The sequence below is a fragment of the Moorena sp. SIO3I8 genome (genome assembly GCF_010692325.1).
Taxonomy (GTDB): domain Bacteria; phylum Cyanobacteriota; class Cyanobacteriia; order Cyanobacteriales; family Coleofasciculaceae; genus Moorena.
The window spans coordinates 1-52,311 of the sequence record NZ_JAAHHW010000043.1 but is presented as its reverse complement, the minus strand read 5'-3'; the positions used below and the strand labels follow the sequence as shown (position 1 = coordinate 52,311).

The following is a 52,311-nucleotide window of genomic DNA, read 5'->3' as shown; positions in this document are numbered from 1 at the left end:
TAGCACGGCGGTTAGAGATGATTCACACCCCACGTAATGGCAGTTGGCTCAATGTGGCGGAAACAGAGTTGTGTGTTCTGTCCAAACAATGTCTTGACCGTCGCCTGGCTACAGCCGAAGAACTTCATGCATGAGATAGAGGCTTGGCAGCAGGAGCGGAACAATGCCTGTGCCAAAGTAGTGTGGCAATTTACCACAGAAGATGCACGAGTCAAACTCAAACACCAAAACCGCTGTTTTTGAGACTGATCAAGATTTTTCTGTATAATGCACTTTTTAAGAGTGGTCACTCCAGTAGGGTGCGTTAGGGACGGATGCGGCTGGCGAAACATTTCTTAACACGCTTGTAATAGGTAATGGGTAATAGGTAATAGGTAATAGGTAATAGGTAATAGGTGGCACAGGCAAATAGCCCTGGTTGACTGACTTGAGTACATGGGGTAGGTTGGGTTGAGGCAACGGAAGCAAAAGGCGTTACTTGACAAAACATGCTTATTGACAAGGTATTCCGTTATCAGCCCTGAAAATGTCATTAGTTGTATAACGCGATTAACGGCATACTCACCACGGCTGATGTTAACTTATATTTCGCCAGCAGCATCGGGACGGACTCGCCCTGATTTTCGCGGTAGCCAGTATTGGGACAGTCCGTCCAATTGTAACGGGCAAGATGCCCATTCCACCCACCTCGTCAAACAGCATGCATTGAGATGCACCCGGGAAGTGTGGGGCGGGGAGGCGGGATCAATCTTCTGGGAGTAGTGTACCATCCCATGGGCAATATTTCCACGATACATGGGCAGGTTTACCGCCAGGACATAGTCTTGGAACAAAGAGGGAATTCAGGGGAAAGTTTATCAAAGCAATATTTGACGGTTCTTCTGGAATACCAAGGTCAATTTTTAATTCTCCAGCTTCATAATTTGACGGTTCGTCTGGAATATCCATATCAATTTTTAATTCTCCAGTTTCATAAGGGGACACAATCTGATTCCCAAAGATATCAACGTTTTTATAGGTAAAAAACCACATTCCTTCGCCAAATGGCCCCACAAATTTCGATAATAATGGTTTTAATACCGTTACCAAATAACTAATATCAGCCGTTTTCGGGACTGGCACTAATTCTCTAGGTATGCCCTTAGAATTAGTATAGGTAACTTTTAGGACTTTCTGGGTTTCAATCTCAGAGGAAAATGTAGGAACACCAAAAGGACTAATCTTCCCTTTGACAACTGCAATTAGCACTACTGGTTGTGAAGGTAAGCCATAGACTTCCGGTAATAAATACCATGCTATGTTGAGAGAATCACCATTTCTTTTCATCCCCATTGTCTCTTTGGCCAATTCTTCGGTAGGTATTGATTCAATCGGGCGACGCTCCAGAGCATTTATGGGAGTAGTAAATAACCCAATAAGTGTGAATAATGCAAGTATAAATTTCATCGTATTAAGCTTGTTCATTACATATTTGCTCCATAGAAAAGGTTGACTATAAACAACAGCAGTAAAAATAAGGTAGGTTCGGTAAAACCGAATTTACTCCATTTATGATCTAAGGATAATTTCCATCCACTGGTCTAATATTATACCGTTCGCGCAGCTTCAGCTTTCCCGAATCAGCAATGCTCCTTGAATCGGGTAAATCCTGCTTGATTTATACTACAGCCACAAAAAACAGGATTCCGGAATCTTGGAGTGAATTGTGCTTGTTGACAATGCAGTTGACAATGCAGTTGACACATATAAGCGCGTTTATATCTGGGTTTTAAACACAAGTTTTTATGAAAAAGTCATGCATTCAAAAGTTTACTATATAGCAGTATAAGCAAAGCTTAGGACATATTTATTTTACCTGCTCCCTGCTCCCTACTCCCTACTCCATGCTCCCTGATACCTAATGTAAAATTACATTACCAAATTGATTTTATCTCTAGATAAACCCCCAAACTACTCATTTTTTTAACTTTGTAAAAAAATGTTTAAAATTTAAAAAATACCCCTTGACATTTACCGAGATATTAGTAATAATAAAAATGTCCGATATTTCGATAATATTTATGGACAAAAAGCCGCGCTTTCCACGTCAACTAAGAAGCGCGGCTTATGTCCTCAGTCACAAGCTATGTGTGAGGTAATTCCATGATGCCAGATAAACGATCTAATGATCATCTCAATCATCTGATTCACTGTCAGCGAGCCCTAAACCGCCTTGCCCAAATTGCCAGGAGCCAATCCACATGGGAACATGCTTATCCTCGTCCCATAACCGAGCGAGAAGAAATCTTGATCTACCTATACAGCTACTGCCGACTATCCATGACCCCCCAGGAGTTTTACCAAAAATGGCAAGTGAAGCAAGAAGACATCGGTAACATCTGCTGCCGCTCAAGTTACGCTGTCAACAGCTGGCTGGCCCAAGGTCCTCGCTATAAAACTCCCTCTTCCGATTCCTTGTATCATCTGGCCTTAATGGATTTCCTGTTAGAAAATTTTGAGGCCATTCCAAAGGAGTTACTGAATCAGCTTTGCTCGAAAGTAAAACGTTCTTAGAATGTAGAATGTAGAATTAAGAAGGGAGAATTAAGAATGTAGAATTAAGAAGGTAGAAGGGAGAATTAAGAAGGTAGAATTAAGAAGGTAGAATTGAGAAGGTAGAAGGGAGAATTAAGAATGTAGAATTAAGAAGGGATAATGTAGAATGAATGTAGGAGGTAGAAGCCAGAAGCCAGAAGCCAGAAGCCAGAAGCCAGAAGCCAAAAGGTAAGCATTCAGCCGTCAGCCGTCAGCCGTCAGCCATTGGCTGATAGCACCTCAAGTAGCACCTCAAGTAGTGCATTAGCTGATAGCTGATACGCGACACGCTGATAGCTGATAGCTGAATGCTTACGCCAAAAGCCAGCAGCCAGCAGTCAGCAGCCAGACTTCTAAATTCTTAATTCTCAATTCTTCATTCTTCATTCTTCATTCTTCATTCTTCATTCTTCATTCTTAATTCTTCATTCTCAATTCTTAATTCTTAATTCTTAATTCTTAATTCTTAATTCTTCATTCTTAATTCTAAATTATTCATGGGGAACTTTCCCTCGGCAGATTCGTCTAAACCGCTAAAGCTACGATATTCTACACTCAGAGACTTTCCTGATCTGAGCCATCAATCTGGGATAAATGTATATATGAGTAGAGTTGGAATTAGCAGAGAACCCACGGAGTCCAGTTATGAAATGTTATAAAATTCTTTCCCTACTAGGGATGACAGCAATATCTACAATCACTGCTACTCAGGTTTTGGCTATGGAGACAGCTTCCTGGAACTTAATCACCGAACCTGACTATAGTGAGAATAGTCTATTGGAGGATGTTTCATTCCTTAAATACACTATATTTGATACCGCTGCTGGCGCAAGAGAGCCCCAAGATCCAGATCCTAGACCGCCACGCTACGACATTCCACAATCGGGACTTCAGTAGAGTCCGCTTCAGCTAGAGATTGATCATATATAGCAGTTCTTAATTGGGTGAGTTACACAAGTTGTGGGTTAATGGGAGTCGGGAGTCGGGAGTCGGGAGTCGGGAAAAAATCTTTTGTATCTCATGACTGTGAGAACTGCTATATATTCCAGCTAATTTACTCTTGCTCCTCAATTCCCTCACAGAGTGTTCTGTCTTCTTTCTTGACGTTCAGATTATTTTTAAGATAATTACCAAGCTGATCACAACCACGCTTCAGTAAGTAATTCACATCGTTTGATTGACTGTAATCTAAATATTGACTGTAATCTAAATTCCAAATACTCACCCGATTCGCTGCGTTAATCGAGACTAGGGTTTCACCGTCTGGACTGAAATTCACAGACTCCACAGGTTCAGAACCCTCGCTTAACGTTCCGATTAAAAGTCCATTGGGGTTCCATAGTTTAACTGTTCCATCCGCACTAGCAGAAGCAATAATGTCTCGATTGGGGTGGAAACTAACATCATAAACAGTTTTTGTATGCCCTACTCCTTTTTTAGATGCGAATTGCTGCCAGGAGATGTCTTTACGACTCCAGATTACTATAGAACCACGGGCCGCACCTGCCACAATCCGCTTACCATCGGGGCTGAAACTAAGGGAGGACAACTTCCTATCCCCAGTCAGGGTAGTAATTAGAGTTCCGTTCTGGTTCCAGAGTTTCACCGTATTGTCATTACTAGCAGAGGCAATTAACTGACCATTGGGACTGAAAGTGACCCGATTAATGGCATCTGTATGTCCCGCTAAAGTACGTAGCAATTTCCCTTCCCTGCTCCAGAGTTTTACTGTGCTATCCTCACTAGCAGAGGCAATAATTTGGCTATCAGGACTGAAACTAACGCTATAAACTGGAGCGCTATGCCCCTCTAGAGTATGTAGCAGTTTCCCCTGGCCATTCCAGAGTTTGACCGTCCTGTCATTACTGGCGGTGGCAATTAACTGACCATCGGGGCTGAAATCAACCCCATTCACAAAATCCTGATGTCCCTGGAGGGTGAGTTCCCGAATCTGCTTCTCCGGGTTCCAGAGTTTGACCGTGTTATCATCTCGACTACCAGAGGCAATTATCTCACCATCCGGGCTAAAACTAGCACCATAACCATAGACTGTATAGGTGGTAGGTTGGAAAACCTTAGGCCAGGTTTGGTCAAGACTCCAAAGTTTGACAGTGAAATCAACACTAGCTGAGGCTAGCATCTTACTGTCAGGAGTGAAACTAACCTGATTGACAATATCTTTATGACCAGGAAGGGTTGAAATTAGTGTACCCTTACCAGTCCAGAGTTGGATTTTTCCGTCACTACTCCCTGAAGCAATCCACTTACCATCCGGACTAAAGCTGACGCTGTTGATAGGATGATCATATCCTGGCAAGGTTTTCGCTAAGGTTCCATCACGGTTCCAAAGTTTAACGGTCCGATCATCACTAGCTGAAGCAATGGTCTGACTATCCGGGCTAAAAATTACACTCCAAACAGCCTTGTCATGCCCTTCTAGAGTTTTGATGAATGTACCATCACTACTCCAGAGTTTGACCGTTTTGTCCTTACTGGCGGAAGCAATTAACTCTCCGTCATTGCTAAAACTAACACTCAACACAGCATCCTTATGTCCTGTCAAGGTTTTGATCAAAGTCCCATCACGGTTCCAGAGTTTAATAGTTTTATCACTACTGGCTGACGCAATGGTCTGACCATCCGGGCTAAAACTTACCCACTTCACCCCCTTACCATGTCCTGTTAAGGTGTTAATTAAGGTGCCATCGCGATGCCAGAGTTTAATGGTTTTGTCTTTACTGGCAGAGGCAATGATTTGATTATCAGGGCTAAAACTAACGCACCACACTGTCTCCTGATGTCCTTTTAAGTCTTTAATCAATTTGCCATCACGACTCCACAGTTTGATGGTTTGATCAGAGCTAGCTGAGGCAATTAGCTGATTATCAGGACTGACACTGACACTCAAGACATTACCTTGATGTCCCTCTAAACGATGGTGTTCTTGGATTAAGTTGACTGCTTGCCAGAGGTTAGATACAGTCTCTTTTTCAAGGTCTGATTTTGCTATTTTAGAGTTTAATCGTTTCCCTGCCTTGATGATGCTTAAAAGGGCATCAAGCTGATTTTCATCTACAAGAAAAGAAAGCTTATATTTAGCGTTGAGTTTAGTAAGGATCGCCTCTCTTTCGTGGAATTTTGCCGATTGCCACAGCCATATGGCGATAGCTGCTAGTATAGTCATCACCACGCTAAATCCCCCTAACCCCATCACCAACCGTTTCTGAAGCCGTTGTCGCGCCTCTCGCTCTTTTTCAAGTTCTGCTCTCATGTCAGCCCCTTGTCGTTGTCGAATGAAATCTACTAGATAATCATGGACTAATTGATAGCGATCGCTATAAATCTCTGGCAACAGCAGCACTAAGCCAGATTTCACAAAAATTTCCAACACTACATCTAATCGTTCTAGCTCTGTATCTACATCAGCGGCCAAGGCTTTTAATTCTTTTTCCAAATCATGGCGAGTTTTGAGAGGGCGGGTGTTGTTTTCATCCGTTAGCAAGTACAACACTAATTCAGCGGCCCGTTTGTTATCAGCACCACAGGCTTCCACTACTTCTTCTAAGTATTGGTTGACTAATTCAGCTTTTGGGTTATGCCCTAGGTGTTGATACTGTTGTAGGGTGGTAATTTTGTTTCGTTCCAGTTGCGCCCCTACCACTTGCAACTCAATTGGTATAATCTCTCCTAATTCTTTCCCTAAATCCTCCACTAATTTATCAATCAGTGCTTGCTCTAAGGGAAACTGAGCTTGCTCCGTTAACCGTTGAAGATATAATTTGGCATCTGCTGGGGTAAGATTCCCCAAGTGAAACAGAATCCTCTTATCTAAAATATTATTATTAATAACCTCTAAATCGATTTTGAACTTATTAAATTCCAACAGGCAATGTAAATAATCCTCGCGCACAGACAAGATTACCTTCACAAAAGGAATATTCAGACAGTCTCGCAAAAAATAATAAAAACCTCGCCTCTGCTTGGGGTCTGAGCAAACTGCTAAAAACTCTTCAAACTGGTCAAAAATTAAAACAGTAAGCAAATTTTGCCTAGCATTTTTGCGCAACTGCTCAAGAATGAGGGCGGTTGAATCAAGCTTAGCAGGCACAGATGGTAAATGTACTCTCTTCTCCAGCGTGTTTGTTAAGGATTTGCCTAATTCTTGAATCCAATTACTATAAACTCGCTGCAAAACCGGTAATACCCGACGGGTATTAATGGTTTTGCGTTCTAATGCTGGTATTAATCCCGCCTCAATCATCGAACTTTTCCCCGCCCCGGACTGTCCATGAATCACAGTTAGTCTAGAGCCCACCTGTTCCATGCGCTCAATCAGGCGATTAACATGGCGTTCCCTGCCAGAAGCGGCAATTTCTGGCGCTATCCTTTCTGAACACTCAACTGTTGCTAAAACTGGGTTAGTTACCTGCTGCTTGGGCTGCAATCGACCAGCACCAATGAATGCCCGAAACCCAAACCGGCTCTCAATCCCCTGTTGGTCTTGTTTAATCTCAAAGGCAGTGAGATAGTCCCCTTGTTGGCAATAGGCCTGGTGTAATTCCCTCAGGATACCAATATAAAGTTCTGGATCATAGTGGGGTTTGGTTTCTGCTCTAGCGGTTTCCAAGTTATAAAGTGCTGCTTGTAATTGAGGAACATGTTTTTGCGATCGCATAGTCCCAAGCAGTGCTCGCCCCAAGGAAAATAAATACCAACCCTTGACAAAAGACTTTTCCCAGTCTAATAAAGCTTGTTGTTCTGGTGAGGGATTGACTATCTTAGCTGATGCCGTTGATTGCAGAAAAAGCGCTTTTTTGGAAGACTTTTGTGCTTTCTTAAAGGCTGATTTTGCTAGGGCTACTTCAGCCAAAAAGCCATAACCTCGTGCCATTCTGAACGGATCAGAATAGGTTTGATGGAGCGCCAAGGCTTTGTTGGCCACTTTCTCTAACTGCTCCCAATCTGACTGTCGCTGAAGTGCCTCTCCCCAAAAATTAATAAATTTGGCAGCTAAGTCTGGGCGATTAGCCTGCTCAAGAACCTCAACCGATTCCTGAAAATAAACTTTTGCTTGTTCACAAGCTTGCTCCTTCTCAGCTTGATGCCACTGTGCATAACCAGCCCACCACAAGCCTAAACAGAATAGTACATGTCCACGGCGTTCCAGGTTATCGGTTTGTTTCCACAGAGCTAAACTGCGCTCATAATGCTGTCGAGACTCTTCTTGACAATTATCAGCCACTCGACCCAGCACAAATTCCAAACTGGCTTCTAACTCTGGGGCTAAGGCCACTCCCCGCTTTTCCAGGTCCTGTCGTGCTGAGTGTAATTCCACATAGGATCCAGAGTCTTTGTTTAAATTCAGAGTACAACTGTGCACAAACTCAGTTTCACGGGAGGCTACCACCTTGGCAAACACCTGATCAGTGGTTTGCTCAATAAACTGAATTAATTGACCGCTGCTAATCACAAAATCAACACAGCTTGACCAACTGTGGAAATCTGGCACTGAGCGAATTAGCATTTGCAGCAACTTATCCGTCACCCACAACACCAGTGGAAACCGAAAGTTCCGAAACTCTTCCCGGATCTGGTTGGTTGCTGTCAGCACTTCCTCAATGCAACTTACTGAGTCTATCCCAGATACCATCAACGCCTCCGGCTGTTCCGGACCTAGCTCTTCCACAATAGTGGTATAGAGAGTTTTAACCGATTGCTTTAAGACCAGCTCCCTGATCGGAATAGAACATTGCTCCTGCAACTGCTCAATAATTTGTCTCCTCAATACCCCATAGTTACCAACCGCCAAAATCAAAGAAAATTCTCCCTGAGAAAAAGTAATCAGTCGGATTAGTTCTCTCAAGGAATCTTGGTTGTGATTTGCGGTTGTCTCTAGCATTATAATAGCGGTTTTTAATTGGGTGAGGTAAATTTTAGGGAGTAGGGAGCAGGGAGCAGGGAGCAGGGAGTAGGGAGCAGGGAGCAGGGAGCAGGGAGCAGGGAGCAGGGATTAGGTAACCCGGGCGCTGTCAAGGTATGAAGTAGTAAAAAACCTGTGTACCTCATTATCATGATAATTTTTATCACTTGATTCACGCCCTCGAACCGGACAGGGAGTGGCTGTTCGCGTAGCGTGCGCGTAGCGCATTAGCTGTTCGCGTAGCGTGCGCGTAGCGCATTAGCTGACTCTCTGTTCCCTGTTCCCTGTTCCCTGTTCCCTGTTCCCTGTTCCCTGTTCCCTGTTCCCTACTTCTGCAAGAAGTCTAGTTTCCATTCAACTCCTTGGCATCAGCTAACACCGGATTGATATCATACCAGCATCCCTGACCATTACAATACTCAAACACAAACAAACTCTTCAACAGGATTTGGTATTCCTCCTCACCCCTGACAGTTTTGTGTTCAGCCACATGTCTGAGCAATTTCCACTCATCCGGTGTAATTGCCCTGCTCAATTCATTGCGACGCTGACTAATCACCCTTTCTACCAAGTTACGAGATAAAGGCAGCTCATCTTTGCTGAGGCAGTTACGGAGCAGCACCAGCAAGTTCCTGACATGACCCCCACTGACTAGACATAGCCGATCCAATGTCTGTGGGCTATCAAACACTTTTGTAATTAAACTGAGCCGTTGCTCTAGCTCCACATCTGGGAATGCTCTGGCTAAGATCATCTGTCGCAGCAAAGCAATTCCGGCATCACTGGGACTACCATCTGGTTCTTTTACCTGTACCATCGGTAACAGTAGGTACTCAGAACCAAAGCGATTCCTGAGGTTTTCTTGGTCATTGGAAAATGCCAAAATCAAGGGAATGGTGTAGACCACATGGCATTTGAGTTGATTAAGATACTCCCCCTGGTCTACAAACAAATATTCTGGCTGATTCCGTTGCCCTGACTTAGGTTTATTATGGATCCGGTCAAGATTATCCACAATCACCACTAGTCCAGCTTTACCCTGCTGTTGCAGCTGCTGTTGAGCTGGTTCAATCAGTTCTGTATTAATTGCTTCTAAAATATTGTTGACCCGTGGCTCTAGATGTTGTCGCAATAGGGAGCGAATGTCCTTAGAATTCTTAGCTTTCGTAGTAATTTCTCCAATCCCAAAGGCTAGGGAATACTCCCCCTCTTCTGAGCTGATGCCAATCTCATCAGGTATGTTAACCCCTACACCACCGGCCTGAAACTCAGGAACTTTGAATTTCAACCCGGTCACCTCGGAGTTTAACAACTTAGCCGCCCCTTGCACTAACCCTTGGAAGCGGGTGGGTTGGAGTCTAATTTTAGCTTCCTCCAGACTTTGAATCACCTGACGAGCAATGGTCAGCAAAATATCACTGATCTCTACATCGGCCAGGTCCAAGTCATTAGAGGACTCAAAATAAACGACATGAAATCCCTGTTCTTCTAATTTCCTTTTCAATCGCGATAACTCGGTAGACTTGCCACAGCCCATGTGTCCCGTAAACAACTGACAGGTGGGTTCGTCTTCTGAGAAGGTAATGGTGCGTCTGAGTTCTCGAATAATATTGCTGCCCCGCACCTTGGAAAAATCAATGTAATATTGTTGGTCTTCAGCCTTGCCCAGATTCAGGGTTTTACTAGGATTACAGACCCGAAAAAATCTGCCGAAATTGACTGTCATTAAAATTCCCCCCGGTAGACGAATTGACTGTTCTCAGATTGCACCCCGATATCTGCCAGATCGACATAGCTGACAACTTGAGGCTCTATAGGATATACAGCCTCTATATAATTTATCGACTTAATAGCTACACATTATGAAATTGACATTTTCCCTTCACTGCAACAAAACGTAACATTATTCCTAATCCTGATGGTATATGATGCAGTAGCTGCGCAGAAAGTTGCCTGAAATCTCACTAATGGTATACTCCCTTCAAAATTACTACTCCTAGTCTGCCTCCTCAGTCAGACTTTAGCAGTACCCGATGGGGTACCTTGGTTTTAGGGAACAGGGAATAGGGACTTCGGAGCAGGGAACAGCGGAGCAGGGAACAGCGGAGCAGGGAACAGCGGAGCAGGGAACCCACCCCTAACCCCTCCCAGGAGGGGAAGTTAGGGAAGAGGGAAAAAATCTTGTGTACCTCATTAGAATAGAAAACGCTATAGTTTGGGCAATCCTTGCAATTGCTCCTCCCGAGTATTTTTCATGCTAATTTTGGAGATGGAGAAATGCTTTGTATTCCCATCCAACATTAGCGTTTAAAGTAGGAAATACCAATGCTTAAAAGCTATGAAGCCATTATCGAAAATGGTCAAGTTCAATGGTTAACAGATGCACCCAAAGTATCCAAAGCTCGTGTAATTGTGACGATTCTTTCCGATACTGAACCAAAAGTATTGCGCCGGACTCCCCCTGCGTCGATTGCGGGTAAAGGTAGAACTTTGGGGGATTTGGTCACTTCCGTCGTTGAGGAACAAGATTGGAAACTGCTATAGCATTTCTAAATAGCTCATGAAAACCAATCCTGTGTCTTGATGCAAAGCGCGAGTGGGGGGAACCCCCAAGACCGCTTAGGTGCGCTTGACCCGTAATTAAATTCGCCACGGGTCGCACCTCTGCATCGCTTTATCAAAACACCAAAAACTCCTCGGATATCTTAACAATCTTCCCTGTTCCCAGATCAGCTGTTCCCTGTTCCCTTCTTTTATCAATTTTATGTTTACATCTCAAATAAAAATGCTAGATCAATTTGGAAACCAATCCTTATCCAGTAATTCTCCCAAGGAATAAGGACATTGTTCAGGTAGAGACTTAAGCTGAGTTTTCTTCTGGACAATCAATAAAGCGTTTTGGTATATTTTGGGTAATTCATCAGCTAAGTAATTTCGTAAATTAGTGGTCAGTTTATCCTCTAGTTGAACCCGAAACGTAATAATTTCCCCCGCCCAGTGATTAGCATTTCTAACCTTTTCAGCTTCCCAAAATTGGAAAAGCATTAGATGAATGATTATCTGCAATAGTAAACTTTTAACAGCATTTCGTTCGCTGCGTCCCAAGGCTTCTAATTCCTCGATTAAGTTGTCATAATCTAATTCTTCTAATTGACGATTTTTCAGTAGCTTAACTGTTTCAGTTAACCACTGATCGTACTCAGTTTCATAAAGTTGTTTTAAGTCACGTATCTGAGATTTCATCAGCAAAGGGAACAGGGAATAGGGAACAGGGAACAGGGAGTAGGGAGTAGGGAGTAGGGAGTAGGGAGTAGGGAGTAGCTGATAAGGGTAGGTTTTTAACAAAGACCTCAGGTGTGGGGTTTGGGGTGTGGGGTGTGGGGTGTGGAGTATAAGAAAATTTACCATTATTGTCGTTAAAAATCATCAAGACAGGAAAATGAGGATGTTCAACTAACAAAAATTCTGAAGACAGCCTCTTCCCACTGTTCCCTGTTCCCAGATCCGCTGTTCCCTGTTCCCTCTTACAAACTGTTTATTTAGCATAACAAGTACGGTAGAGCCCTAAATATCCAAACCAATCACTTTCAACTCAGGGGAATGCTCAATGATAAACTGATAATATAGCTCTTGCTTATCCTGGGGTGATAAATCAATTTTCCATTCAAGCAATCCCATCTCACCGGTCTGTATTTTGGGATTAGTCTGAGTCAGCCGCACTTTGATTCTCTCATCACGGCTCACTGGCAACTGTTCTTTTACTACCAAAGTCTTTTGCACACTCTGCAAATTAGTAATTACCAGTCGATAGGCATAAGTCGTGCGGCGCTGATTGCCAATTAATTTCTTATCAACTTGACGCTCCACTAAATCCCGCTCAATTTTCACTCCCTCATCTATGCCTAAGTTCAGCCTGAATTCTTGTCCTGGTGAAATATTCTCCAACTTAGTTGTACCAACAAAGGTTTGATCACGAAAGATATTCGCTTTGCCTGGTAACAAGGTTGCACCAGTAGTCGGATTGGTAACAACAGTTTGTAGGTAGGCGAAACTAACTAGCCGAGGAATGGCAAGATACTCAGGATTGCTAGGATATTCATCACTAAAAATAGTCACTTTGTGAGGGGAACCATCACTGGGAATATTGCTGTTACCATCTAACTCAAAGGTAACCACACCTCCTTCTGTCGATACTACTGCTACCACTGTTTGGGCAGCAACTTTTGCTGTTGCTAACATGGCTTGGGGAGCACTACGAGTTTTCAATGCTTCCGACTCATCCTCATAGTCTTGATCTGGAGATAATTCTGACATTGAGTTAGACATTGCCCTACTCTTTAGCCTTCGCAAAGCTCGGATAGGTTGTTGGTCTAGTGCCTGAATGTACCATGGTTCCAGCTTAGGGGGTAGGGTTCCCAGTCCAGGCTTAGCAGTGGAAAGAGTAAGGCTAACGTTGGACCAATCTTCCCCAGTGCTTTGTTTGACTTGTGCAAGGTAGCTCAGATTTATGCGATCGCTACTGCTGTTGGTGCGCAAGTCGTAAAGTGGTATCCAACTGGCACGATTCACTACATAGGATACTTCTAGGTCAAAATCCACCGCCCCCTCTGCTGCTAAGGTGACAATAATGCTCAAACTCTCCTGGGGACGGGGAGTTTTCAACTGTTGTAGCTTAGCTTTCAGAGCATTTAATTGCTTTTCTAACTCTTGCTGTTGTTCTTCTTGTTGAGCGATCGCGCTCGCATCTGCATGGTAACGCTGCTCCAGAAAGTTCAGAAATTCACCTGTTTCCTGCAAGCCAATCTGTTGTTGGGCAATACTGCGGGAAAAATGTTGGACAGCTTTATCAGTCAAAGCCTTGACAAAATTCTGTGCTAGCTCCTTTGACGCCTGCTGGTCTTGGAGGTGACGTTTTTGTTTTTCTAACTCTTTGATTTGCCCACTCACTTGAGCAACTTGTTCCCCCACTGGTTCAGAGTCAAAGACTTTTTCTGTCCGTACTCCCAATAATCGCACAACCCCTGTACCAGTCCCTGTTGCTCGCACCGACTCAGTTTCGATGGTCATCGGTAGCCGAGGGATTACCAGTTCTTGCTCTTGCCCAGTCAGTGAGACCTTAGTGCGCCGCGTCACCCTTGCCTGGTTGGAGTAGACGGTAACTTGCGAGATTCGACTTTCTACAGTTAGGCTCGTATCTTCTTCTAAGGTCGTGTCTGTGTTAACCATGATGATATGTATAGCGGTTTTTAATTAGGTGAGGTACAAATATTTTTTTAGGGAACAGGGAATAGGTAAAAGGTAAAAGGGAAGAGATAATAGTAAATAGGCAAAATGTAAAAAATAAGATGTACCTCATTAGAATAAAAAAGGCTAGATTAGAATTATCTGAGGTATCATCTTTATTGAACCTTACTAGCTTTAAAACCGCTATACCATAGTAGTTCTGCAGAGGATATCACAAGCAGCATTCTTAGGCTTACTGGGTGTGGGCGAATGGGCTGTAGGTAAAAATACAGCGTTTTTCATAACTATAAGGTACACAGGATTTTTGTTCTGTTCCCAGATCCGCTGTTCCCAGATCCGCTGTTCCCTGTTCCCTGAATTGAAAACCGCTGTAATCGATCACAGCAATCCCCGATGATGAATGAAAACCAAAATAACTGCCCACGAACCCAAAGCAACTTTTACTGCAACCAGGATATTGAGTATGGGGATGACGGCAGCGCTGACAAGTGTCTGCAACTCCCCGTGGGGTAATTCTACTCCCGTCAACGTTATAACTGCCAGTACAATAAAAATCAGAACTGAAACCTTTTCCCACCTAGCAGCTTGCCAACGCTTGTAGACTGCCTGCATCCACTGGAATGATGAGGTAATGGCAACCAGACCGATTGCGGTTCCCCCCGCTACCCCAGCCGCAAAGCCACCTCCTGGACTCAGATGCCCCCGAATCGCCAGCTCGATACCTACCAACGCAGCAATCGTCGCTCCCAGACGGGCTAGAACAATCGATGGTTTATCGGTAAATTGATAGATCGTGCAGAACGGCTTTTCATCAGCCAGTAGAAATTTAGCTCCCATGATCGCGATCGTAAATACCACCACTTCAAAGATGGTGTCATAGAGCCGATTCCGGAAAATGATACCCGAAACCGCATTGGGCACCCCACTATCTTCTACAACGGATTCGACGATAGACAGATCTGATAAGTCTGCCGCCGGATTGGGCAAAACCATAAATTTGACGTACAGCGCTATCCCTGCTGCAATGTAAATCCATTTCATCTAATGATCTCCCCCTGCCTCTGGTACATTTAGATAAGTCAAGCTTGTCGCCGATAATGAAAGTTCACTTTGCATGATTTCATAGAGGCGTTGAACCCTGGTCTGGGTGTGATAAAGTAGGGTTTCATTCTCTTGCGCTACCTGGTCTTGCTCATCCTGTGGTGATGCCTTCTGGGTAGCTCCTAGAGCTAATCCCCTCTGGTCCGGCTCAAAGAACAATCCCTCATCTTGGGCACAGGTAGCATGGACTTCTTTTTCCAACAGCGCCCGTTGTAAGCTCTGCCTATCTGGGTAGCTTACCAGCTCAAGGCGCATATAGTGTTTGCTCAGGATTGTGCGTAAGTCATCCATCAGTTCCCCAAAATCCGGTTTGGTCTTGCCCTCTGGTAAAGACTCTCCATCTGCCTCAACTTCCCAGTCTTGGATCACTCCAAGACGCATGGTTAAGGATGAACGCACCGCAACCGCATAGAGGGTAATCGCTAGCATTGTACCCACCAACGCTTCGGTTAAAGCCACATCGGCTGCCCCAAACAGAGCATAGACCAAAGCCGCCACCGCTCCCAGTATGCCTCGGATCACCAGAGCATGGTATGGATTGACCTGAAATACCAGCATGCACGCGGACAAAGGCAGCAGAGCGGTTATGACATAGATATAGTTATCAGTCATTATCACCCCCACTACTGGAACAGTAAGCCAACACATATCCCAGCACTGTATTCCAGATCGCCAAGGAGATAATGGCGAGAATCAGCAGCGGCCATTCACTGGGTATCTTCAGCAGCAGCCCGACGATGATACTCATCGAGCCGAGGGTATCTGCCACTGAAAGACTATGCAGCTTGAATAATACTGATCGGTGACCGATCAGGGGAATGGTTCCCCAAAACCAGAAGACGATTCCGACACCTATGCAAGTGTAACTCAGTGCATTAATCATACATCACTCATTCGTTTAATTACGTGTGCCAGTAACATTAATCCAGCATTCCCCACACTCAGGATGATGACTCCGACAACACCAATCATCCAATCATCGCGCAAGACAGATACCATCAGGATCATGATGGATGTCTTGGTGGCAATACTCGCAAATGCCAACATTTTTTGCCAAATATCATCATCTTGCCAAGCCTCATAAATGGGGATGAGCAGAGCCAGAATCATGGCAATCAGGATCAGCGTCATCGTTGTTTCCTCCGTCTAACCCGGTGTACTTCGTACCTGCCATCTTGGTGGTATTTCAACACAATGGTTTTTGGTGTAAAGGTGATCAGGAATATATCTAGGAATATCAGCCCAGGGGTCCGTTGGGGTTTGACTCCTTCCATGATCACATCTTCGTGCTTATGGGGACGAAGCATGATTTCAAATGCCTCAATATATGCCTGGGGAATCGCTACTATCACTTCACCAAGCACCCGCAGCCAATCCTTTAAGGCTTCTGGGGTTTTGGGGCGTCCTGGTAATAAAAATGCGATCGCAATCCCAATGATGATATTTGGCAGACTTAGATTAGCAGTCAGCAAAAACCAGATAACCAGTCGTAAAATTAGATTTAGATGCCCAATCATGGTTGAAACACCATCCAGAATAGTAATACTAACATCAGACTCATCACCCCAATTAGATGATCAAATTCCTCAAGCACACGGGGCAGCTTGATTACAGATCGTTTGAAAATCAAAAAATATGCCAACCATCCCAGGCCAATAGTTACCAGAGGTTTAGTAATATTGGCAAAGTTATATGCCTGGTAGTACACACCATTGGCAGCAATCAGTCCACCGAGCAACAGTATCATCGCTAACCAAAAATCGAGCTTTACCTTCCCTTGGCTGCTATCCCCATGGGGCAGAAAGATGAATTTCGCAAAGGATATGGCTGTTCCTAGGGCTGCAACATTCATACCGATAACTTGCCAGGGCACTAGATTCTTCATGGTCAACACCTTCGCCCCAAAGCCGGACAACAAGGGAAAGCCGGAAATTGAGAAGCTAGCGATAGCCAGAGCAATCCAGATTTGGGTATTAATCGGCTGATGTTGCAGTTCCTTGAGGTTACGGCTGGGCAAAACACCAGCGATTAAAAAGAGTGCCCCTTTCACCAGGCCGTGAGTCAGGGCATAAAAGCCACCGACTTCAGGTGCGGCAAGGATAAAGCCTAACTGGGAAATTGTATGAAACGCCAGCATACGCTTAGTATCTTTTTCAAAGACGGCATAGCCTACTCCCAGAAGCGCTGTCCCCACTCCGAATATCCTGACGATGGGAGCAAGTTCCTCGATAATTAGAGCACAACGCAACAGTGGAAAGACTCCCGTTTTGACCACAGCTCCCGATAGCAATGCCGACACTGGGCTCTCAGATTCGGAGTGGGTCAAGGGTAACCACAATCCTGATACAAATATTCCCCCCTTGACTAACAATGCCACAAAGATCAGGGCAAGAGCTTCTGGAGGTGCTCCGCGCAACCCTTCAAAGGCAAAGGAATGATGTGCCTGATAGACTAAAACCGCGCCAACTAGATAAAACAGCATGGCTGTATTGCTGACAAAAAGATAGCGCAAGGCTACCCAAATTGATCGGTCGGTTCGGGGATAGGCAATCAACAGAAACGCAGCAATACTGATGACCTCTAATGCTACGTATAAACTGATGAAATCTGCACAGATAAATACGGCATTGACACTGCCATGTAAGATAATGGTCTGGGTATAAAAAAAAGCTGTTTTACCACTTTGCCAACAGTAAAGGATTACTGCTGCGGTTACTAGCCCATTGGTCAAGATAAAAAAGGCGCTTAATTGATCAACGAGTAATGTGACACCGAAACTATCCAGCAGCTGTAGGGTTAATGGCGATTTTGTGAGAAATAGCTGTGTCCCATATTCAACCGAAACCATGGCAACCCCTAGGGCTAGGTATCGGTCAAGTTTGGGGATCAGATAAATGCTGAATCCCACAAATAGCGGTAGGGCAATCCAGGCAATGGTAATGGTACTCATGGCGTATTATTCTTCTCGATCTCGTTGCTTTCCAGGGTGGGATTGTCCCGTGCCAGTTTCATAACACCTACTAGCATTAAGGCTTGAATCGAAAAGCCGATCACAATCGCTGTTAAGATCACTGCCTGGGGAACTGGATCTGCGTAAGCCCTATTTTCGACGTTTGAAAGAATGGGTGTGAATAAACCATCTCGGGATGCAACCAACACGTAATAGGCAATCACCCCCGTGCTCATGATATCCATAGAGATGATTTTCATAACCAGGTTCTTTTTAAGGATGATGCCGAAAAATCCGCACAATATTGTGGCAAATATGAATGCTTCTAACACGGGAATTGCCTATTGGGTAAGGGTTGGTGGTAATTATCTTTATACAATGATACTGTCGAACAGTGCTATAAAATATATAGCACGTTTTAATAGTGCTAGGAACGATTGACACTATTGATAAGTTCCAAGGTACACCATAGACTCATCCCACACCAAGGTTTTGGTTTGAGCTTGGGATTTGGAAAAACACGGGCAATAGCAAGTCAATAACCCCAACCTCAACGCAGTAGGTTGGGGCTTGGTAGACAACCAACTACCATGATTGACTAGACCATTTGAGCCGAATTTTGGGACGAACGCTTGGATACTTCCCCAGTCCAAGCCTCTTCAAAACTGTGTTGTCAGTTGCTGTTAGACAGGAAATCTTCAATTCGGTGGTCGTTCGCGTAGCGTGGCCTACGGCCAGGGGACGAGTTATTAACTCAAATACTTTTCTCGTGAGGTTTATCACCATGTTACGAGTTCCAGTTATTTCGCCTGATGGCAAACCATTGATGCCTACAAAAGCTTCTCGCGCTCGTCGTTGGCTTAATCAAGGTCTTGCTATCGTTTACCCAAATGATCTAAATGTTTTTGCTGTTCAGTTAGTTAATCAACCATCTAGTTATCAGACTCAGGATATCGCTATTGGTATTGACCCCGGAAAATCTTTTTCTGGTATCGCTGTTCAGTCAAATAAAGCCACTCTTTGGACAGGGCATTTAGTGTTGCCGTACAAAAAAGTCCGCGTAGGCATGGATACTAGGCGAATGATGCGTTCGCGTAGCGTCGGCTTCGCCGAAAGAACTCGCAGAAGTCGTCGAATAAATCGCAAGATTCCTTATTCTCAAAGGTCTCATAGACAAAAGCGATTCTCGAACAGGAGGAACAAAAAGGTTCCCCCTTCGATTCGGGCAAACCGTCAACTAGAAAATCGGGTAGTAAGAGAACTTAGTCTTTTGTACCCAGTAAGTGCCATTGTTTGCGAAATAGTCAAGGCTAATGGCAACAAAGGTTTTTCTCCTGTGATGGTAGGACAATACTGGGCAATATCTCAGTTAGAAAAAATAGCCCCAGTGACTCAGAAACAAGGCTGGGAGACAGCCTTGAAGAGAGAAGCGCTAGGGCTGATCAAAGACAAAATAGACAAAAGTCGGCAAACAGTTAATACTCATGCAGTAGATGGGATTGCGTTAGCTGCTACTCATTTTTACCGACGCAAAAATTATTATCACCGCAATGGAAAATTGAGTGTCCCCAAAAACTGTGAAGTAACTAACGCTGTGTTTTCCGTAATTAGACGTGCCCCCATAAGTCGCCGTCAGTTACACCTATTGCAGTTTTCTAAAGGTGCAAAACGTCGCAAATACGGAGGAACAACCACTAGTCATGGTTTTCGCAAAGGAGACTACGTTGAAGCGGTCAAAGCCGGGAAAGCCTACCGAGGTTGGGTAAGCGGTGAGACAGCAAGACAAGTTTCCGTCAGCGATATCAATTGGAAAAGAATCGGACAATTTACCGCCCGAAAAGTCCGACTTTTAAAACGTTCGACCGGCTTAATTGTAAACCACTAATTGGAGGCGCGGCTTTCCTCCCCACCAAAAGAGAAGGATGGGGTATCCAGCCGCGAAGAATTGATGACAGAATCCACTCATGGCAAATCAATGGTTAACCTCAGCCCTGAGGATGCCAGCGATACAGTTGGGGGCTTGGCAACTAGTGAAGGTGTGCCGCCGAAGGATGTCTACACTTGGGATCGGGATGCATTAGCCGTGAATCTTTTGGATTTATCAGTACCATTTGAATTGGTTGGGCGGCAAGCACAATTCCAGCGCATCACTCATGTTTTAGCCCGTGATGGCAACGTGTTGATTGTGGGAGTGCCCGGAAGCGGACGGCGGACTTTGGTAAGGCGGGCGGCACGGGAAGTTGGAGTTAAAATCCTGGAGGTTGACTGCATCCGGGTTACGGATGGTCAGCGCTTCGTGCAACTGCTGTGGGAGAGCATAAACCAGACCTTTCCAATGGCAACAGTTCAAGCTCTAATGGCAGATTGGATTGAAGGTCAGGCAGCGGAATTATTTGTCCTGAAGGATGAAGGCAGTGGCACAGAGGGACTTAAACCGGTTCGGATTCAGAGCAAAGAGCTGCAACGGAAAGCATTTGAAGCATTACTCGATCTGCTGCAAAGGTTAGCTGAATCTGAGGGGGAACGGGTAGTGTTGATTTTGGAAAGTTTCCCCCACATCCGCTCTTGGGATCGTCATGGGGTGTGGGAAAAATTTTTGCGGAAACAGATCGAAGGTCAGACTCAGGTAAGTTATGTGCTAGTGGCAACGATCGCAGAAACCAGCATTTATCCCCATGAACCAGGGAATAATTTGGAAATCGTGCAGCTGGCTCCTTTAGCTGATGATGTGGTTGCGGCTTGGGTAACTGAAGTTTTGCATACCCAACGGCTGACCTTCGATCCGCGATCGCAAGCACTGGAAATCTTTGTCAATGCGGTGCAAGGACACTTCGGTGATGCGTCGGCACTGGTGCGACGCCTCAAGTCGGTACGAGTTTCTGATGGGCTAATTCGTGATGGCCATGTTCAGCAGGCCATCCAAGAACTGCTAGCGGACTTATCCATGGTCTTCGAGTCATTACTGATGCTGCTTCCAGCTAATCAAGCCCATCTTTTAGAATCCCTGGCCCTAGACCCTACCGACAAGCCACAAAGTCGAGATTATATTCAAAAGCATTACCTATCAAGAGGGGGTTCTCTCCAAGGAGCGATCGCTGGGTTGCAGCACAAAGGTTTAATTTATGGCTCCGAGCAAGGCTACCGACTGGCTTTACCTTTGTTTGCTTTGTGGCTTTGCAAGCGCTTGAGTTGATATAGCTTTTGTATCTCGGTTGTGAAGATACTTGCGCTGGGCAAGAGGCAAGAGGCAAAAGGCAAGAGGCAAGAGGGGTTCGAGATCCTAAGTTTTATTGTCCAATCAAAAAAACCATACAGGTTTACATCGCTATCTCAAGCTCAACAGATGCACCTCAAGTAGCGTGACCTACGGTCAATCGCGTAGCGTGACCTACGGTCAATCGCGTAGCGTGGCCTACGGTCAATCGCATTTTTATTCTGTGTTATGCCTACTACTTTTTTGCTAAACTCTGGGTATTGTCTATGATGCCCAATGGCAGAAGCTTTATCCTTTTTGACTTGCCTGAGCTAATACACGCACACTTCAAGCCATGAACTCCCTAGATGCAATCACCCTCAAAGCCTTCTTGGTCGCCCTAACTCAGCTAGAGGATTCACTCTCAGCGGAACTTCAGGGTGAGTTAAATGCCCTTGGGAAGGAGTTTCCCTCCGGTGTTTCACATCTTCATGTTTTGGCTAAGGGTTTGGCTCCTTTGGAACAGGCTGACAAGGTGGCAAATCCTGCTAGTATTCAAGATAATTCTGAATTCGAGGCAGCAATGGAAGCTTTCGCGATAACTCGCAAAAACTATCGCAATGCTTTTCGGGAATTAGCTCATTGAAAGAGCCTCGCTGGGTGCCAGAGCAAGCAGTAATAGCTATCCATGACGAGTTAATAGTAGAGCATGGCGGATGTTTTGGATTAAGAGACCCGAATTTACTTTCAAGTAGTTTAGCTAGACCTAAACATTTATTTGCCTACAGTGATAGTGCTAGTCTGTTTGATATCGCAGCAGCCTACGCTTTTGGTTTGGCAAAAAATCATCCTTTCGTCGATGGTAACAAGCGAATTGCTCTTGCTGTCATCGACGTTTTTTTACGTCTAAACGGATATGAGTTAGTGGCGGCAGAAGAAGAAGCCGTTATCAAGATTAATAATTTAGTAGAAGGAATAGAAAATCAAGAGTCTATAGCTACTTGGATTGCAGCCAACTCCCAGGAATTATAAGTAATAATAATAATATTTTTTGATTTTGATTACTAAACCGATGCTCTAGCGCCTTTGCTGTGTCCATTGAGGGGAGAATGGGTACAAGCTTAAATTAGTACGCTGTACAAAACATGAACAGTGAAGGTGTACCACCGCAAGATGTCTACACTTGGGATTGGGATGCAAAAGCCCGTGAATCTTTTGGATTTATCAGCGCTATTTGAATTGGTTGCGCCGCAAGTACAATTCCAGTCTTTGCTTTGTGGCTTTGCCAGCGCCTGATTTGATATCAAATTCAGTAGATGCACCTCAAGTAGCGTGACCTACGGTCAATCGCGTAGCGTGGCCTACGGCCAATCGCATTTTGATTCTGTGTTATGTTTACTACTTTTTTGCTAGACTCTGGGTATTATCTATGATGCCCGAATGTTATGGTCTCTGTTGATCAAGTAATGAAAGAAGCTTTATCTTTGCCCAGTGCATGGAGAGCATTGTTGGCAGAGAAGCTGGTTGAAAGTCTTGAGTTTGATGTAGACGATAACCTACAAACACTTTGGGTAGGTGAAGCTAAGAAGCGTCGAGATGAAATCCGAAGTGGTATGGTTCAGCCTATTCCTGGAGAGGAAGGGTTAGCTAGGGTGAGGCGACTTCTGGAGCCATGAAATATGTCTTTCACCCAGCAGCCTTGACTGAATATGGTGAAGCAGTCGAGTTTTACGCAGAACGTAGAGTTGAATTGGCACAGGCATTTATCAATGTAGTTGAGGATGCAATTTTCCGAATTGTTGCGTCACCAACGAGTTGGGCTGTTCTTGATGAAGATATTCGTCGATGTCTGACACGTAAATTTCCCTACGGGATTTTATACACTATTGAGGAAGATTACATTCTAATTGTGGCGGTGATGCACTGTAGTCGTGAGCCAGGATATTGGAAAGAGCGTGTCAAGGAGAAACCATCAGATGCATAAAATGATCTGAGGTTTGGTACGTCATTCGGACAACTAAGCCGTTATAGCACTAAGGTTATAAGTTACGGCGGTTTGCATAACTATATTTGTCAGATATTTGTCAGATACAATGAAAGCAAAACCTACACCTGAAGTGAGCATGACTCCAGTATCCGATCACCAAAATTGCGAAGCCGCCATTATTCGTACAGAACGGGGACTGACAATAGCAGGTACGCGCATTACAATTTATGATATCATGGGTCATCTTGAGGCCGGATGGACACCCAAATTAATGGGAAACTGGCTGTCTATAACTGATGAGCAACTTGATGCAGCCCTATCCTACATTGATACCCACCGTAGGGAAGTAGAAGCGGAGTATCAAACCGTTTTGAAGATAGCTCAAGAGATTCGAGACTATTGGGAAGAAAAAAATCGGGAGCGTTTTGAGCAGATTGCTAAAAAACCTCCCTTACCTGGACAAGAAGCGGTTCGCGCTAAATTAAAAGCCTGGAAAATCAAGCGTCAATTTTCTCGATGAAATTCCCTCGATAGTCCCTTCAAAACTATCCCAAATTTCCTCCGGACAGGTGGCATCGCCTCAGCACGGGCAAATGCCTGTTTGATTATCTGTGAAGCTTTCTCTATTTCTTCAGCAGTAGGTGGGGCTATTTCTTCCCCCTCCCAGTCTACTATCAATAAATCGTTGGGACTACAGTGAAAGAAAGCACAGAGTTGAGCGAGGGTAGTGAAAGCGTTCGCTCTTAGCGGAAGCTGAGGCCGTAGGCCACGCTTTGCGAACGCTTCATCGCATTCGCTTCTCCATTTTCTAGTTCCCTTAATTGTTGCCGATCGATTCCCGTAGATTCAGAAATTTCTTCGTAACTGATATTTCCGGAATTAGCTCTTAATTGTGCTAGTTTAGTTGTGACTTTCATGGTGCAAACTTACCTAGTAGTTTCTCTTTTATGAAATTAGGCAAAAATTATAATAAAATTCCCGCGCCCCCGCCCCACACTTCCCTTCTTTTTTACAAAAATAGCACTACGCATTTAGATGTTTGACATTGTCTTGATGCAAAGCGCGAGTGGTTTGAATTTACCGTAAGATAGGGTCGCCTTATTAAAAAATATTTAACCCTTTTCTGCATAACCTGCTAACTATAAAGGCTCCACTATCTAAGGTTTTGTCTCCGGGGAAACCCCCTGTTCCCTTGCTGCATCGCTCCTAAACTCCGAAACATAGTCCTAGCTTACTTTTGACTTCTGACTTCTGACTTCTAACTTCTGACTTGCGCGTAGCGCTATATCAGATGCACCCTACTGTTGCCTGTTCCCTATTCCCTGTTCCCTTTGCTATAGGCAGATGACGATGGAAATTACTAAAGAACCCTTCTGGAGATACTCGTTCTTTCCAAATCCGGCGACACTCATACTGTAAATCTACAAATTCCCGGGATGATAGATTGTCATGGAACTCAGCAATTTTCTCGCCAATTAAATGAAGTTCATTCTCCTTTATCCAAACACAGTATTTCTTCCAATCAATGTCAAAGTCGTAGGGAAGCACACAATCGGTATCTACAAGAACTGGAATTCTGCCACAGCACAATGCTTCATAGAAGCGAAAGGAATTGTTTCCTGATCCACGGCAACAGAAGATATAGTCACTGTCTATTAAGTTATACACAAATTCCAGCCGATGCTTTTGCTTCAACTTGAAATCCGGTTGATTTAAGAAAACTGGGCTTTCTCTAATCAAAAAGTTTGTGATTATGTTAGGGTCTTTGCCTAAGATATCTAGGGCTCGACGTCTTAACACATGTCCCCAATTATAGGGAGGGATACTAGTTTTCGAGTTCAAGACATTCTTTTTGACTCTAGAGCAGAAAACGTTTAAATTGGTTTTGGTATTTGGTTTGACGGCATATCCACAGAAACCAACTACAGGTTTTAAGCGTTTTTGGCGGATATTGATTTTGTTGTCAAGATAGTTTTCAACAAAGTCTTCGCTCCAGTGAGGTAGGGTAAAATCGGTGTTTTTTCTCAGGGAGCGATAGAGGGAGTGACGGAATACAAAATCACTTTCAATCGGTAAGTTAAGATGGGAAGAAGCCCCACCAAAAAAGCTGATTAAGGGCTTGCCTGCTAATTTAACGTTTTCTGCTAATTGTCTGGCTTTATCTTCCAATTCAGAATTCCATAGTGCCCAATTAACTGGTACAATAGCAATATCTGCTTCCTCCAGAGACGACATCTTAAATAGAGACTTTCCAATCTCTACATAGTGGTCAAAACAACTACTAATGGGATCCTCAGGATTTTCTGGAGGTTTGCCCCAAAAGGGATATAGAATTGCCTCATAGGTCATGCCCTCTGGGAGATAGTTCTGGTCACAGAAAATTTTCAACGTCATAATTTTAGGCTCTAGGGAACAGGGAATAGGGAACAGGGAAAAAATCCTGTGTACCTCAGGTGCGACCCGTGGTGAATTTAATTCGCCAAGGTCAAGCTCACCTAATAGCTAAAAAACCCCTCTAACACTTTAGACGTCATTAAATCACACTTTTAGGCTATATCCATGCCTTTTTGCCAAATTATTTAGTCTTGAAAGTTCTTAGGGAATACGGAGCTTCGCAGCAGAAATATGTCTTAACCGTTACTTCAACTGCCATACCAAAAAATTTGCCTGCCTATCACAGGCTGGAAGCCTGTTCCACATTGGAAAAAGGGCATAGGGTTACTGAGTCCACTCCTGGGCACACACCACACGAAAACCAATATTGCCGACGAGGTGCCTCAAGCCCGGATTAAAGACGCCGCGAGACCCAGAACGGCAGTTTTTAGGCAAGGTGTAGCAGGAACCACCCCGCCACAGCCGATATTTATTATCATTTTCATTATTACTATCCGGTTCATCTTGCCAGGCAGTGCCATCTGTCGGTGCATCTTCATAGTTATCATGCCAATGGTCTGCACACCACTCCCAAACATTCCCATGCATATCGTAGAGTCCAAAGTCATTGGCTACCCCAAAACTCCCCACTGGGGTGGTTTCTCTACGATAAATCCCTGATGGCCCATTACCATAAGACCCTTTCCAACGACCCTTTTGATCATCTGTTCCATTGTAATTAGCAAACTCTGTAGTAATCGTCTCGCCAAAATGAAACGGAGTACTTGTTCCGGCTCTACAGGCATACTCCCACTCGGCTTCACTGGGCAAGCGATAAGGGCGTTTGGTATACTCAGACAGCCGCGCACAAAACTCCACCGCATCATACCAAGAGACTCCCTCAACAGGTCGGTCTTCCCCTTTAAAATGGGATGGATCGGGTTCAAGTTCTCTGTTGACTTGGGTTAGGGCAGCGACCGCTTGCCATTGGGCTTGGGTCACTGGGTATTTGCCTATAAAGAAGGATTTAACGGTGACTTGATGCTGGGGACTTTCACTATCTGTATGCCCCTCTTCTGTTTCTGGGGAACCCATGAGGAAAGTACCACCGGGGATGGCAACCATGTCCAAGGTGATACCATTTCCCAAGTCTTCAGCAAAGTACTGAATTTGTCGCCGATGGCGTTTTATATTAAGTTTTGATTGCTGTTGTTCTTTACTTGTTTGTGCCATCACTATTGTTTTGTTTAACTGATGTAGAACTGGCATCTTGTGTAGAACTGGCATCTTGTGTAGAACTGGCATCTTGTGTAGAACTGGCATCTTGTGTAGAACTGGCATCTTGTGTAGAACTGGCATCTTGCCAGTGATATATGATTAATTGTGGAACTGGCATCTTGCCAGTGATATATGATTAATTGTGGAACTGGCATCTTGCCAGTGATATATGATTAATTGTGGAACTGGCATCTTGCCAGTGATATATGATTAATTGTGGAACTGGCATCTTGCCAGTGATATATGATTAATTGTGGAACTGGCATCTTGCCAGTGACCAAGATGATTACATCTTGCCAGTGACTAAGATTATTGTTTGATGGAGATTGATACAGGCTGGAAGCCTGTTCCACCACACAGTTCTTGACACAGGCTGGAAGCCTGTTCCACCAATTGACACAGGCTGGAAGCCTGTTCCACCAATTGATACAGGCTGGAAGCCTGTTCCACACACACAGTTCTTGATACAGGCTGGAAGCCTGTTCCACACACACAGTTCTTGATACAGGCTGGAAGCCTGTTCCACACACACAGTTCTTGACACAGGCTGGAAGCCTGTTCCACCACACACACAGTTCTTGACACAGGCTGGAAGCCTGTTCCACCACACACACAGTTCTTGATACAGGCTGGAAGCCTGTTCCACCACACACACAGTTCTTGACACAGGCTGGAAGCCTGTTCCACCACACACACAGTTCTTGACACAGGCTGGAAGCCTGTTCCACCACACACACAGTTCTTGACACAGGCTGGAAGCCTGTTCCACCATAGATTATTTTACAGAAGACTTCTCTACACTATCCATTTGCCAGAAGAAAGGATATCTTTCAGCAATCTCAGATAAATTAGCTTTTACAGGATTTTCTCTGATATAGTTCCATGTCTCTAAAAATTCTCTTTCATCTCGCATAATGCGATCATATCGCTCGTCTTGCCAAACAATACCGATATGATTCATTACTTTAGCAACTTGTTTAGAACTATAGCTTTTAATGCTGTGGATAATACTACCTAAGGTCCAATATTTCTGATCTGATTTTGGTAAAGGCTGCATTAACCAATGCACATGATCTGGCATAATTACAACAGCATAGGTTTTGTACCTTTGGTTATTGAAGAATAAACAGGAATCTAGAACTACCTGTCTGGCTTCTGGGGTCAACTCTAGCTTTTGCCAAGTACTAAAAGTCACAAAGTAAATTGCTCCTGCTAATTCCCAGTGAGGAAGATTTCTTTTGCTAATTTTAATATTTGGAGACTTTCTGAAACTGGTATAACTGGTATAATTCATTGAACGATAATCTTGCCAGTCATAATCATTAATATTCGGTTGAGACAGCCTGGAAGCCTTTGCCCCAGAGGATAGAGGGTTGGGGGTAGTCATTAGTTACATTTCTACAGAGTATGTTACTGCCAGCATCTTGCTAGTTATAATCATTAATGTTGCCTTAAGACAGCCTCGAAGCCTGTTCCCGCTGATTGGTGCTTCATAAGCTCGGTTGGGTTTGGTTAAGTTCTCTTCACATATCCATTGTCGAACTGGCATCTTGCCAGTGATATATGATTAATTGTGGAACTGGCATCTTGCCAGTGGTTCTACAAGTGGAACTGGCATCTTGCCAGTGGTTCTACAAGTGGAACTGGCATCTTGCCAGTGGTTCTACAAGTGGAACTGGCATCTTGCCAGTGGTTCTACAAGTGGAACTGGCATCTTGCCAGTGGTTCTACAAGTGGAACTGGCATCTTGCCAGTGATTCTACAAGTGGAACTGGCATCTTGCCAGTGATTAATGATTAATTGTGGAACTGGCATCTTGCCAGTGGTCCTACAAGTGGAACTGGCATCTTGCCAGTGATTCTACAAGTGGAACTGGCATCTTGCCAGTGATTAATGATTAATTGTGGAACTGGCATCTTGCCAGTGGTCCTACAATTGTAACTGACATCTTGCCAGTGATTCTACAATTGTAACTGGCATCTTGCCAGTGATTAATGATTAATTGTGGAACTGGCAAGATGCCAGTAATATATGATTAACTGTGGAACTGGCAAGATGCCAGTGGTTCTACAAGTGGAACTGGCATCTTGCCGCGTGATATATGATTAACTGTGGAACTGGCATCTTGCCAGTGACAATATTATTAGTTGATTGAGATTGATACAGGCAGCCTATTCCAGCAACAGGCTAGAAGCCTGTTCCACAAGAAGAAAAAACACAGGGCAAAGGGCAAAAGGCCAAAAGGGTCAAGGGTTACGGAGTCTACGCACACCCACACACCACACGAAAACCAATATTGAGGCCGTAGCGCCCGATGACCCGATCAGAGTTGCCGCGAGACCCAGAACGGCAGAATACAGGGACGTTGTCCCAACAACCGCCCCGCAACAAGCGCCGCTTATTATCATTGTCATTAGCATTATCATGCTCATCTTGCCACACACTGCCATTTGTCGGCGCACCTTTATAGTTTGAGTGCCAATGGTCTAAACACCACTCCCACACATTCCCATGCATATCGTAGACTCCAAAGTCATTGGCTACACCAAAACTCCCCACTGGGGTTGTTTTCTGAGCAGATTTGCCTTTAGAACCAGAGCCATAAGTATAGTTGCCATCATAGTTAGCAAACTCTGTAGTAATCGTCTCTCCAAAATGAAACGGAGTAGTTGTACCTGCTCGACAAGCATACTCCCACTCGGCTTCACTGGGCAAGCGATAAGGGCGTTTGGTATACTCAGACAGCCGCGCACAAAACTCCACCGCATCATACCAAGAGACTCTCTCTACAGGTCGGTCATCCCCTTTAAAATAGGATGGATTGGGTTTAAGTTCTCTGTTGACTTGGGTTAGGGCAGCGACGGCTTGCCATTGGGCTTGGGTAACTGGGTATTTACCCATAAAGAAGGATTTAACGGTGACTTGATGCTGGGGACTTTCACTGTCACTATGCCCCTCTTCTGTTTCTGGGGAACCCATGATAAAGCTCCCTTCACGAATGCCAACCATCTCTAGCTCAACTCCATTCCCTAAGTCTTCGGTAAAACCATAAGCTTGTTGCTGATGACGCTTGATGACTAGTTCTGTTCTTGATGAGCCTGTTTGTTTCAACTCAATAGTTGCCACTTCAAAATCAAAAGGTTCTAGCTCAATCTCTGGGAATATCTCTGTTTCTGCTCCCAGCCCAATGATTACCACCTCACATTCAAAGGTTTGCATGGGTGGAAAACCTTCAAGCTGAGTGACTTGATTAAGGCTAAGGTTTACCCCATGAACACCATAGGATTGACTAGCATCAGGGGGAATTTTACCGTTGAGCCAGATTCCGAGGGATTCAGCAAATGTCATTAAGGAGTCATATTGACTCAACTGGGGTCTAAATTCTTGAATTAAACGCTGTAATCGGGCTAATTCTGCCTGTCCATTTTTTCCTCGGTTAACCAATCCTTGTAGGGCTTTAGCAATCTCTTCTTCTGCTTGAGTGCGATGTTGATCTAAATACACCATGGCTGCCCATTGTTGTGCCTGGAATTCTCCCTGTCGGCTAGGGGGATGGGTTCCCATTAAATAAGTCACGTAATCCATCAGCAATTGGGCAACGGATTTGAGGCGATTTGTACCAAATTTGTGCTGAAATTCTTCTGTTTCAAATTGTGCCAATAAATGAGACCGTACTGCCGGAGTCATGGCATATAATTCATAACCAACTGGACGGCACAACTCCGACAACAGTAAATCCGCTTCTGCTATCCAAGGCACTTCCTCGTTGAGTAAAAATTGCACTCGGATATAGTTGACCAATTCCGGAGTCAAGACCAAGGGCAAAGCGCAATGACAAGCTAGATAGCGATAGTTGGGTTCAAACCTGGCCACAAACCGTTCAACTTGTTGCTTGGCTATTTCTTCGGTTAATTGGTCAGATGAGGAAGTTGTCATAGATCTTAACGAATCTGTGCGATCGCTTGATTTAACCCATGAGGATCCAGGGGGTACATTGGTACTAAATGAGCGATAAATTGGGCAGTGCTTCCCTGCCAGCGTTCAGAGGGAACGGGATTCAACCAGGCTATTAACTTGGTATGCTGTCTAATGTGCCACAAAACTTCAGCGGTTGCTGAAAATCTTTCGAAACGGCGATCGCCACGAGCTGCTCCCCCATCGCTGACAATTAAAACACTGGTATCCCCATCGGACTCTGCCAAAATCGACTCAAACAGTACCTTTTCGGTTAGATAAGGGTCTTTATAAACATACTCTGCGGGAACGTTGTGGAAATAGCCCACTCGCACCCGATGGATATTACTTTCGTCTTGGGCGGTTTCGACTAAATCTCGCGTAAAGCGGTGAAAGGGAGTCATCGAGCCTTCCTGATCTAGCAACAAGAGCAAATCAGCGTGATTTTGCTCCCTTCGGCTGTATTTGGGCTTTAAAAAAAATCCCTGTTCGCAGACGTTGGCAATTGTCCCTTCCACATCCAGAACATCCTCTCTACCATCTGCCACCATCCGCCGTAAATAACGCCAGCTATAAACCATATACCTGCGAGAAATGGGATAATACCCTTGGAAATCCCGGTCTTCTGTGTGTTCTAATAAATTGATTGATGATTTGACCGGCAGTAAGGATAATTCAGGAACTGGAGTCGGAGAGTCTACCATCGATGGAACTTGTTCCCCAGGGGAAACAGGAGGAGGATTCTTAGGGGAGGACGATGATTCGGGGGATTCTGAGGGAATTTCCCTAGGTTTTGCCTTCTCTTGGCTTTCTTCTGCGCTAATGGAACGAAAAATGACGTCTAAATGGTCTTGTTGGGCTAGGGAATGACACCAAAGCGATCGCAGGAGTTTTTTGAGAGCATTGGCATCCTGCACTCCCCAGCCGCCTTCAATAGCTTGTAAGGCAGCTAAATATTCATTAATTCCCAAAGCAAACCCATCCCGGCGCAACCGGTAAAACAGGCGAGTTAACAGAGGGTGGGGATTAAAGTTACTCATACCAATTTCATAAGACAGTGTAACACGTAGAAGATCCCCCTAAATCCCCCTTAACAAGGGGGACTTTAAGTCGAGTTCCCCCCTTTTTCAAGGGGGACTTTAAGTCGAGTTCCCCCCTTTTTCAAGGGGGACTTTAAGTCGAGTTCCCCCCTTTTTCAAGGGGGACTTTAAGTCGAGTTCCCCCCTTTTTCAAGGGGGACTTTAAGTCGAGTTCCCCCCTTTTTCAAGGGGGACTTTAAGTCGAGTTCCCCCCTTTTTCAAGGGGGACTTTAAGTCCAGTTCCCCCCTTTTTCAAGGGGGATTTTAACTCCAGTTCTCCTTAACAAGGGGGACTTTAAGTCCAGTTCTCCTTAACAAGAGGGACTTTAAGTCCAGTTCTCCTTAACAAGGGGGATTTTAACTCCAGTTCTCCTTAACAAGGGGGATTTTAACTCCAGTTCTCCTTAACAAGAGGGACTTTAACTCCAGTTCCCCCCTTTTTCAAGGGGGGCTAGGGGGGATCTGATCTGTAGCCTCATTAAAGGAAATTGGTATCATGAACCTGCATAATTGGGATTTTGCCAATCTTGCCGCAATTTAAAGACTAAATCTCGATAGGGAATTGTATTGTCTTGCTGGAGTTTAGTCACAGCATAGGGTTCCGATTTAAAGTGATGTAAGGCAGCCAGCCAATCCAGAAACTCACTGGTCCCCGGAGGTTTAAAAAGACTTTTATCCTCTCGTATCTTTAAAAATTTAGCGATCGCAGTCGTCACTAAATCAGATTTGGGCATTGCCATGGTCTCTGGTTTCTGTTTCTGTTGATAGTGAACCTTGACAATTTTCTCTAACTCTTCCGGTTGACTAGGGAAACGCACATAGTGATATAAACAGCGGCGTAAGAAGGGAGAGGGGAGACTGCCTTTTTCTTTATTACTGGTAATAATGATAATTGGCAATTGCTCTTGATTAGCCTCTATCGTTTCTCCTGTTTCCCGAATAAAAAATTTCCAAGGTTTATCCAATATCGACAGTAAATCATTGGGGAAATCTACATCAGCCTTGTCAATTTCATCAATTAGCAACACTGCCGGATAGTCGTGGGATTTAAAGGCTTTTCCCAGGGGACCTAGTTCACGGTAATCTTTTGGTTCTTGAGGATTTCTCGGTTGTCCAGTTTTCGGATTAATAGACGGGGTTAAGTTTTGGGTTTGGACATCATGCAAGCGCAAAATCGCATCGTATTCATATAATCCCTCTTGGACTTTCGTGGTTGAGCGAATATCCCAGCGATAAAAGGGCAACCCTAATTCATAAGCCACTGCTACTGCTAATCTGGTTTTACCACATCCCGCTTCTCCTTCAATTAACAGGGGTCTTTGGAGGAAAATTGCCAAATTTACGGCTTCAATTAATTCGCTGTCTGCAATATAGGGTTCTAATTCTGTGGGAGAATCTGGATGACATTGTTTAGGTCGATGTTTTGGATTGCCCTGGAAGATGTATTTAGGAGGATTCATTAACTATTCCTTTACTAATTTAGCTAAATATTGTTCTAATTTTGAGCAAACTGTACTAGGAATACCACGATTAGATGATTTATAAATTGTTCTGGCTATTTTTTTGCTTTTTGGTTTAGATAATCCATAGACTTGTTGAAGCCAATGATCAATATCACTTTCTTTCCATTTACTCAAAGGCAATTTGATTATTTTTAAACTATCAAAATCGTTGTAATTACAACAATAACTCAGCTTTTGATAAGATTCAGGGATGATTGAACTTATAGAACAAAACAACAAAAACTTAACCCAAGAGTAATCCTGGGAAATATCTTGATGTTTTTGGTTCAAAGACTTCCAAAAATACTCAATAAACCAAGATAAAAGTCTATCATCATTTTCAGTAAGAGAATCCCAATTGGTAAAATCAAAAAAAACAATGCTTCCTCCCTGTACACTGTCACCGATCTTCTCAATAATTTTATGGATGTATTGTTGATCATTGGGATGAGGTTCAATTGGCTTAAAATAATCCGCGATCGCATTTAGCAAACTTCGCTCATCGGAAATATCAGGTCTTAAGAAGGGGTCTATAGGACAATACTTAAGTTTACCATAACTTTTGCTACTAAGATAGTATTGAATTTCTGCAACACATAAATCTCCTCGCATCAAGGAGGTATTGTCAAGTAAAAATAAAGCCAAGCCTCCTTGTTCACCTAAACAATTGTCTAGAATATAATTGACGATTTTTTTTTGGTTATGGAAGTTAATTTTAGATATTTTATTAGAAATAGTATGTTGTGGATTAGGACTAGCGGAGGAATCGCTCTTAGTTTTTAATAAATTGAGTTTATTCTCGAACTTTTTGAGTTGTTCAGAGTAGTACTGAAACTTTCTATCTAAATTTTCCAGCTGATCCAGCTCTGAAGTGAAACTCATCTCTTTTATGACATCTTCAATGCGTTGATTCCATAGATTACAAATTTTTTGTAGATTTTCGATTTCTGTGCTAGTTGTCATTTTTGAAATTTTTATCTAAAAACCCCCAAGCTCTCTGTCAATTTCTTCTATTTTTTCAAAATAGAAAGTTATTTTTTGTTCCAAATTTCGAGATTTATCTAAATCTGACGTAAACCCCATTTGCTTTCTGACCGCTTCGACGTTTTCTTCCAACTCTCTCTTTCGTTGTTCGAGAAACTTTTTCTTAGCAGGTAACAAACCTGGCTTAACTGGCTTTTCTATTTCCTGAGTTCGGATCACAATTGACTCCAAATCTGACCAAGCTTTGACTAAAATCTGTGTCGGAATCATAAACGCGACTTTTGCCTCTCGCTTGCGGTCTGCCGCAACTACCATCCCCACCACTCCCTGTAACTCTTCATTCCAAACCGGAGAACCACTAAATCCTGCTTCAATCCCGTATCCAGTTACCTTAGTATCTTCCAGTTGAAACCATTGTTTAGCATTTTGCTCCGATCATACCCCAGTTGCCCAAACTCCAAACGAAACTTTCCTAGGACAGCCAAATACTTTAAATCGATTATTTGCAAGGTTTTCTGATAATATCACCCGAGTCGGGTGAGCAGACGCAGGAAGGTGATCAAGCTTCAAAACCGCAATATCTTCTATCGCTTCTTCGGAATCTTGTAAAGGAGATACAGGATGCCAGCAAACCACCCTCGCCGAAAATTTATCTGTCGAATTAAGTAACGGAAAATCAACGTTTATTTCTCCCTCAGGGCAGCTCGGTGTCGTCCTATCAATTAATAATGCCTCTGCTACGACATGAGCACAGGTTAACGCATAGTGTTCCGATACCAGAAAGCCAATACCAACTACTTGGTCTTGATTAAAGAGCCGAATAATTGACGTCTTATGGGCATTAAAATCCATTTACTTAATCCTCTACTTGGCCTGATTCTTATTACTGCTCCATTTTAAGGTAATTTCATAGCTCACTTCGCCACCAACAGAGGCAAACACGGCTCCCGCATCTGCTGTCAATTTCAAACCAAATTTTACTTCCACTTCATCAGCAGGTTGGTTGAGGTCGCGCAATTTAGTGATCACCGCAGAAGCAACCGGTTTGATTTGATCTAGGGCTTCTTCAAAGGTCTGCCGTGCCTTTATGACTTGTTTTCCCGATCCCAGGCTGACTCGCTCAATACCACGGCTTTCTGGTTCTTCCACTTCTACCAAAAATGTAGTTCCATCCGCTAGGGAAAATTGCGCTAATTGTTTTTCTGCCATAGTTTGTGTCTTTTTACTTCCATTCAGCAACCCCAGACATTGTTGATCAGCTAGTAATTGTCCTGATCACCCAGGCTGCGATCGCAAGACTAATCCCCACAGCAACTACCAAAACTACAGCCAACCCTGACAACAGTAAGATCAGAAACAACCAATCGGATTTTTGTGGTGTTGATGATGATACATTTAGTTCTTTCTCTAACAGCTCAACATTTTTGACATTTGCCTTCCACGCCGCATCCACCAAATCCCCTAAGACCGGTATAGAACCACTAACTGTCTCAAGAAGGATATTTAGCACCATCTCCACCAAGGTAGATCGAGACACTCCCAGTCGTGCTGCTTCTACCACAATATATGATGAAATGATAGTTGCCACAAAGTCGCCCCCCCCTGGTAACAGACCGATGATGGGATCTAAACCAATCCGATAACGTGTTCCTGGGATAGGAATAGCATTATCCAGTAGGTAGCTTACCCGACGTACACGCCTTAAGGTCGATGTTTTGCGATCATTCCTCATGGGGTTTAATAGGTTGAAGGTTGTTTGGTTGAATGTTGAAGGTTGTTTGGTTGAAGGTTGAAGGTTGAAGGTTGAATGTTGAAGGTTGAATGTTGAATGTTGAATGTTGAACGGATAAGGCAGAATGGTAAATTATTAATTCTTAATTCTTAATTCTTAATTCTTAATTCTCAATTCTTAATTCTTAATTCTTCATTCTTAATTCTTCATTCTTCATTCTTAATTCTTCATTCTCAATTCTTCATTCTCAATTCTCAATTCTTAATTCTCAAAAGTGTTTCAGCTCATATGATTATTTTTTGGCCTTGGCTAATTTTCTTGGTCTAGGTCTCCGATGGGATGCTTGTATTGCTTCTCCTACTATCACATTCAACTGGTCCCCTAATAACAGTACCAGAGAAGTCATGTAAAGCCAAACCTGTAAGATAATCACAGCTGTTACAGTACCATAGACTTTGTTGTAATTGGTGAAATTGGCACCAACGTAGTGCCGAAACAACCCTGAAGCCACTGCCCAGGAAATGGCTGCTAAAACTGCTCCTGGCAATATCGGTGTTCCGATCTGCCAACGGCTTGGTCCGTAGCGATAGATAAAGGCAAAGGATGCCGCCACCATACTCAAGGCTACGGGCCAGGTCAACATACTCCATAGTGTCAACAAGATTGAATATCCACTCGTATCAACGACTGTTTTTAGCACCCAGTGACTGATAAATACCAAAAAAGAGGCAATCACCAGCAGTATGATACTACCAATGGTTAAGCCCAGAGAAATCAACTTAGCTTTCCAAAAGGGTCGTTGTTGCTCTCGGGGAATGTTGTGGATGTGATCAAGGGCATTCATCGCTGCACTCAGTGCCCCAGAAGATACCCAAATGGCTATGATAAAACTCAGGGAAAATAGACTGCTATTGGTGCTGAGGTGAATCTGCTCGGTAAATTTCTCAATCGGCTCCAGTGCCTGAGCCGGACCCACTTCCTTCATCATTCTCAGAGCTTCATTCTGTGCCACTTCACTCAGCTCGGGAGGGTGGTGGTACCAGGTTAATTGTAAGGAATATTCAAACAAGCCAATCGCTGTCAGAATTGCCAAAATTGCTGGAAACAGAGCTAACATGGCGTTATATGCCATTTCAGCAGATAGACCCATTAAGCGACGTTCCATCGCACGGGTGAAAGTCTCCCTGAGGGTTACCAGATTCAGGTAACCAAAGAAACGGAAGAAAAGAAAAAAACGCTTAGATAGCATAGGTTCTGATTTCTACAGGGGCTTGCTATGAATTAATTTGCCAATTTTACCTATAGTTTGCCCATTACTAGTGTTCAGTAGTTCAATCGACACACTTTACTATTTTATTGACAGTTGACCGTTAACCACACCCCCTCAACCGTGATTAAATTTGATTATATTTTATTTGATCAGTGCCATAGCCGATGGAGTAGTTGTTGATGAGCAACAATGGGTCGCTTACCGAATGGTTAGCCCAAATCAAGGAACTGAAGCAGCAGCTGGCCGATAGCATTAAAGAGTGCCAGGCTGCGGATAAAAGTGCAGCTCATTGGCGTCAGTTATATAATACTGAAGCTCAGCAAAGGCGTATAGAAAGCCAACTCGCTCAAGAGCAAATCGAAACTCTCAAGGCTCAACTGCAAAAATTACAACAAGACGGATTTCAACTCAAATCAGATCAACTGGAGAAGGTATCGAGTATTGAGCAGAATCTGGAACAACTGCAAACGGTTGAGGAATTAAGGGCAACCCTTAAGTCGGTCATGGCAGAACGCGATCGCTTAATTGATGCCTTAAAGACTGAGCAAGCCAACCATGCTCAAACCCGGGAAAACTTAACGGTTGTGATTAGTGATACTGTTGAGCAACTGGCTAAGGAAAGAAAGAGTAAACCGTCCCAGGTAGAGGAGGTTACCGTGAGCGAGTCTTCCCCATCTCCCGATCTCCCCAGCTTCGACAATGAAGATAGTTGGTAAGCATATGCTGATAGCTGATAGCTGATAGCTGATAGCTGATAGCTGATAGCTGATAGCTTAGCTTCAGCTTTTCCATTTCCTATAATATAGCGTTATAGCGCTGATAAAAAAACCTGAAAATCATGAAAAAATACATACCACTCCTAGGGCGGATATGCCTTTGTGCTATTTTTATTAAATCTGGTATCGATAAACTATTTAACCCAACATATACTCAACAATTGATGGAATCCAAAGGGGTTCCCGGTATACTGATTATTCCCACCATCATTATACTGTTGGGGGGTGGATTATCCGTATTACTAGGCTATAAAGCTCGTTGGGGAGCATTAGCGCTAATTGGATTTTTAATTCCCACCACCTTGATTTTTCACACAGATTTCTCTAATCAAATGCAAGAAATTCAATTTCTGAAAAATCTAGGACTAATCGGTGGATTATTGATGGTAGCAACCTTTGGTTCAGGACCAGTTAGCTTTGATAACCGCAGTGTCTGGGATCGAATCCAGTTCCCCTTGTCATTAAAGAATGGCTGGCGGAGAATCTTACGTCGATCTCGGTTTTAGGGAGTCGGGAGTCTGGAAAGATAGGGAAGTGTCGGAGGTGTGGGAGGTGTGGGGAGATGGGGAGATGGGGAGATGGGGAGATGGGGAGATGGGGAGATGGCAAGTAAGATGAGCTTTTACATCAAAACAATGAGAAAAAAAGTATTTAAAGATACCAAATTAATCCCAAACTAATTCTTCCCTCTCCCCACACTCTTGTGCTCTCCCCTCTCTCTCCACACTACCCCCTCTCCCCACACTCTATTTCCTCAACTGTGTCACTAGCTTTTTAACCTCAGAACTGTTGAGGAATTGCAGAAATTCCTGGGTCAGCTGCTGCTCCTTTTGCCTAAACTCAAGAATACGGTCTTGCTGAACAGGAGTTCTTTCTGCTATCGGAATAGTAATCAGTTGATTGAGTTGTTTCCTCAGGGAAAGCTGCTGCTGTAAAATATCCTCATAGCCTGCTTTGATTTGCTCCTCCTCAGGTAAGTATGGTATTTTTTCGTGAACCCTAGTTTGAGTCTTGTCCTGATTAGACAAATCGTCTTTTTGTTCTGGCACTGGGAATAAATTTAGCACCAGTTGCGCCGACTGCACCCGTTTTTGTTGCTGCAGCAACTCAGATAAACTTAGATAGGCATTATCCAAGTTGAGTTTATAGGACTGCTTTTGCTCCTGAGACAGTTTCTCCTGAGACAGTTTAGTGACATCTTGCCCCAGGGACTGATATACATTGACTGCTTGCTTATGAAAAATAATCGCTAGTTCTGGCTGGTTTTGTGCCGCCAGTACAGCACCAATAGTCCTCAAGGTAAATGCTTCCCCAGCTTTTGAACCCACTTCCCGATGAATCACTAGGGCTTGTTGGTAGGTTAAGAATGCTTGTTCGTACTTTCCTAGGCGATGGTAAGCGATACCTAAATTATTCAGAAGCATTCCCTCTGAAATGCGATCGCTTACTTCCTTGGCAATAGTCAAGGCTTCCTGATAGGACAACTGTTCCTGTTCGTGGTTGCCTAGACGGTGGTAAACTAACCCTAGGCTATTGAGCAGTGTTCCTTCGTCTGCCTGTGACACTAGAGAATTGTTTTCCGATTTATCCAGTATTTCTCGATAGATATCGAGAGCTTGCTGGTAGGAATCCAGGGACTGGTTGTCCTTACCCAGCTTATAGTATATATTCCCCAAATTATGGAGAGTCCTGCCTTCGTAGCCACGATTGCTCACTTCTCGGTAGATGGCTAAGGCTTGTTGATAGAATTCTAGGGACTTTTGATCGTCCCCTAGGTTGGAATACGTTAACCCCAAATTATTAAGAGTACTCCCTTCCCCGGTGCGATCGCCTAATTCTCGATCAATTGCTAACGATTGCTCAAAGAACGACCGTGCTAACTGATATTGACCAAGTTCATCATGAACCCACCCAATAAAATATAGCGCTACTCCTTCTTGATAGCGATCGCCAATGTTTCGTTTAAGTTCTAGGTACTTCTGGAAGCTCTCTAAAGCCTCTTGTAATTGACCTGTACTTAACTGTTGGCGACCTTTAACATAGAGCTGCTGGGGTGGAGTGACTTGGTCAAGGCTAGTTTGGTCAAGACTAGTTTGGTCAAGACTAGTTTGGTCAAGACTAGTTTGGTCAAGACTAGTTTCGTCTTGAGCAAGAATAGGCGAAAGGGGGAATGTCAGAGAAATGAGTAAAGAGGCAGTGGTCAGCAGGAAGGATGAAGGAACATGAATAAAGGATAAGAGTTTTTGCTTCAATTCAAACTTCCTAGTTTCCACTTGACAATTGTGTTTTCACACCTTATTATATATATCCCGAGTTTAATCAGTTTGTCAGCAAGTACAATTACTTATTCACTCTCTAACTGAGCCTCTTGGTCATCTTCTTTTGTTGTCTTAGTAGTCTTCTTGGTGGATTTCCCAGAGGTTTTCTTTTTGCTAGAAGTCTTTGATTTACTGGACTTGCTACCAGATTTACTCGATGACGCCTTAGCTGCGATGAGTTCCAAGGCAGTTTCTAAGGTTAACTCCTCCATGGATTTTCCCTCTGGCAGAGAGGCATTAACTTTGCCATGGTTGACATATATCCCATAGGGACCCTGATAGATATTGACTGGCTCGCCATCTTTAGGATGAACCCCTAGTTCCCGTAAGGGTTTTTTAGTCTTGCTGCGAGAACCGCCCCTTGTCCTCTTAGGTTGTGCCAGGAGCTCTAATGCACGGTCTAGGGTAATTGTCAAGACGTTATCCTCAGCTTTGAGGGAGCGGTAATCTTTGCCCTCCTTCCCTTGGTCATGGACAACATAAGGACCAAAGCGTCCGATTGCGGTTTTAACCGGTTTGCCTGTTTCCGGATGAGGACCGAGAAGGCGGGGGAGTGCTAGGAGACCGACTGCCATTTCTAGGTGTACATCTTCCTTCTTTACCCCCTTAGGCAAGGAGACACGTTTGGGTTTTTTCTTCTTATCCTCTGTTACGTCACCTAGCTGTAGATAGGGACCATAATTGCCATTGAGGATATAAATTGGTTCACCAGTTTCCGGGTGTATTCCCAATTTCTCTGGCCCCTCCATTTTCTGCTGAATCAGTACCTGAACCTGCTCAATGTTGAGTTCAGCTGGGGTGAGGTCTTGGGGAATCGAAGCAGTAAGTACACCATTGCCATTGTTCACCTCGACATAGGGACCAAATTTCCCGATCCGGACTCTAGCATCGAGGTCTTCGAGTTCAACAGTACGGGCAACAATCGGGTCAATCTCATTAATCCTTTCCTTGACTTGGTTATCGAGACCCTTTTCCCCCAAATAAAACTTCTGCAGGTAAGGAAGCCATTGGGCTGCTCCATTGGCAATGTCATCTAAGGTGCGCTCCATGTTGGCCGTGAAGCTCGTGTCCACCAAGTCGGGAAAGTTTTGTTCGAGCAAATTAGTAACCGCAAACGCCGTAAAGGTGGGAGCAAGGGCATTTTTCAGTTTCTGAGCATAGCCTCGGTCAATGATAGTACCAATAATACTCGCGTAGGTACTGGGACGACCAATCCCCTCTTGTTCCAAGGTTTTGACCAAAGTCGCTTCCGTGTAACGGGCTGGGGGTTGGGTTTCGTGACCGATAGCTTCTAGTTCTCTACAGTTAGGATGATCTCCGACTTTCAAAGCTGGCAGAATCACTTCCTGGTTTTCTAGAGCAGCGTTGGGGTCATCAGACCCTTCCACATAAGCCCTGAGATAACCTGGGAAGTCAATGCGCTTACCGGTAGCCCGAAATCCGGCATTTTCCACTTGCAAATCAACCACAATTTGAGTTTGTCGAGCATCCGCCATTTGACAAGCAACGGTACGCTTCCAAATCAGGTCATAGACTTTAAATTCGCGATCGCTTAATCCCGTTTCTTGAGAAGTTTTGAATGTACTCCCTGCTGGACGAATGGCTTCGTGAGCTTCTTGAGCTCCTTTGCTCTTAGTGGTATACTTTCTGGGCTTGGGGCTAAGGTACTCTGCCCCGTATTTTTGTTCAACGCAGCTACGGGCTGCTGTGATCGCTTGTTCAGACAAATGTACTGAGTCTGTACGCATATAGGTAATGAAACCCTTTTCATACAGACTCTGGGCAGTCCGCATCGTATCACGAGCCGATAGTCCCAGTTTCCGGTTTGCCTCCTGTTGCAGGGTGGAGGTAGTAAAGGGGGGTGAGGGTTTCCGAGTAACAGGTCGTTCTTGTAAATTAGTAACCGTCCAGACTTTATCGATCAGGCGGTCTTTGAGTGCTTTAGCCTCGATTTCACTCAACAATTTGACCTGCCTACCTTCGATAATGTCACCTGTATTGGCATCGAAATCACTACCGGTAGCAATTTTAACCTGATCCAGGGTTACTAGCTTAGTGTCAAAGGCACTTCCTGCTTCTAGAATCCCTTTCAAATCCCAATACGTGCCCTTGCGGAAGGCACGGCGTTGCCGTTCTCGAGTTACCAACAGCCGCACTGCTACAGACTGTACCCGACCAGCTGATAAGCCCCAAGCCACTTTTTTCCACAGCAGCGGTGAGAGGGTGTAGCCCACGAGTCGGTCAAGAATCCGCCTTGTTTCCTGAGCTCTTACCACCTGATCATCAATCTCACGGCAGTTTTGTAGGGCATTTTGAATAGCATCCTTAGTGATTTCGTGAAATACCATCCGCTTAGTTGGCACTTTGGGCTTTAAGATTTGTAACAAATGCCAACTAATACTTTCCCCTTCTCGGTCTTCATCCGTAGCCAAAATCAGTTCATCAGAATCTTTGAGAGCTGCTTTTAGCTGCTGGACAACCTGTTTCTTGTCTTTAGGCACCAGGTAAAGCGGTTCAAAGTCAGCGTCCACATTCACCCCAAACTTAGCCCACTTTTCCCCCTTGTATTTTTCGGGGATTTCACTAGCTGATTGAGGTAAATCACGGACGTGACCCATGGAGGCTTCGACCTGGTAACCAGAAGGTAAGTAGTTCCGAATGGTGCGAGCTTTAGTAGGAGATTCGACAATTACAAGGGTTGTCATCGGAGTTTCAACAATAGCGGCGGTGTTGAATAGTCTAATTTAAATACTATTTGTCAAAGGTCGAGGGAGTAAGCCAGTATACTTCCCCCCTACTGAGTGTGGGTATGGTTTTCCAGCATCGTGTTCCAGCATAGTTTTCCAGCATTAACGTAGAACCCCCTGATGGCAGTATAAGCTTGCCTATTAATTTCTACAGTACGCTACTTGTGTCGCAGGCTAACACGAACAAGGGGCAACTGTGTGGGAAAGGGAGTGAGGCAACTCGACCATAGGTACGGGCATTTAAGGGCTACTTAATATGCGCTTCAGCAGTAGACCCTACTTTTTCGGATTGTGCCAGAAATAATCTTTATCTAGAGGTAAACCACGAACAGCTCATGTAGTGATGGCTAACCAATAGAGCACCGTTAACACCCTAAGTACACCCCGATCCCAATTCCTATAACTGCTGCTCAAAGATTTGTAAACAATTCGTTCGTTGCCTTCAACGGTAACATTGATCCGGTGTACGACATAGCTAGTCTCACCTTACCGTGGCACAGAGGGCAGTGAAACGGCATAAATACTGAATTCTCCTTTGTCCAATCTCCAAGCCATACAAGCCCTTTGCTCAACTAGCTACAATCACCGATATGATAAGAAAGTTAATCTGGATACTGAAATAACCATAGATCATATCATTAAAGCCTATGGATTTTGCCAATCTTGCCGCCCAGTTGAATGCTGGGGTAATTTTGCCAGAGGGGATTGTAGTGATTACCCTCTTGCTAGTGTTAATCATTGACCTGATTGCTGGGAAAAAGTCTGCTCAAACTATTTCCTATGTAGCCATTGGGGGTCTACTTGCTGCCATAGTTGCCCTGTACTTCCAATGGGATGCTGCAAATCCCATCGCCTTCTTTGGGGAATTTAATGGTGACACCCTGAGTGTGGCATTTCGTGGCATCATTGCCCTATCGACTGTGTCAACGATTTTGATGTCAATTCGTTATGTGCAGCAGTCGGGTACATCCTTGGCAGAATTTATTGGCATTTTGCTCACGGCTACTTTAGGAGGGATGTTCCTGTCCGGGGCGACGGAGCTGGTCACGATTTTTATATCCCTTGAAACCCTCAGTATTTCCTCCTACCTGATGACGGGTTACATGAAGCGTGACCCCCGTTCCAATGAGGCCGCGTTGAAATATTTGCTGATTGGAGCAGCCAGTTCAGCCGTGTTTTTGTATGGTGTCTCCCTATTATATGGGTTATCTGGGGGAGAAATACAGTTGAGTGCGATCGCTGTTGGAGTTGCTGACCTAGAATCCGGTCAATCCCTAGGTCTTCTGATTGCCTTGGTGTTTGCGATCGCTGGTATTGCTTTTAAAATCTCAGCAGTTCCTTTCCACCAATGGACTCCCGATGTTTACGAAGGTTCTCCCACCCCAGTGGTAGCGTTTCTCTCAGTTGGTTCTAAAGCCGCTGGCTTTGCTCTAGCAATTCGTCTACTGATCACTGCTTTCCCATTGTTAAGCGATCAGTGGCATTTTGTGTTCACTGCTTTGACTATCCTAAGTATGATTTTGGGTAACGTGGTTGCCCTCACTCAATCCAGCATGAAACGGATGCTAGCCTATTCCTCTATTGCTCAGGCTGGGTTTGTGATGATTGGTCTAATTGCTGGGACCCAAGCCGGTTACGCTAGCATGATTTTCTACATGCTGGTGTACTTGTTTATGAACTTAGGGGCTTTCGCTTGTGTCATTCTGTTTACCCTACGCACTGGTACTGACCAAATTAGTGAGTATGCTGGTCTTTATCACAAGGATCCCTTGCTGACTTTGGTTTTAAGTGTTTGTTTGCTGTCTTTAGGTGGGATTCCACCCTTTGCTGGATTCTTTGGTAAAATCTATTTATTCTGGGCTGGTTGGCAAGCAGGATTGTATACTTTAGTGTTAATAGGTTTGCTAACTAGTGTGGTTTCGATTTACTACTACATCCGTGTGGTCAAGATGATGGTGGTCAAGGAACCTCAAGAAATGTCGGATGTGGTGAAGAATTATCCCGAAATTCGCTGGAGTTTACCCGGTATGCGTCCGTTACAGGTCGGTTTAGTGATGTCGTTAATTGCGACCTCTCTGGCAGGGATTTTGTCCAATCCGCTGTTTTCTTTGGCCAATGATTCTGTTGTTAAAACCCCCATACTGCAACAGGCGGTGATTACTACTGAGTTGCCTCAAGGGCATCAGGTTTCATTCATGAGTGCTGATAATTGAAGTGCTCAGAGCCATAGACCCGAAGCGCCCCTTCCTGTAGGATAGGGCGCTAACAAAATATTTTAGATTGACTGAGTTAGCCTGACTTGAAAGTCAGGCTTTATCTTGATTTAAAACACTAGTGCCAGAAACCCCCTGTTCCCTTGCTGCATCCCTTTTACTCATTGGACAGAGTTTTGGGATAAATTTCTGGTCATGGATAATTGCAATGTCTTGAGAGTTACTAAAGCTTCACGGATTTTCCCTATCACTGGTTGAAGATTAGCTTTAGACAGTCTCCAATAGATGTACTGAGAATAATCTGCGTAGAACTTGAGTAACCTGTCAAATTGCCACGTTTTAGGAATACATTCATAGCCTAGATTGAGCATGGTTTTATAATTCAGAATCTCCAAGACTGATAGTTCTGAATCCCTAAGTTCGTGTTTCCAAGCCTGAATGCGATCGCTACTAACGGGTTGAAAGGTCTTGACGTGCCATCCTAACTCACCGGTCGCTACCAAGTTTTTTTGAGCATTTTTTTGATTAAACTCCAGCATTGATTCGCTAAAGGATACCCCTAGCCAATCACAAATTCCCTGGAGTTCTTCTTCTGGATTGATCACTAAGTCTTCGTAGAAGAGGATATAGAGCCGCTGGTCATTTTGATAGTGTTTAATAACCTGGAATAAATGTTGCCATTGTTGGGTTGTCGCTACCACATTGGCGATACAGCTTTCTTTCCAAGTCTTGGCAAATTTAAGCTCCTTTCGTTTTAGGGAAGCATAGATTGCTCTGAGATCTCGGATAATTAGAATTAATTTGGAATTATGGAAATACTTGAGAATGGTCTGAATATGATAGATATTCTCAGTATTTTTATCTCCCCAACAACCTGCTTGACCATCAAACTGCTGTAGATAGGTTTGATAAACTGTGGCGACTGCTGTTGAATAATTCAGTGGTTTCTGAGCTGTCAAATTTTCTCGCAACTGCTGTCGGTCAATGTTCCACTCCCGAAACCTTGGATCAGCGTAGATATCTGTCAAGAGGTTATCGATTTGATGGCTTAAGTCTTGGGATGAACCGTATTTTGGCTCCAGATTAACAAAAAACAGACTTTCAGGAGGAATACAAAAATCAGGATGAGCGGTCAGCATTAACCGCAAAAGCGTTGTTCCAGAACGTTCCATCCCAAAAATAAAAAGTGGCTGATTTTGTTGAGACAAAGATTCCATAGTGTGTCGATGAAGGTAGAGTTTATTTTTAAACTTGATCAATATAGCACCTTGACTTGTCTCAGCTTGCTTAGCTGATCTGTCCTATGGAGTTCAGTTGATTACTTATACTAGGCTTAATTAGCTTGAGTTAATTTAAAACTGTTAATTGCCAATTTTAAATTTTTATTTTCAATTAATGAACACCCAATACTGATAAGTAGTCAACGGAACTCACTATCAGCTTTTGACTATCTAATTCCCACTCCAATAGATAGCCCTAGTCTAGTATAGCACTACCCATTAAGATTAGGACATTTGTAAACTCCGAAACCTAGTCCTAGCTTACTTCTGACTTCTGACTTCTGACTTCTAACTTGCGCGTAGCGCTATAACTGTGAGCCAAAAAGGGATTACAGCAGTAGATTTAGGATACAGCATGCACCAGGACTGCAGGATTTTTAGTTTATTTGCCAAACCTTTAGGGTTTCTCTGTGTCGTTGAATCTTTTTAAAATGCTACCCTGTCTTGATGCAATAGCGAGTGGTTTTGGCGCTGCGTGGGTCACCTGCGTCCGCACCTTCAAAGCCCCATGGGAACCCCCAAGAGCGCACTCCATCACGCTTTTATTGAAATTATTCAGAATTGCTGAAAGCACGGAATTCAAGACCCTGATTTATCCAGGGATAGCCAACTCGTCTTCCTGTGCGATTTCAGAACTATCAAGAAACTATAACTTATGACTTAGGAATTCATCAGTCGGAACTGATCAGGCAATTAACCATCCTGAAATCACAATTCTGAAGTCGTTTGACAGCCTAATTGCTCCCTGATGATGAGGAGATACACCAAAGGTTTTTTCCGATTAACAGTATATTTACTAAATTTTTACATTGTCAAGCCAAATTATCATAGATCAGCCTTAAGACGTAACTTTGGTTAAAATCACCTCAAAATTACTCAATTTTTTTTAAAATCATGTAATATATTATATAATTTATTTGTGTAATTAATATTATTTAAATATAGAAAAAACTAGCTACATAAACTAGCTAAAATAATTTAATTCAATGTAAATTTATGTCGGAACCTACCCCCAAGCCAGACACCTCTGAAATTAACGAGTGGCGCAGAAAAATCGAAATCGCTAACCACAACAACATTTTTGGCCACTGCCGGACTTGTGGCTATCAATGGGTAGATTCCTCAGTTGATAAAACCTGTCCTCAGTGTAGTAGTAATGATGTAGAACGTATCTCCTGCTGGCAGTTTCCCGATGAGTGAGTGAGCATAATCGGTGTTTGGAAGGGACAGGGAATGCGATCGCATCAAACTTGTCTCAAGTCCGACCGATAGCACACCTAAGGTCAATTTACAAAATTTTCCATAGCCTTCTCCTTTTCCTTAATCAGGGGTTGCTTCATCCTTGCTTTTCCTTTATAATACAACTATAGGAATAGTTTTGGTAAAAAGGAACTTATGAACAAGTGTGTTTGTACTACCGAAGCGGCATCTCTGTTAGGAATCTCTTCGAGACGATTGCGACAACTCCTAGAGAAGGGTCGCGTCCGGGGTGCTTATAAAAGTGGGAAATTCTGGATTATTCCTCTGTTCAACCAAATGCCTCAAATTATTAAAGGCACTAGAGGACCAAAAGGCAAATGGCGTACCAGTCGTCCTCCCGCTCTAGCCAAGATTAATGTCAACCGTAATCACATTGGCTCGAATCTCCACAAAAGCCCAGAAGAGCGCAAGCCAGTGATTTCAGTAAAACGAAGTGGTAACAATTTATATGGCAACCAGGTAGAAATCCTCGGCCCATGTCGAATTACCTATCAGCCGGATAATCCACTGCCTTGTGGCGCTCGTCTATGGATTGAAACCTTCAGTGATGTCCACTTCATCGGTGGCAGTTTCCCTGCCAGTCGTTAATCGGGTTGAACGCGATGGACGTTCGCGTAGCGTCGGCTCTGCCGAGAGTCCCGCTTTCAGCGATCGCGTGGCCTATTGGCCAAGGTTGTCTCTCAGAATGCAGAATGCAGAATGCAGAAGGCAGAATGTAGAATGTAGAATGTAGAAGGCAGAATGTAGAATGCAGAATGTAGAAGGCAGAATGGTTAATTCTTAATTCTAAATTCTTAATTCTAAATTCTTAATTCTTAATTCTTAATTCTTAATTCTTAATTCTTAATTCTTAATTCTAAAATAATGTTAATGCTCCATTGACCAACAACCCAGGCTTTAACTAACAGAAAGCTCTTATTTACATGACCTCGACGATGGTGTTGTAAAGGAGTCTATTCTGTTGCGCCTGCGAGCTGATCTAGATTTGAACTTGCATGCTTTATCCTCTTGTGAGTTTTGCTCTTCACTGGCTGCTGCTGCTGGAACGGATTCTTTCCCTGAGTTTTCATTAGTAGCTTGAGCTGGCTTGACTGGCACAGCTGTAGTGTTGGTAGTATTTTCCTGAGTCGGAGTATTTTCCTGAGTAGGAGTATTGTCCCGCACTGGTACTAACACCCTCCTGGGTTTAGGAGTATTTTCCTGAGTAGGAGTATTTTGCTGTACAGGCACTGCTCTAGGTTTAGGAGTATTTTCCTGAGTAGAGGTATTGTCCCGCACTGGTACTGACACCCTCCTGGGTTTAGGAGTATTTTCCTGAGTAGAGGTATTGTCCCGCACTGGTACTGTCACCCTCCTGGGTTTAGGAGTTGAGTCTTGGCTAGAGGTATTTTCCCGGACTGGTACTGACACCCTACTCGGTCTAGTGCTCGAATTTTCCCTAGCACTATTCGGTTTTACTGGAACTGATACTGTCCTATTGTTATCGGTAGAGTTATTGGAGTTATTGGTAGGAGTTTCTGGCTTAGGCACTACTATTACTGGGTTGTTGGCAGCAGCGTTTTCCCCACTAACAGTATTTGGCTTTGCTGGAACTGGCTGGTTAGCAGTTTCTTGGAAAACCGCTAGACTAGGACAGTCGCCTTTGTCATAGTCAAAGGCTACCTTGACCTGGTATGGTTTTGTTGTACCAGTTTGGTTGTTAAACTTGCGAAACTGAATATCTTCCAGTGCCTGCTGATTTAAAATGCCGTACCCTGCACTCTGAATCAGCTGTGTATTAGTTACTTCACCATCAGCACCTACTAAAATTCCTAAGACTGTTGTGCCTTCTAGTTTCTTAATACAAGCGTCTTTCGGATAAGTAGCACTAACTGTTATTGCTTCTGGTATGACTTCCTTTTTGGGTAAGGTATCCTTTACCAAAGCCATCCATTCCACCAGGTTTTTCCTAGCTTCCTCATCAGTGGTATTGGTTACATCTTTTTTCAGTTGCTTCCGCCGCATCCGCACTTGAGCTACTAAATTTTGCTCACGTTGTCGTGCGATCGCAACAGCACTAGAAGGTACTGGTTTAGTAGGCTCAGAAGGAGGAGGGGTGATGGAAAATTGTGGTGGTGGAGGAGGTGGAGTAACCGATACCGGTGGCTGTTGGTTAGGAACCTCTAATGGGTCAGGAATCTGGTTGCTAGAATTCCCAAATACTGGCAAGGAACCGGTCTGGAAGGAACCTTGATTCAAAGACTCTGTATCGAAGAACTGAGGTCGCGGTGGTGGGGCTGGTAGTGGTGTCCTGGGTTTTGGTGGTAGCTGGATCGGGAAAGACCCTCTGGTGATAATCGGTCTTTGGCGATTTAGCAGTGGTAAAGGATAGTTACCAATAGACGGTAAGGGTGTTATCGGTAAGGATCTCAGAGGTGGGGGTGTGGGAATTTTTTTCAGGGGCTTGAGAGGAGGTATTGAAGGTAGCGGTGGTGGAGGGGGTGGGAAAGCACTAAATAACGAAGGGATGGAGGGATTGCTCGGAGTCTTGGCATTTGGTAGAGCTGGCAGGGTCAGTGGTGGTGCAGCCGACTTGGGCACACGGCTCAGTTGTTGAGGGCTTAACTCCAACACTTGCACCATTGAGTCTCCCTTAGGCTTTTGATTCTTCAACAAATCACCTAAGATCGGTACGATTAGCATATGAACCCCCAGAGAGGCGGTAACTGAAATCACTAGGGGGTGACTCAGCATTTCTGGGATGTTTTTAATTAAAGAAGCATCGGACATGGCAGTTATTCTTGACGTATTTCCATGGTTGCTAATAAGCTCTCGGCTGAGGAGATGCTTATTCAATTCAGTCTTGGCAAATAAGAGTGAGTGATCGTGCTGGGGCTAGCTATAACAACTACATCGATGGCTGAAACATTGCTATCTATTGGTTTGCTATCTATTGGTTTACCTTAACAATTAGCAGAGAAAAATAGGGTAATGCCAGATTAGGGCGATCGCATAAATTATGATAAATCACCTGCTCCGGTAGAGTTGCTCGTTCTACCACATAGGCATTTTCCAACAACTGATGTCGATGCAGCACTTGCCACACCTGCTGATAAACTGAACTGACTTTGAGCAAGACTACTACATCTGCCCAATCCAAAACCTTTTCCAGTTCCTCCACATTATAGAGAGCTGGTAGCACCACCAGCCGCTGATCACGAATGGTCAAGGGTAATCCCAACACCGATGCTGTAGCCATGGGGGAAGATACCCCTGGTACAGTTTGAATCAGGCTTTGAGGATGTAACTGTTGTAGCATCTGTGCCAAATAGGTAAATGTGCTGTAAAAACTCACATCTCCTTCGCACACAAATGCTACATCTTGCCCTAATCCTAGATAATTCCAGACTTGCTCAGCAGCAACTTGCCATGCTTGGGTCAAGATAGCGGTATCCTGCACATATGGAAATGTCAAGGGTAACTGCACCTGATGATTCTCCAACCATTGAGCGACAATCTGTTGAGCCAGTCCTGGTTTTCCACGGACTCCAGTAGGAAAGGCTACTACTGGTGCCTGTTTCAATATACGTAGTGCTTTGAGGGTGATCAGGTCAGGATCCCCAGGACCAACACTTATACCATAAAGTGTACCTAGTTTCACAAAAGTTTAAAATTATCTATAAAATTTATATTAAATTAAAATTACCGATGCCATTACCAACTGTTATTTTACCGGGCTATTTTGCTAGCGCTAGTGAATACCGTGATTTAGAACAATCACTACAACAGCTAGGGATTGCCGCAACTACTGTACCAATACGCCAACAGGATTGGTTTCCTACCCTCGGTGGTCGCTCTGTGGTGCCAATTTTGCGAAAAATCGACCAAGCTGTTAAACAGCAGTTGGAGAAGCATAACACGTCAGAGATTAATTTAATCGGTCACTCTGCTGGTGGCTGGATTGCCAGGATATATCTAGGAGAAAAGCCTTACACGATTCATGGAGATGTTAGTGATGACTCGGTAGGGTTATGGAATGCTCATTCCTATATCTCTACCTTAGTGACTCTGGGTACACCCCATCTCAGTCAGGAACGTTGGACTAAACGCAATCTTGATTTTGTTAATGATAACTATCCAGGGGCCTTTCACCAAGATGTCAATTATATTTGTGTCGCTGGTAAGGCTATTTATGGTAAGCGACGCTTAGGTAGCTGGTTGGCTTACAACAGTTACAAGCTCACTTGTGGAGAAGGGAATTGCTGGGGAGATGGGATTACTCCCATTGCTGCTGCTCATTTGGCTGGAGCGACTAATATTACTCTTGATGAAGTGCTGCATTCTCCAAGAAGGAAGGGGCTTTGGTATGGTTCACCTGAGGTAAGGGAGGCTTGGGTGAAGTGTTTAGGTTGAAGGTTTCTTTGAAGGTTGAAGGTTTCTTTGGTTGAAGGTTGAAGGTTGAAGGCGTAGTGGCGTGGCAAGCTTAATTTGATGCATTAGAATTGTCGGATTCAACATCTTCAAAAACAGCGATATTGATGCTTCAATTTAATTCGTGCATCTTGGGTTGTGAAATGCCAAATTACCTTACTAGCTG

Annotated in this window: 57 protein-coding genes and 1 pseudogene; 21 read left to right on the top strand and 37 right to left on the bottom strand. The window is 44.0% G+C overall.

Annotated features, from left to right (window positions below; translation table 11 throughout):
• Positions 1-243: pseudogene (locus F6K51_RS17865) on the top strand (IS630 family transposase); the annotation flags it as partial.
• Between the two features lie 501 nt (positions 244-744).
• Here F6K51_RS17865 and F6K51_RS17860 read toward each other — a convergent pair.
• Positions 745-1,446 (bottom strand): hypothetical protein, encoded by a 702-nt coding sequence (locus F6K51_RS17860; protein WP_293022315.1) that lies wholly within the window; start codon positions 1,444-1,446, stop codon positions 745-747.
• 696 nt (positions 1,447-2,142) lie between these two features.
• Here F6K51_RS17860 and F6K51_RS17855 point away from each other — a divergent pair.
• Both F6K51_RS17855 and F6K51_RS17850 read left to right on the top strand, forming a co-directional pair.
• Positions 2,143-2,553 carry a hypothetical protein gene (locus F6K51_RS17855; protein WP_365939979.1) on the top strand — a complete coding sequence of 137 codons (411 nt, stop codon included), beginning with the start codon at positions 2,143-2,145 and terminating at the stop codon, positions 2,551-2,553.
• Between the two features lie 666 nt (positions 2,554-3,219).
• Positions 3,220-3,471, top strand: coding sequence for a hypothetical protein (locus F6K51_RS17850; protein ID WP_293022313.1), 252 nt, complete (start codon positions 3,220-3,222; stop codon positions 3,469-3,471).
• 39 nt (positions 3,472-3,510) lie between these two features.
• Here the strand turns inward: F6K51_RS17850 and F6K51_RS17845 are convergent, their stop codons facing one another.
• From F6K51_RS17845 to F6K51_RS17825, 5 genes are all read right to left on the bottom strand, one after another.
• On the bottom strand, positions 3,511-3,645 hold the full coding sequence (locus F6K51_RS17845; protein WP_293022311.1) for a hypothetical protein: 135 nt from the start codon (positions 3,643-3,645) through the stop codon (positions 3,511-3,513).
• Positions 3,629-8,473, bottom strand: a complete 4,845-nt coding sequence (locus tag F6K51_RS17840) for a sugar-binding protein (protein ID WP_293022309.1) — start codon at positions 8,471-8,473, stop codon at positions 3,629-3,631. The genes F6K51_RS17845 and F6K51_RS17840 overlap by 17 nt, the downstream gene beginning before the upstream one ends.
• A 14-nt stretch (positions 8,474-8,487) precedes the next feature.
• Entirely contained in the window at positions 8,488-8,640 is a 153-nt protein-coding gene (locus tag F6K51_RS17835; protein WP_293022307.1) for a hypothetical protein, read from the bottom strand.
• Between the two features lie 197 nt (positions 8,641-8,837).
• On the bottom strand, positions 8,838-10,220 hold the full coding sequence (locus F6K51_RS17830) for an ATP-binding protein (RefSeq protein WP_293022305.1): 1,383 nt from the start codon (positions 10,218-10,220) through the stop codon (positions 8,838-8,840).
• 283 nt (positions 10,221-10,503) lie between these two features.
• Complete coding sequence (locus F6K51_RS17825; RefSeq protein ID WP_293022303.1) at positions 10,504-10,629, bottom strand: hypothetical protein; 126 nt, start codon at positions 10,627-10,629, stop codon at positions 10,504-10,506.
• Between the two features lie 190 nt (positions 10,630-10,819).
• Between F6K51_RS17825 and F6K51_RS17820 the strand changes: the two genes are divergently transcribed.
• The gene (locus tag F6K51_RS17820; RefSeq protein WP_293022301.1) at positions 10,820-11,038 is read left to right on the top strand and encodes a hypothetical protein; all 219 of its coding nucleotides are present in this window, start codon (positions 10,820-10,822) and stop codon (positions 11,036-11,038) included.
• A 249-nt stretch (positions 11,039-11,287) separates the two neighbouring features.
• On the opposite strand, the gene F6K51_RS17815 is transcribed toward F6K51_RS17820, so the two are convergent.
• The 11 genes from F6K51_RS17815 to F6K51_RS17765 form a co-directional block, all read right to left on the bottom strand.
• Entirely contained in the window at positions 11,288-11,737 is a 450-nt protein-coding gene (locus F6K51_RS17815; RefSeq protein WP_293022319.1) for a DUF29 domain-containing protein, read from the bottom strand.
• Positions 11,718-11,924 carry a hypothetical protein gene (locus F6K51_RS17810; RefSeq protein ID WP_293022299.1) on the bottom strand — a complete coding sequence of 69 codons (207 nt, stop codon included), beginning with the start codon at positions 11,922-11,924 and terminating at the stop codon, positions 11,718-11,720. Before F6K51_RS17810 ends, F6K51_RS17815 begins: the two co-directional genes overlap by 20 nt.
• A gap of 134 nt (positions 11,925-12,058) precedes the next feature.
• Complete coding sequence (locus tag F6K51_RS17805; RefSeq protein WP_293022297.1) at positions 12,059-13,720, bottom strand: mucoidy inhibitor MuiA family protein; 1,662 nt, start codon at positions 13,718-13,720, stop codon at positions 12,059-12,061.
• Positions 13,721-14,116: 396 nt separating this feature from the next.
• Positions 14,117-14,779, bottom strand: a complete 663-nt coding sequence (locus F6K51_RS17800) for a Na(+)/H(+) antiporter subunit B (RefSeq protein WP_293022296.1) — start codon at positions 14,777-14,779, stop codon at positions 14,117-14,119.
• The gene (locus F6K51_RS17795; protein WP_293022294.1) at positions 14,780-15,451 is read right to left on the bottom strand and encodes a DUF4040 domain-containing protein; all 672 of its coding nucleotides are present in this window, start codon (positions 15,449-15,451) and stop codon (positions 14,780-14,782) included.
• Positions 15,444-15,722, bottom strand: coding sequence for a monovalent cation/H(+) antiporter subunit G (locus tag F6K51_RS17790; protein WP_293022292.1), 279 nt, complete (start codon positions 15,720-15,722; stop codon positions 15,444-15,446). Before F6K51_RS17790 ends, F6K51_RS17795 begins: the two co-directional genes overlap by 8 nt.
• Complete coding sequence (locus F6K51_RS17785; protein ID WP_293022291.1) at positions 15,719-15,970, bottom strand: hypothetical protein; 252 nt, start codon at positions 15,968-15,970, stop codon at positions 15,719-15,721. Before F6K51_RS17785 ends, F6K51_RS17790 begins: the two co-directional genes overlap by 4 nt.
• Positions 15,967-16,356 carry a Na+/H+ antiporter subunit E gene (locus F6K51_RS17780; protein WP_075900856.1) on the bottom strand — a complete coding sequence of 130 codons (390 nt, stop codon included), beginning with the start codon at positions 16,354-16,356 and terminating at the stop codon, positions 15,967-15,969. The genes F6K51_RS17785 and F6K51_RS17780 overlap by 4 nt, the downstream gene beginning before the upstream one ends.
• A complete protein-coding gene (locus F6K51_RS17775) occupies positions 16,353-17,789 on the bottom strand; it encodes a cation:proton antiporter (protein WP_293022288.1) in 1,437 nt (478 codons plus the stop codon). The genes F6K51_RS17780 and F6K51_RS17775 overlap by 4 nt, the downstream gene beginning before the upstream one ends.
• Complete coding sequence (locus F6K51_RS17770) at positions 17,786-18,121, bottom strand: cation:proton antiporter subunit C (protein WP_070391112.1); 336 nt, start codon at positions 18,119-18,121, stop codon at positions 17,786-17,788. The genes F6K51_RS17775 and F6K51_RS17770 overlap by 4 nt, the downstream gene beginning before the upstream one ends.
• 253 nt (positions 18,122-18,374) lie before the next feature.
• The gene (locus F6K51_RS17765; protein ID WP_293022286.1) at positions 18,375-18,575 is read right to left on the bottom strand and encodes a hypothetical protein; all 201 of its coding nucleotides are present in this window, start codon (positions 18,573-18,575) and stop codon (positions 18,375-18,377) included.
• On the opposite strand from F6K51_RS17765, the gene F6K51_RS17760 reads away from it, so the two are divergent.
• The 7 genes from F6K51_RS17760 (at position 18,574) to F6K51_RS17730 (ending at position 23,489) form a co-directional block, all read left to right on the top strand.
• Entirely contained in the window at positions 18,574-19,674 is a 1,101-nt protein-coding gene (locus F6K51_RS17760; protein ID WP_293022284.1) for an RRXRR domain-containing protein, read from the top strand. The genes F6K51_RS17765 and F6K51_RS17760 overlap by 2 nt on opposite strands.
• 63 nt (positions 19,675-19,737) lie before the next feature.
• A complete protein-coding gene (locus F6K51_RS17755) occupies positions 19,738-20,982 on the top strand; it encodes an ATP-binding protein (RefSeq protein ID WP_293022282.1) in 1,245 nt (414 codons plus the stop codon).
• A 355-nt stretch (positions 20,983-21,337) separates the two neighbouring features.
• Positions 21,338-21,628, top strand: a complete 291-nt coding sequence (locus tag F6K51_RS17750) for a hypothetical protein (RefSeq protein ID WP_293022280.1) — start codon at positions 21,338-21,340, stop codon at positions 21,626-21,628.
• The gene (locus F6K51_RS17745) at positions 21,625-22,014 is read left to right on the top strand and encodes a type II toxin-antitoxin system death-on-curing family toxin (protein ID WP_293022277.1); all 390 of its coding nucleotides are present in this window, start codon (positions 21,625-21,627) and stop codon (positions 22,012-22,014) included. Before F6K51_RS17750 ends, F6K51_RS17745 begins: the two co-directional genes overlap by 4 nt.
• Positions 22,015-22,448: 434 nt before the next feature.
• The gene (locus tag F6K51_RS17740) at positions 22,449-22,658 is read left to right on the top strand and encodes an addiction module protein (RefSeq protein WP_293022275.1); all 210 of its coding nucleotides are present in this window, start codon (positions 22,449-22,451) and stop codon (positions 22,656-22,658) included.
• Positions 22,655-22,966 carry a type II toxin-antitoxin system RelE/ParE family toxin gene (locus tag F6K51_RS17735; protein ID WP_293022272.1) on the top strand — a complete coding sequence of 104 codons (312 nt, stop codon included), beginning with the start codon at positions 22,655-22,657 and terminating at the stop codon, positions 22,964-22,966. The genes F6K51_RS17740 and F6K51_RS17735 overlap by 4 nt, the downstream gene beginning before the upstream one ends.
• 139 nt (positions 22,967-23,105) lie before the next feature.
• Entirely contained in the window at positions 23,106-23,489 is a 384-nt protein-coding gene (locus F6K51_RS17730; protein ID WP_293022269.1) for a DUF433 domain-containing protein, read from the top strand.
• Here the strand turns inward: F6K51_RS17730 and F6K51_RS17725 are convergent.
• The 4 genes from F6K51_RS17725 to F6K51_RS17710 form a co-directional block, all read right to left on the bottom strand.
• Positions 23,474-23,647, bottom strand: a complete 174-nt coding sequence (locus F6K51_RS17725) for a hypothetical protein (RefSeq protein WP_293022266.1) — start codon at positions 23,645-23,647, stop codon at positions 23,474-23,476. The genes F6K51_RS17730 and F6K51_RS17725 overlap by 16 nt on opposite strands.
• Before the next feature lie 65 nt (positions 23,648-23,712).
• Positions 23,713-23,886: a helix-turn-helix transcriptional regulator gene (locus tag F6K51_RS17720; RefSeq protein WP_293022263.1), complete on the bottom strand. Its 174-nt coding sequence runs from the start codon at positions 23,884-23,886 to the stop codon at positions 23,713-23,715.
• 370 nt (positions 23,887-24,256) lie between these two features.
• Entirely contained in the window at positions 24,257-25,363 is a 1,107-nt protein-coding gene (locus F6K51_RS17715; protein ID WP_293022261.1) for an exostosin, read from the bottom strand.
• A 324-nt stretch (positions 25,364-25,687) separates the two neighbouring features.
• Positions 25,688-26,575 (bottom strand): formylglycine-generating enzyme family protein, encoded by an 888-nt coding sequence (locus F6K51_RS17710; protein ID WP_293022260.1) that lies wholly within the window; start codon positions 26,573-26,575, stop codon positions 25,688-25,690.
• A 5-nt stretch (positions 26,576-26,580) separates the two neighbouring features.
• Here F6K51_RS17710 and F6K51_RS17705 point away from each other — a divergent pair, with 5 nt between their 5' ends.
• Positions 26,581-26,712, top strand: a complete 132-nt coding sequence (locus F6K51_RS17705; protein ID WP_293022259.1) for a hypothetical protein — start codon at positions 26,581-26,583, stop codon at positions 26,710-26,712.
• Between the two features lie 81 nt (positions 26,713-26,793).
• Here the strand turns inward: F6K51_RS17705 and F6K51_RS17700 are convergent, their stop codons facing one another.
• The gene (locus F6K51_RS17700; protein WP_293022257.1) at positions 26,794-27,369 is read right to left on the bottom strand and encodes a hypothetical protein; all 576 of its coding nucleotides are present in this window, start codon (positions 27,367-27,369) and stop codon (positions 26,794-26,796) included.
• Between the two features lie 26 nt (positions 27,370-27,395).
• On the bottom strand, positions 27,396-28,007 hold the full coding sequence (locus F6K51_RS17695; protein ID WP_229415184.1) for a transposase: 612 nt from the start codon (positions 28,005-28,007) through the stop codon (positions 27,396-27,398).
• A gap of 176 nt (positions 28,008-28,183) precedes the next feature.
• Here F6K51_RS17695 and F6K51_RS17690 point away from each other — a divergent pair, with 176 nt between their 5' ends.
• Positions 28,184-28,420 carry a hypothetical protein gene (locus F6K51_RS17690; protein WP_293022255.1) on the top strand — a complete coding sequence of 79 codons (237 nt, stop codon included), beginning with the start codon at positions 28,184-28,186 and terminating at the stop codon, positions 28,418-28,420.
• A 462-nt stretch (positions 28,421-28,882) separates the two neighbouring features.
• Here F6K51_RS17690 and F6K51_RS17685 read toward each other — a convergent pair whose 3' ends face one another.
• From F6K51_RS17685 to F6K51_RS17645, 9 genes are all read right to left on the bottom strand, one after another.
• Positions 28,883-30,556 (bottom strand): formylglycine-generating enzyme family protein, encoded by a 1,674-nt coding sequence (locus tag F6K51_RS17685; RefSeq protein ID WP_293022253.1) that lies wholly within the window; start codon positions 30,554-30,556, stop codon positions 28,883-28,885.
• Between the two features lie 5 nt (positions 30,557-30,561).
• Entirely contained in the window at positions 30,562-31,614 is a 1,053-nt protein-coding gene (locus F6K51_RS17680; RefSeq protein ID WP_293022252.1) for a VWA containing CoxE family protein, read from the bottom strand.
• Between the two features lie 533 nt (positions 31,615-32,147).
• A complete protein-coding gene (locus F6K51_RS17675; protein WP_293022251.1) occupies positions 32,148-33,113 on the bottom strand; it encodes a MoxR family ATPase in 966 nt (321 codons plus the stop codon).
• 3 nt (positions 33,114-33,116) lie between these two features.
• Positions 33,117-34,118 (bottom strand): hypothetical protein, encoded by a 1,002-nt coding sequence (locus tag F6K51_RS17670; protein WP_293022250.1) that lies wholly within the window; start codon positions 34,116-34,118, stop codon positions 33,117-33,119.
• 15 nt (positions 34,119-34,133) lie between these two features.
• A complete protein-coding gene (locus F6K51_RS17665; RefSeq protein WP_293022317.1) occupies positions 34,134-34,454 on the bottom strand; it encodes a hypothetical protein in 321 nt (106 codons plus the stop codon).
• Between the two features lie 120 nt (positions 34,455-34,574).
• Positions 34,575-34,991, bottom strand: a complete 417-nt coding sequence (locus F6K51_RS17660) for a trypsin-like peptidase domain-containing protein (RefSeq protein WP_293022249.1) — start codon at positions 34,989-34,991, stop codon at positions 34,575-34,577.
• Between the two features lie 12 nt (positions 34,992-35,003).
• Entirely contained in the window at positions 35,004-35,348 is a 345-nt protein-coding gene (locus F6K51_RS17655) for a CU044_2847 family protein (RefSeq protein ID WP_293022248.1), read from the bottom strand.
• A gap of 46 nt (positions 35,349-35,394) precedes the next feature.
• Complete coding sequence (locus F6K51_RS17650) at positions 35,395-35,871, bottom strand: DUF4112 domain-containing protein (protein ID WP_293022247.1); 477 nt, start codon at positions 35,869-35,871, stop codon at positions 35,395-35,397.
• 292 nt (positions 35,872-36,163) lie between these two features.
• Positions 36,164-37,120, bottom strand: coding sequence for a YihY/virulence factor BrkB family protein (locus F6K51_RS17645; RefSeq protein ID WP_293022246.1), 957 nt, complete (start codon positions 37,118-37,120; stop codon positions 36,164-36,166).
• Between the two features lie 200 nt (positions 37,121-37,320).
• Here F6K51_RS17645 and F6K51_RS17640 point away from each other — a divergent pair, with 200 nt between their 5' ends.
• From F6K51_RS17640 to F6K51_RS17630, 3 genes are all read left to right on the top strand, one after another.
• Complete coding sequence (locus tag F6K51_RS17640) at positions 37,321-37,857, top strand: hypothetical protein (RefSeq protein ID WP_293022244.1); 537 nt, start codon at positions 37,321-37,323, stop codon at positions 37,855-37,857.
• A 122-nt stretch (positions 37,858-37,979) separates the two neighbouring features.
• Positions 37,980-38,423: a DoxX family protein gene (locus F6K51_RS17635; protein ID WP_293022242.1), complete on the top strand. Its 444-nt coding sequence runs from the start codon at positions 37,980-37,982 to the stop codon at positions 38,421-38,423.
• Entirely contained in the window at positions 38,386-38,535 is a 150-nt protein-coding gene (locus F6K51_RS17630) for a hypothetical protein (RefSeq protein WP_293022240.1), read from the top strand. Before F6K51_RS17635 ends, F6K51_RS17630 begins: the two co-directional genes overlap by 38 nt.
• 128 nt (positions 38,536-38,663) lie before the next feature.
• Here F6K51_RS17630 and F6K51_RS17625 read toward each other — a convergent pair whose 3' ends face one another.
• Together F6K51_RS17625 and topA are read right to left on the bottom strand one after the other, a co-directional pair.
• On the bottom strand, positions 38,664-40,169 hold the full coding sequence (locus F6K51_RS17625) for a tetratricopeptide repeat protein (RefSeq protein WP_293022238.1): 1,506 nt from the start codon (positions 40,167-40,169) through the stop codon (positions 38,664-38,666).
• Positions 40,170-40,261: 92 nt separating this feature from the next.
• Positions 40,262-42,940 carry a type I DNA topoisomerase gene (gene topA / locus F6K51_RS17620; protein ID WP_293022237.1) on the bottom strand — a complete coding sequence of 893 codons (2,679 nt, stop codon included), beginning with the start codon at positions 42,938-42,940 and terminating at the stop codon, positions 40,262-40,264.
• 689 nt (positions 42,941-43,629) lie between these two features.
• Here topA and F6K51_RS17615 point away from each other — a divergent pair.
• The gene (locus F6K51_RS17615; RefSeq protein WP_293022236.1) at positions 43,630-45,195 is read left to right on the top strand and encodes an NAD(P)H-quinone oxidoreductase subunit N; all 1,566 of its coding nucleotides are present in this window, start codon (positions 43,630-43,632) and stop codon (positions 45,193-45,195) included.
• A gap of 161 nt (positions 45,196-45,356) precedes the next feature.
• Here the strand turns inward: F6K51_RS17615 and F6K51_RS17610 are convergent, their stop codons facing one another.
• Positions 45,357-46,412, bottom strand: a complete 1,056-nt coding sequence (locus tag F6K51_RS17610; RefSeq protein ID WP_293022233.1) for a sulfotransferase — start codon at positions 46,410-46,412, stop codon at positions 45,357-45,359.
• A 1,059-nt stretch (positions 46,413-47,471) separates the two neighbouring features.
• On the opposite strand from F6K51_RS17610, the gene F6K51_RS17605 reads away from it, so the two are divergent.
• The 3 genes from F6K51_RS17605 (at position 47,472) to F6K51_RS17595 (ending at position 48,468) form a co-directional block, all read left to right on the top strand.
• Positions 47,472-47,675, top strand: coding sequence for a hypothetical protein (locus F6K51_RS17605; protein WP_293022230.1), 204 nt, complete (start codon positions 47,472-47,474; stop codon positions 47,673-47,675).
• A 195-nt stretch (positions 47,676-47,870) separates the two neighbouring features.
• Positions 47,871-48,323: a helix-turn-helix domain-containing protein gene (locus tag F6K51_RS17600; protein ID WP_293022227.1), complete on the top strand. Its 453-nt coding sequence runs from the start codon at positions 47,871-47,873 to the stop codon at positions 48,321-48,323.
• A complete protein-coding gene (locus tag F6K51_RS17595; RefSeq protein WP_293022323.1) occupies positions 48,283-48,468 on the top strand; it encodes a hypothetical protein in 186 nt (61 codons plus the stop codon). Before F6K51_RS17600 ends, F6K51_RS17595 begins: the two co-directional genes overlap by 41 nt.
• A 182-nt stretch (positions 48,469-48,650) precedes the next feature.
• Here F6K51_RS17595 and F6K51_RS17590 read toward each other — a convergent pair whose 3' ends face one another.
• Both F6K51_RS17590 and F6K51_RS17585 read right to left on the bottom strand, forming a co-directional pair.
• A complete protein-coding gene (locus F6K51_RS17590; RefSeq protein WP_293022225.1) occupies positions 48,651-50,504 on the bottom strand; it encodes a TonB family protein in 1,854 nt (617 codons plus the stop codon).
• A 160-nt stretch (positions 50,505-50,664) separates the two neighbouring features.
• Positions 50,665-51,375, bottom strand: a complete 711-nt coding sequence (locus tag F6K51_RS17585) for a precorrin-2 C(20)-methyltransferase (RefSeq protein WP_293022222.1) — start codon at positions 51,373-51,375, stop codon at positions 50,665-50,667.
• Between the two features lie 47 nt (positions 51,376-51,422).
• Between F6K51_RS17585 and F6K51_RS17580 the strand changes: the two genes are divergently transcribed.
• Entirely contained in the window at positions 51,423-52,127 is a 705-nt protein-coding gene (locus F6K51_RS17580) for a lipase (RefSeq protein ID WP_293022220.1), read from the top strand.
• The last annotated feature ends 184 nt before the right edge of the window (positions 52,128-52,311 follow it).

Excerpts from the sequence above, each read along its gene's own strand:
- F6K51_RS17860 (WP_293022315.1), bottom strand. The coding sequence starts at position 1,446 with ATGAAATTTATACTTGCATTATTCACACTTATTGGGTTATTTACTACT.
- F6K51_RS17855 (WP_365939979.1), top strand. The coding sequence starts at position 2,143 with ATGATGCCAGATAAACGATCTAATGATCATCTCAATCATCTGATTCAC.
- F6K51_RS17850 (WP_293022313.1), top strand. The coding sequence starts at position 3,220 with ATGAAATGTTATAAAATTCTTTCCCTACTAGGGATGACAGCAATATCT.
- F6K51_RS17840 (WP_293022309.1), bottom strand. The coding sequence starts at position 8,473 with ATGCTAGAGACAACCGCAAATCACAACCAAGATTCCTTGAGAGAACTA.
- F6K51_RS17835 (WP_293022307.1), bottom strand. The coding sequence starts at position 8,640 with ATGAGGTACACAGGTTTTTTACTACTTCATACCTTGACAGCGCCCGGG.
- F6K51_RS17830 (WP_293022305.1), bottom strand. The coding sequence starts at position 10,220 with ATGACAGTCAATTTCGGCAGATTTTTTCGGGTCTGTAATCCTAGTAAA.
- F6K51_RS17820 (WP_293022301.1), top strand. The coding sequence starts at position 10,820 with ATGCTTAAAAGCTATGAAGCCATTATCGAAAATGGTCAAGTTCAATGG.
- F6K51_RS17815 (WP_293022319.1), bottom strand. The coding sequence starts at position 11,737 with ATGAAATCTCAGATACGTGACTTAAAACAACTTTATGAAACTGAGTAC.
- F6K51_RS17805 (WP_293022297.1), bottom strand. The coding sequence starts at position 13,720 with ATGGTTAACACAGACACGACCTTAGAAGAAGATACGAGCCTAACTGTA.
- F6K51_RS17800 (WP_293022296.1), bottom strand. The coding sequence starts at position 14,779 with ATGAAATGGATTTACATTGCAGCAGGGATAGCGCTGTACGTCAAATTT.
- F6K51_RS17795 (WP_293022294.1), bottom strand. The coding sequence starts at position 15,451 with ATGACTGATAACTATATCTATGTCATAACCGCTCTGCTGCCTTTGTCC.
- F6K51_RS17790 (WP_293022292.1), bottom strand. The coding sequence starts at position 15,722 with ATGATTAATGCACTGAGTTACACTTGCATAGGTGTCGGAATCGTCTTC.
- F6K51_RS17785 (WP_293022291.1), bottom strand. The coding sequence starts at position 15,970 with ATGACGCTGATCCTGATTGCCATGATTCTGGCTCTGCTCATCCCCATT.
- F6K51_RS17780 (WP_075900856.1), bottom strand. The coding sequence starts at position 16,356 with ATGATTGGGCATCTAAATCTAATTTTACGACTGGTTATCTGGTTTTTG.
- F6K51_RS17775 (WP_293022288.1), bottom strand. The coding sequence starts at position 17,789 with ATGAGTACCATTACCATTGCCTGGATTGCCCTACCGCTATTTGTGGGA.
- F6K51_RS17760 (WP_293022284.1), top strand. The coding sequence starts at position 18,574 with ATGTTACGAGTTCCAGTTATTTCGCCTGATGGCAAACCATTGATGCCT.
- F6K51_RS17765 (WP_293022286.1), bottom strand. The coding sequence starts at position 18,575 with ATGGTGATAAACCTCACGAGAAAAGTATTTGAGTTAATAACTCGTCCC.
- F6K51_RS17755 (WP_293022282.1), top strand. The coding sequence starts at position 19,738 with ATGACAGAATCCACTCATGGCAAATCAATGGTTAACCTCAGCCCTGAG.
- F6K51_RS17750 (WP_293022280.1), top strand. The coding sequence starts at position 21,338 with ATGAACTCCCTAGATGCAATCACCCTCAAAGCCTTCTTGGTCGCCCTA.
- F6K51_RS17740 (WP_293022275.1), top strand. The coding sequence starts at position 22,449 with ATGAAAGAAGCTTTATCTTTGCCCAGTGCATGGAGAGCATTGTTGGCA.
- F6K51_RS17735 (WP_293022272.1), top strand. The coding sequence starts at position 22,655 with ATGAAATATGTCTTTCACCCAGCAGCCTTGACTGAATATGGTGAAGCA.
- F6K51_RS17730 (WP_293022269.1), top strand. The coding sequence starts at position 23,106 with ATGACTCCAGTATCCGATCACCAAAATTGCGAAGCCGCCATTATTCGT.
- F6K51_RS17720 (WP_293022263.1), bottom strand. The coding sequence starts at position 23,886 with ATGAAAGTCACAACTAAACTAGCACAATTAAGAGCTAATTCCGGAAAT.
- F6K51_RS17715 (WP_293022261.1), bottom strand. The coding sequence starts at position 25,363 with ATGACGTTGAAAATTTTCTGTGACCAGAACTATCTCCCAGAGGGCATG.
- F6K51_RS17710 (WP_293022260.1), bottom strand. The coding sequence starts at position 26,575 with ATGGCACAAACAAGTAAAGAACAACAGCAATCAAAACTTAATATAAAA.
- F6K51_RS17695 (WP_229415184.1), bottom strand. The coding sequence starts at position 28,007 with ATGACTACCCCCAACCCTCTATCCTCTGGGGCAAAGGCTTCCAGGCTG.
- F6K51_RS17690 (WP_293022255.1), top strand. The coding sequence starts at position 28,184 with ATGATTAATTGTGGAACTGGCATCTTGCCAGTGGTTCTACAAGTGGAA.
- F6K51_RS17685 (WP_293022253.1), bottom strand. The coding sequence starts at position 30,556 with ATGACAACTTCCTCATCTGACCAATTAACCGAAGAAATAGCCAAGCAA.
- F6K51_RS17680 (WP_293022252.1), bottom strand. The coding sequence starts at position 31,614 with ATGAGTAACTTTAATCCCCACCCTCTGTTAACTCGCCTGTTTTACCGG.
- F6K51_RS17675 (WP_293022251.1), bottom strand. The coding sequence starts at position 33,113 with ATGAATCCTCCTAAATACATCTTCCAGGGCAATCCAAAACATCGACCT.
- F6K51_RS17670 (WP_293022250.1), bottom strand. The coding sequence starts at position 34,118 with ATGACAACTAGCACAGAAATCGAAAATCTACAAAAAATTTGTAATCTA.
- F6K51_RS17665 (WP_293022317.1), bottom strand. The coding sequence starts at position 34,454 with ATGGTAGTTGCGGCAGACCGCAAGCGAGAGGCAAAAGTCGCGTTTATG.
- F6K51_RS17660 (WP_293022249.1), bottom strand. The coding sequence starts at position 34,991 with ATGGATTTTAATGCCCATAAGACGTCAATTATTCGGCTCTTTAATCAA.
- F6K51_RS17655 (WP_293022248.1), bottom strand. The coding sequence starts at position 35,348 with ATGGCAGAAAAACAATTAGCGCAATTTTCCCTAGCGGATGGAACTACA.
- F6K51_RS17650 (WP_293022247.1), bottom strand. The coding sequence starts at position 35,871 with ATGAGGAATGATCGCAAAACATCGACCTTAAGGCGTGTACGTCGGGTA.
- F6K51_RS17645 (WP_293022246.1), bottom strand. The coding sequence starts at position 37,120 with ATGCTATCTAAGCGTTTTTTTCTTTTCTTCCGTTTCTTTGGTTACCTG.
- F6K51_RS17640 (WP_293022244.1), top strand. The coding sequence starts at position 37,321 with ATGAGCAACAATGGGTCGCTTACCGAATGGTTAGCCCAAATCAAGGAA.
- F6K51_RS17635 (WP_293022242.1), top strand. The coding sequence starts at position 37,980 with ATGAAAAAATACATACCACTCCTAGGGCGGATATGCCTTTGTGCTATT.
- F6K51_RS17630 (WP_293022240.1), top strand. The coding sequence starts at position 38,386 with ATGGCTGGCGGAGAATCTTACGTCGATCTCGGTTTTAGGGAGTCGGGA.
- topA (WP_293022237.1), bottom strand. The coding sequence starts at position 42,940 with ATGACAACCCTTGTAATTGTCGAATCTCCTACTAAAGCTCGCACCATT.
- F6K51_RS17615 (WP_293022236.1), top strand. The coding sequence starts at position 43,630 with ATGGATTTTGCCAATCTTGCCGCCCAGTTGAATGCTGGGGTAATTTTG.
- F6K51_RS17610 (WP_293022233.1), bottom strand. The coding sequence starts at position 46,412 with ATGGAATCTTTGTCTCAACAAAATCAGCCACTTTTTATTTTTGGGATG.
- F6K51_RS17605 (WP_293022230.1), top strand. The coding sequence starts at position 47,472 with ATGTCGGAACCTACCCCCAAGCCAGACACCTCTGAAATTAACGAGTGG.
- F6K51_RS17600 (WP_293022227.1), top strand. The coding sequence starts at position 47,871 with ATGAACAAGTGTGTTTGTACTACCGAAGCGGCATCTCTGTTAGGAATC.
- F6K51_RS17595 (WP_293022323.1), top strand. The coding sequence starts at position 48,283 with ATGTCCACTTCATCGGTGGCAGTTTCCCTGCCAGTCGTTAATCGGGTT.
- F6K51_RS17590 (WP_293022225.1), bottom strand. The coding sequence starts at position 50,504 with ATGTCCGATGCTTCTTTAATTAAAAACATCCCAGAAATGCTGAGTCAC.
- F6K51_RS17580 (WP_293022220.1), top strand. The coding sequence starts at position 51,423 with ATGCCATTACCAACTGTTATTTTACCGGGCTATTTTGCTAGCGCTAGT.